The sequence below is a fragment of the Aeribacillus sp. FSL K6-3256 genome, from assembly GCF_037965805.1.
Taxonomy (GTDB): Bacteria; Bacillota; Bacilli; order Bacillales; family Aeribacillaceae; genus Aeribacillus; species Aeribacillus composti.
In genome coordinates, this window is record NZ_CP150188.1 from 793,699 (window position 1) to 851,369 (window position 57,671).

General features: G+C 39.1%; 51 protein-coding genes, 1 other RNA gene, 3 pseudogenes and 1 CRISPR repeat array (2 of these 56 only partly in view). Of the genes and pseudogenes, 49 read left to right on the forward strand and 6 right to left on the reverse strand.

Annotation, left to right across the window (positions count from 1 at the left end; translation table 11 throughout):
* The 13 genes and pseudogenes from NSQ84_RS03780 to NSQ84_RS03840 form a co-directional block, all read left to right on the forward strand.
* A protein-coding gene (locus NSQ84_RS03780) for a 6-phospho-alpha-glucosidase (RefSeq protein WP_063388732.1) crosses the window boundary here: on the forward strand, positions 1-1,072 show its 3' portion. It extends 254 nt beyond the left edge of the window; 1,072 of the gene's 1,326 nt are visible here — the last part of the coding sequence; its start codon lies off the left edge, out of view; the stop codon is at positions 1,070-1,072.
* 96 nt (positions 1,073-1,168) lie between these two features.
* The gene (ptsG, locus tag NSQ84_RS03785) at positions 1,169-3,229 is read left to right on the forward strand and encodes a glucose-specific PTS transporter subunit IIBC (RefSeq protein ID WP_327873156.1); all 2,061 of its coding nucleotides are present in this window, start codon (positions 1,169-1,171) and stop codon (positions 3,227-3,229) included.
* A 717-nt stretch (positions 3,230-3,946) separates the two neighbouring features.
* Positions 3,947-4,393: a YbaK/EbsC family protein gene (locus NSQ84_RS03790; protein ID WP_327873157.1), complete on the forward strand. Its 447-nt coding sequence runs from the start codon at positions 3,947-3,949 to the stop codon at positions 4,391-4,393.
* 121 nt (positions 4,394-4,514) lie between these two features.
* Positions 4,515-4,821 (forward strand): annotated as a pseudogene (gene cas4, locus NSQ84_RS03795) (CRISPR-associated protein Cas4); the annotation flags it as partial.
* Positions 4,822-4,823: 2 nt separating this feature from the next.
* Positions 4,824-5,817: pseudogene (gene cas1b, locus NSQ84_RS03800) on the forward strand (type I-B CRISPR-associated endonuclease Cas1b).
* A 9-nt stretch (positions 5,818-5,826) separates the two neighbouring features.
* Positions 5,827-6,090: a CRISPR-associated endonuclease Cas2 gene (cas2, locus tag NSQ84_RS03805; RefSeq protein WP_063386986.1), complete on the forward strand. Its 264-nt coding sequence runs from the start codon at positions 5,827-5,829 to the stop codon at positions 6,088-6,090.
* Positions 6,091-6,105: 15 nt separating this feature from the next.
* The gene (cas6, locus tag NSQ84_RS03810; RefSeq protein WP_063386985.1) at positions 6,106-6,855 is read left to right on the forward strand and encodes a CRISPR-associated endoribonuclease Cas6; all 750 of its coding nucleotides are present in this window, start codon (positions 6,106-6,108) and stop codon (positions 6,853-6,855) included.
* A 184-nt stretch (positions 6,856-7,039) separates the two neighbouring features.
* Positions 7,040-7,274: direct repeats of the CRISPR family, unit length 31 nt; unit sequence GTTTTTATCTTAACTATGAGGAATTGAAACA.
* 717 nt (positions 7,275-7,991) lie between these two features.
* On the forward strand, positions 7,992-8,861 hold the full coding sequence (locus NSQ84_RS03815) for a DUF4097 domain-containing protein (RefSeq protein WP_339212227.1): 870 nt from the start codon (positions 7,992-7,994) through the stop codon (positions 8,859-8,861).
* Positions 8,862-10,593: 1,732 nt separating this feature from the next.
* Positions 10,594-12,018, forward strand: coding sequence for an 8-oxoguanine deaminase (locus NSQ84_RS03820; protein ID WP_339212228.1), 1,425 nt, complete (start codon positions 10,594-10,596; stop codon positions 12,016-12,018).
* A gap of 17 nt (positions 12,019-12,035) precedes the next feature.
* Entirely contained in the window at positions 12,036-12,818 is a 783-nt protein-coding gene (locus NSQ84_RS03825) for an ABC transporter ATP-binding protein (RefSeq protein WP_066249138.1), read from the forward strand.
* Positions 12,819-13,679, forward strand: a complete 861-nt coding sequence (locus tag NSQ84_RS03830) for an ABC transporter permease (RefSeq protein WP_063386965.1) — start codon at positions 12,819-12,821, stop codon at positions 13,677-13,679.
* Between the two features lie 152 nt (positions 13,680-13,831).
* Positions 13,832-14,863, forward strand: coding sequence for an ABC transporter substrate-binding protein (locus tag NSQ84_RS03835; RefSeq protein ID WP_339212229.1), 1,032 nt, complete (start codon positions 13,832-13,834; stop codon positions 14,861-14,863).
* A 346-nt stretch (positions 14,864-15,209) separates the two neighbouring features.
* Positions 15,210-16,688: pseudogene (locus tag NSQ84_RS03840) on the forward strand (IS1182 family transposase); the annotation flags it as partial.
* A 208-nt stretch (positions 16,689-16,896) separates the two neighbouring features.
* Here NSQ84_RS03840 and yvfG read toward each other — a convergent pair.
* Positions 16,897-17,112, reverse strand: a complete 216-nt coding sequence (gene yvfG, locus NSQ84_RS03845; RefSeq protein ID WP_063386963.1) for a protein YvfG — start codon at positions 17,110-17,112, stop codon at positions 16,897-16,899.
* 74 nt (positions 17,113-17,186) lie between these two features.
* Between yvfG and rpoN the strand changes: the two genes are divergently transcribed.
* From rpoN to ssrA, 14 genes are all read left to right on the forward strand, one after another.
* Positions 17,187-18,491: an RNA polymerase factor sigma-54 gene (gene rpoN / locus NSQ84_RS03850; protein WP_339212230.1), complete on the forward strand. Its 1,305-nt coding sequence runs from the start codon at positions 17,187-17,189 to the stop codon at positions 18,489-18,491.
* A gap of 15 nt (positions 18,492-18,506) precedes the next feature.
* Positions 18,507-18,758, forward strand: coding sequence for a glutaredoxin family protein (locus NSQ84_RS03855; protein WP_063386962.1), 252 nt, complete (start codon positions 18,507-18,509; stop codon positions 18,756-18,758).
* Positions 18,759-18,882: 124 nt separating this feature from the next.
* On the forward strand, positions 18,883-19,905 hold the full coding sequence (locus NSQ84_RS03860; protein WP_339212231.1) for a sugar-binding transcriptional regulator: 1,023 nt from the start codon (positions 18,883-18,885) through the stop codon (positions 19,903-19,905).
* Positions 19,906-19,954: 49 nt separating this feature from the next.
* On the forward strand, positions 19,955-20,962 hold the full coding sequence (gap, locus tag NSQ84_RS03865) for a type I glyceraldehyde-3-phosphate dehydrogenase (RefSeq protein ID WP_063386960.1): 1,008 nt from the start codon (positions 19,955-19,957) through the stop codon (positions 20,960-20,962).
* A 146-nt stretch (positions 20,963-21,108) separates the two neighbouring features.
* Positions 21,109-22,293 carry a phosphoglycerate kinase gene (locus NSQ84_RS03870; protein ID WP_130156827.1) on the forward strand — a complete coding sequence of 395 codons (1,185 nt, stop codon included), beginning with the start codon at positions 21,109-21,111 and terminating at the stop codon, positions 22,291-22,293.
* 34 nt (positions 22,294-22,327) lie between these two features.
* Complete coding sequence (gene tpiA, locus NSQ84_RS03875) at positions 22,328-23,089, forward strand: triose-phosphate isomerase (protein WP_339194463.1); 762 nt, start codon at positions 22,328-22,330, stop codon at positions 23,087-23,089.
* A complete protein-coding gene (gene gpmI, locus NSQ84_RS03880) occupies positions 23,082-24,617 on the forward strand; it encodes a 2,3-bisphosphoglycerate-independent phosphoglycerate mutase (RefSeq protein WP_066249157.1) in 1,536 nt (511 codons plus the stop codon). The genes tpiA and gpmI overlap by 8 nt, the downstream gene beginning before the upstream one ends.
* 19 nt (positions 24,618-24,636) lie before the next feature.
* Positions 24,637-25,929: a phosphopyruvate hydratase gene (gene eno / locus NSQ84_RS03885; RefSeq protein ID WP_066249160.1), complete on the forward strand. Its 1,293-nt coding sequence runs from the start codon at positions 24,637-24,639 to the stop codon at positions 25,927-25,929.
* A gap of 255 nt (positions 25,930-26,184) precedes the next feature.
* A complete protein-coding gene (locus tag NSQ84_RS03890) occupies positions 26,185-26,595 on the forward strand; it encodes a YjdF family protein (protein WP_066249163.1) in 411 nt (136 codons plus the stop codon).
* Between the two features lie 132 nt (positions 26,596-26,727).
* The gene (gene secG, locus NSQ84_RS03895) at positions 26,728-26,961 is read left to right on the forward strand and encodes a preprotein translocase subunit SecG (protein WP_063386955.1); all 234 of its coding nucleotides are present in this window, start codon (positions 26,728-26,730) and stop codon (positions 26,959-26,961) included.
* Between the two features lie 154 nt (positions 26,962-27,115).
* On the forward strand, positions 27,116-27,862 hold the full coding sequence (locus tag NSQ84_RS03900; RefSeq protein ID WP_066249166.1) for a carboxylesterase: 747 nt from the start codon (positions 27,116-27,118) through the stop codon (positions 27,860-27,862).
* A gap of 30 nt (positions 27,863-27,892) precedes the next feature.
* Positions 27,893-30,175, forward strand: a complete 2,283-nt coding sequence (gene rnr / locus NSQ84_RS03905; protein ID WP_066249291.1) for a ribonuclease R — start codon at positions 27,893-27,895, stop codon at positions 30,173-30,175.
* Positions 30,176-30,309: 134 nt separating this feature from the next.
* The gene (smpB, locus tag NSQ84_RS03910) at positions 30,310-30,783 is read left to right on the forward strand and encodes an SsrA-binding protein SmpB (protein WP_063386953.1); all 474 of its coding nucleotides are present in this window, start codon (positions 30,310-30,312) and stop codon (positions 30,781-30,783) included.
* Between the two features lie 109 nt (positions 30,784-30,892).
* Positions 30,893-31,223, forward strand: a transfer-messenger RNA (tmRNA) gene (ssrA, locus tag NSQ84_RS03915).
* A 414-nt stretch (positions 31,224-31,637) separates the two neighbouring features.
* Here ssrA and NSQ84_RS03920 read toward each other — a convergent pair.
* Both NSQ84_RS03920 and purU read right to left on the reverse strand, forming a co-directional pair.
* A complete protein-coding gene (locus NSQ84_RS03920) occupies positions 31,638-31,871 on the reverse strand; it encodes a hypothetical protein (RefSeq protein ID WP_063386992.1) in 234 nt (77 codons plus the stop codon).
* 134 nt (positions 31,872-32,005) lie between these two features.
* Positions 32,006-32,905: a formyltetrahydrofolate deformylase gene (gene purU, locus NSQ84_RS03925; protein ID WP_063386952.1), complete on the reverse strand. Its 900-nt coding sequence runs from the start codon at positions 32,903-32,905 to the stop codon at positions 32,006-32,008.
* A gap of 215 nt (positions 32,906-33,120) precedes the next feature.
* On the opposite strand from purU, the gene NSQ84_RS03930 reads away from it, so the two are divergent.
* From NSQ84_RS03930 to NSQ84_RS03940, 3 genes are all read left to right on the forward strand, one after another.
* Positions 33,121-33,438: a MerR family transcriptional regulator gene (locus tag NSQ84_RS03930; RefSeq protein ID WP_063386951.1), complete on the forward strand. Its 318-nt coding sequence runs from the start codon at positions 33,121-33,123 to the stop codon at positions 33,436-33,438.
* Positions 33,439-33,582: 144 nt separating this feature from the next.
* Positions 33,583-34,962 carry a class II fumarate hydratase gene (gene fumC / locus NSQ84_RS03935; protein WP_130156803.1) on the forward strand — a complete coding sequence of 460 codons (1,380 nt, stop codon included), beginning with the start codon at positions 33,583-33,585 and terminating at the stop codon, positions 34,960-34,962.
* 602 nt (positions 34,963-35,564) lie between these two features.
* On the forward strand, positions 35,565-36,326 hold the full coding sequence (locus tag NSQ84_RS03940) for a FixH family protein (RefSeq protein WP_130156801.1): 762 nt from the start codon (positions 35,565-35,567) through the stop codon (positions 36,324-36,326).
* Between the two features lie 514 nt (positions 36,327-36,840).
* Here NSQ84_RS03940 and NSQ84_RS03945 read toward each other — a convergent pair.
* Positions 36,841-37,833 carry an iron-siderophore ABC transporter substrate-binding protein gene (locus NSQ84_RS03945; RefSeq protein ID WP_339212232.1) on the reverse strand — a complete coding sequence of 331 codons (993 nt, stop codon included), beginning with the start codon at positions 37,831-37,833 and terminating at the stop codon, positions 36,841-36,843.
* A gap of 161 nt (positions 37,834-37,994) precedes the next feature.
* Between NSQ84_RS03945 and NSQ84_RS03950 the strand changes: the two genes are divergently transcribed.
* From NSQ84_RS03950 to NSQ84_RS03970, 5 genes are read left to right on the forward strand one after another with little or no spacing between them, the layout of a single operon-like run.
* Complete coding sequence (locus NSQ84_RS03950; protein WP_339212233.1) at positions 37,995-38,996, forward strand: iron ABC transporter permease; 1,002 nt, start codon at positions 37,995-37,997, stop codon at positions 38,994-38,996.
* On the forward strand, positions 38,993-40,045 hold the full coding sequence (locus NSQ84_RS03955; RefSeq protein ID WP_094245240.1) for an iron ABC transporter permease: 1,053 nt from the start codon (positions 38,993-38,995) through the stop codon (positions 40,043-40,045). The genes NSQ84_RS03950 and NSQ84_RS03955 overlap by 4 nt, the downstream gene beginning before the upstream one ends.
* 11 nt (positions 40,046-40,056) lie before the next feature.
* Positions 40,057-40,878: an ABC transporter ATP-binding protein gene (locus NSQ84_RS03960; RefSeq protein WP_063386944.1), complete on the forward strand. Its 822-nt coding sequence runs from the start codon at positions 40,057-40,059 to the stop codon at positions 40,876-40,878.
* A complete protein-coding gene (locus NSQ84_RS03965; protein WP_082829501.1) occupies positions 40,866-41,630 on the forward strand; it encodes an IucA/IucC family C-terminal-domain containing protein in 765 nt (254 codons plus the stop codon). The genes NSQ84_RS03960 and NSQ84_RS03965 overlap by 13 nt, the downstream gene beginning before the upstream one ends.
* A 15-nt stretch (positions 41,631-41,645) precedes the next feature.
* Complete coding sequence (locus tag NSQ84_RS03970) at positions 41,646-41,897, forward strand: DUF2573 family protein (RefSeq protein WP_094245242.1); 252 nt, start codon at positions 41,646-41,648, stop codon at positions 41,895-41,897.
* A 362-nt stretch (positions 41,898-42,259) separates the two neighbouring features.
* Here the strand turns inward: NSQ84_RS03970 and NSQ84_RS03975 are convergent, their stop codons facing one another.
* Complete coding sequence (locus NSQ84_RS03975; RefSeq protein ID WP_094245243.1) at positions 42,260-42,610, reverse strand: spore coat protein; 351 nt, start codon at positions 42,608-42,610, stop codon at positions 42,260-42,262.
* Between the two features lie 14 nt (positions 42,611-42,624).
* Entirely contained in the window at positions 42,625-42,888 is a 264-nt protein-coding gene (locus NSQ84_RS03980; RefSeq protein ID WP_198318588.1) for a hypothetical protein, read from the reverse strand.
* A gap of 171 nt (positions 42,889-43,059) precedes the next feature.
* Between NSQ84_RS03980 and NSQ84_RS03985 the strand changes: the two genes are divergently transcribed.
* From NSQ84_RS03985 to NSQ84_RS04050, 14 genes are all read left to right on the forward strand, one after another.
* Positions 43,060-45,441: a 3-hydroxyacyl-CoA dehydrogenase NAD-binding domain-containing protein gene (locus NSQ84_RS03985; protein WP_339212234.1), complete on the forward strand. Its 2,382-nt coding sequence runs from the start codon at positions 43,060-43,062 to the stop codon at positions 45,439-45,441.
* Positions 45,442-45,459: 18 nt separating this feature from the next.
* Positions 45,460-46,635 (forward strand): acetyl-CoA C-acetyltransferase, encoded by a 1,176-nt coding sequence (locus NSQ84_RS03990; RefSeq protein ID WP_063386940.1) that lies wholly within the window; start codon positions 45,460-45,462, stop codon positions 46,633-46,635.
* Positions 46,636-46,768: 133 nt separating this feature from the next.
* The gene (locus tag NSQ84_RS03995; protein WP_063386989.1) at positions 46,769-48,508 is read left to right on the forward strand and encodes an acyl-CoA dehydrogenase family protein; all 1,740 of its coding nucleotides are present in this window, start codon (positions 46,769-46,771) and stop codon (positions 48,506-48,508) included.
* A gap of 219 nt (positions 48,509-48,727) precedes the next feature.
* Positions 48,728-49,087, forward strand: coding sequence for an arsenate reductase family protein (locus tag NSQ84_RS04000; RefSeq protein ID WP_066249190.1), 360 nt, complete (start codon positions 48,728-48,730; stop codon positions 49,085-49,087).
* A 63-nt stretch (positions 49,088-49,150) separates the two neighbouring features.
* Entirely contained in the window at positions 49,151-49,534 is a 384-nt protein-coding gene (gcvH, locus tag NSQ84_RS04005; protein WP_063386938.1) for a glycine cleavage system protein GcvH, read from the forward strand.
* A 149-nt stretch (positions 49,535-49,683) separates the two neighbouring features.
* Positions 49,684-50,034 (forward strand): toprim domain-containing protein, encoded by a 351-nt coding sequence (locus NSQ84_RS04010; RefSeq protein ID WP_063386937.1) that lies wholly within the window; start codon positions 49,684-49,686, stop codon positions 50,032-50,034.
* A 16-nt stretch (positions 50,035-50,050) separates the two neighbouring features.
* Entirely contained in the window at positions 50,051-50,362 is a 312-nt protein-coding gene (locus NSQ84_RS04015) for a thioredoxin family protein (RefSeq protein WP_063386936.1), read from the forward strand.
* 114 nt (positions 50,363-50,476) lie between these two features.
* The gene (locus NSQ84_RS04020; protein ID WP_094245246.1) at positions 50,477-50,791 is read left to right on the forward strand and encodes an SCP2 sterol-binding domain-containing protein; all 315 of its coding nucleotides are present in this window, start codon (positions 50,477-50,479) and stop codon (positions 50,789-50,791) included.
* A gap of 265 nt (positions 50,792-51,056) precedes the next feature.
* Positions 51,057-52,082 carry a methionine ABC transporter ATP-binding protein gene (locus tag NSQ84_RS04025; RefSeq protein ID WP_063386934.1) on the forward strand — a complete coding sequence of 342 codons (1,026 nt, stop codon included), beginning with the start codon at positions 51,057-51,059 and terminating at the stop codon, positions 52,080-52,082.
* Complete coding sequence (locus NSQ84_RS04030; RefSeq protein WP_066249196.1) at positions 52,075-52,743, forward strand: methionine ABC transporter permease; 669 nt, start codon at positions 52,075-52,077, stop codon at positions 52,741-52,743. The genes NSQ84_RS04025 and NSQ84_RS04030 overlap by 8 nt, the downstream gene beginning before the upstream one ends.
* An 18-nt stretch (positions 52,744-52,761) precedes the next feature.
* The gene (locus NSQ84_RS04035) at positions 52,762-53,607 is read left to right on the forward strand and encodes a MetQ/NlpA family ABC transporter substrate-binding protein (RefSeq protein ID WP_063386932.1); all 846 of its coding nucleotides are present in this window, start codon (positions 52,762-52,764) and stop codon (positions 53,605-53,607) included.
* 1,032 nt (positions 53,608-54,639) lie between these two features.
* The gene (gene sufC / locus NSQ84_RS04040) at positions 54,640-55,425 is read left to right on the forward strand and encodes a Fe-S cluster assembly ATPase SufC (protein WP_063386930.1); all 786 of its coding nucleotides are present in this window, start codon (positions 54,640-54,642) and stop codon (positions 55,423-55,425) included.
* Positions 55,426-55,442: 17 nt separating this feature from the next.
* Positions 55,443-56,753 carry a Fe-S cluster assembly protein SufD gene (gene sufD / locus NSQ84_RS04045; protein ID WP_311066986.1) on the forward strand — a complete coding sequence of 437 codons (1,311 nt, stop codon included), beginning with the start codon at positions 55,443-55,445 and terminating at the stop codon, positions 56,751-56,753.
* Positions 56,753-57,671: the 5' portion of a cysteine desulfurase gene (locus NSQ84_RS04050; RefSeq protein WP_063386928.1), read on the forward strand. It continues 302 nt past the right edge of the window; only the first 919 of its 1,221 coding nucleotides appear in the window; it begins with the start codon at positions 56,753-56,755; the stop codon falls past the right edge of the window. Before sufD ends, NSQ84_RS04050 begins: the two co-directional genes overlap by 1 nt.

Genomic DNA, 57,671 nt, shown 5'->3' on the forward strand with positions numbered 1-57,671 from the left:
AATGCGTACTGGCGGCTATGAAATGCGTGAAAAAGACGAAAAGATCCCGTTGAAACTAGGGGTTATCGGTCAGGAAACATGCGGGCCGGGCGGTTTTGCTTACGGTATGAGATCGATCCGCGATATGATTCAATTGGTCAAGGATGTCAGAAGCAAAACGAAAGACGCATGGATTTTAAACTACACAAATCCTGCTGCTATTGTTGCGATTGCGTTACAGCAAATGTTTCCTGATGATAAAAGAATCCTCAATATTTGCGACCAGCCTGAAAACTTGCTTCGTTCGTACGGCCGTTTATTAAATATGAATGAACGTGATTTTGATCCTGTATACTTCGGATTAAATCACTTTGGCTGGTTTACTCATTTATATGATCCGCAAGGCAATGACAAATTGCCTGAGTTAAGGGAAATGATTTTGAAAAACGGCTTCCGTCCGGCTGACTACGAGCAAAGGGATAAATCATGGCTCGAAACGTATGCCATGGTACAGCAAATGGTGCGAGATTTTCCGGACTATTTGCCGAATACGTATTTACAGTATTATTTATATCCAGATAAAGTGCTGAAAAAATTGAATCCGGATTTTACGCGTGCAAATGAAGTACAAGCCGGAAGAGAGAAACGCGTATTTGAAGATTGTGTGCGCGTTGCTGAAACAGGAACCGCAAAAGATTCCAACGTAGTAGCAAATGATGCGCATGGCGAGTTTATCTTAATTGTTGCAGAATCCATTGCATACAACAAAGGCGACAATTTTATTGTCATTTTGAAAAATGATGGAATCATCAGCAATTTGCCGGATGATGCGATGGTTGAAGTGGCTGCAAGTATAACCTCAAACGGGCCTAGACCATACGCAGTTGGAGAAATTCCAACATTCTATAAAGGATTGATTGAAGGGCAATATGCGTATGAAAAACTTACAGTGGAAGCATATATGGAAGGCTCATACGCCAAAGCGCTGCAAGCTTTAACTTTAAATCGTACAGTTGTATCTGCAGCAAAAGCAAGAGAGGTATTGGATGCCTTAATCGAAGCCAATAAAGAATACTGGCCGGAATTGCGATAATAACTTGTCCGTGCAGGGAGCCGTTATGACTCCCTGCTTGAAAAATAGCTGGAATGTATCCGTTTTCTATATCTTATCTAGAAGGGGAGCTATGAAATGAAGAAGGTATTTAACTTTGATTTCTTTCAGAGAATTGGCAAAACTTTTATGGTTATAATTTCTTTGCTTCCTGCAGCCGGTTTATTACTGGGAATCGGTACAACGTTACAATCTCCATATTTAATCGAATATTTGCCTTTTTTAGATTCAGGATTTTGGAAAACGATTTCTGATTTAATGAAGGGTGCAGGAAAAGCGATATTTGGGAACTTAGGCGTTTTGTTCGCTATCGGTATAGCGGGGAGCTGGACCGGTGGAAAAGCGGCAGCCTCCTTATCAGCACTTGTTGGTTATTTAGTTATGCATACCGTTATCGGGATTGTCCTTGGAATCACGCCGGAAAACGTATCGGAACCAGGGCGTGTACTTGAGTTAGGGATCCCGACACTTCAAATCGGTGTTTTTGGCGGTATCATCATCGGGTTTGTAGCAGCAGTTCTTTATGAAAAATATCATGATTTCAAAATGCCGGAAATGCTGTCCTTTTTCGGCGGTTCACGATTTGTTCCTATTATAACAGCAGGTTATTCAATCATTATTGCACTGATTTTGGCCTTTGTTTGGCCACATGTACAAGACGGCATTTATGCACTTGGAACTGCCTTATCAGGAGAAAATACGCCGCCACTTTACATGTTCATTTATGGACTAGTAGAACGTGCCCTTATTCCGTTTGGATTGCATCATATTTTCTATATCCCAATTCGTTTTTCGGAAGTTGGCGGAACGTATACAACACTTGCTGGATCTGTCGTTTCCGGGGATACGGCAATGTATATGGCTCAGCTTGCGGATAAACAAGTAAATGATGCCGTTGAAATAACAGCAGGAAGATTTATGGCAGGGAAATTCCCGTTCGTCCTGTTTGGTCTGCCAGCGGTAGCGTTAGCAATGTATCACATGGCAAAACCGAAAAACAAAAAAGCTGTAGCAGGCTTATTATTGACTGCTGCGGGAACAGCATTTTTTACAGGAATTACAGAGCCGCTTGAATTCACGTTCTTGTTCGTAGCGCCATTATTATACGTTTTCCACACATTAATGGCAGGACTGTCATTTATGCTGATGTATGTTTTAGATGTGAATGTTGGATATGCCGGCGGATCCGGAATCATTGATTTTATCTTATTTGGTATATTACCTGGTGTTGGAGAGCCATGGTGGTATGTCATTATCGTTGGTCTGGCAATGGCTGTTGTTTACTACGTTGTATTCAGATGGGCTATTAAAAAGTGGGATCTTCTTACACCAGGACGCGGAGATGAAGATTCGAACAGACTTTATACTAGAAAAGATTACGAAGAAAAAACAAATAGAAAAAGTGATGAATCTGTTGTCAATCAAAAAGCGTATGCAGTATTAGCAGCACTTGGCGGAAAAGAAAATATCAATAATCTTGATGCATGTATTACACGGTTAAGAGTAGGTGTAAAAAACAAAGGCGCTGTTAATAAAGAAAAACTGAAAGCTCTTGGTGCTTCAGGCGTATTGGAGGTAGGAAATGGAGTTCAAGCAATATTTGGACCTACTTCAGACACGTTAAAAAATCAAATTTTAGATATCATGAATCAGGAAACAAACGAATATAAAGAAGAATCAACTATTAGTTTCGTATCGCCATTATCAGGAAAGGTTGTTGCATTGGAAGAAGTGCCTGATGAAGTTTTCTCTCAAAAAATGATGGGCGACGGCATTGCTGTTCAACCAACAAGCGGAGATGTCTATTCTCCGGTTGACGGTGAAATCGTCGATGTATTCCCAACCAAGCATGCCATTACACTTCGTTCAGATGAAGGAGCAGAGCTGTTGATTCATTTGGGACTAGAAACAGTGAACTTAAAAGGAGAAGGCTTTGAAATAAAAGTTTCACCTAAAGACAAAATTAAAAAAGGAGATCTTATCGCACAATTCGCCATCGATCAAATTGGTCAAAAAGGGTACAACACCATTACTCCTATTATTTTACTGAACGGAGATCAGTTTAAAATCGACCATAGTAGTTATCCATCCAGCGTAGTTGGAGGAAAAGACGTATTAATCAAGGCTCAGAAAGGATAAGATCGATCATCCATGGGATAACAGTACGGTACTATACAGAATTGCTTCCGAGTTCATAAAGAATAGTATCGATTATCCATGAATTCGCAAGGAACCCAAGTCCATATAGCTTAGATCAATCATCATTCAAAAGGCTATCGAGTGCATTCGATAGCCTTTTTTGCATAGTGATTGAAAAATGTGAAAAGGCACAGTACATCTGCTGCTGTAGCGTCATAGGCTTCGGAAGAGCCGACAGCTAAATTGTAGTACGCCGCTTTGACGGGCAAGAATTTCAGAAAGAATCATTAAAGAGAGAAAAAAAGATTTTAAATTGGACGAGTAACAAAGCGGAAGGGTACAGGACCATTAGGTTGCGGTACTTCTCTTTTTTAGTATAGGCAATTGCGGAACTATTAATGAATGCCGATTCGGCTTCTACTGTATTCATTTGAAGTTTAAACCGGATCATATATAGATAAAAAATTTGCGGCAGCCTTCTTGGAGTTTTCATTTACATTTCAATACCATTTTAGATACTTACGAAACTCTCTAGTTTATGAATAGCATTTACTCGCAACAATCCCCATAAAGTCCCATTCAACTGTATTTCACTTCATTTTTGTAAAGAAAACCACTTTTCAAAAGGAAATTGGATTAATTTGTGGAAGTAAGCTGTTGGCAATTAAATTGTTAGAAGAGTCCGTTTCGTGGAATTTGTAATAGGAGGGCTTACTTATGGATCATATAAAAAGCATTTTACAGGAAAATAGAATCCCATTTGACATCCTTTATCACGAAAATCCAATTCGCACAGCGCAGGAAGGCGCGGACTTTTTTGGAATCGAAATAGGTCAGACTGCTCCTACATTGATACTTAAGTCTGACAAAGGCTATTTTGCAATAATCGTTTCAGGAGGACGCGGTCGTGTGAATCTGGAAAAAGTGTCAGAAATCTTGGGATGCAATCAATTAAAAATGGCACCCCCAAAAGAAGTCCAGAAGATAACGGGATACACTGTCGGCAGCGTTCCTTTAGTTGGTCTTTCTTTGCCTTGTATAATCGATAAAGAACTTTTTCGCTATCCGTTCATTTACGGAGGAACGGGAGAACCAACCTCAACACTGAAAATACCTCCTCATGCTTTGGAACAACTGAATCAAGTTGTTGCTTTCTTGAATTAAAGTGATGATGTTGTATGGACATGTTCCCATTACATTATGATCATGTTCGATAATCTCTGCAAAATGGAGTTGCTAAATTGATTTTAAGACAAACAAACCTGTCTATTTCTTTTGTGATAGGGAAGATGGCCAATTAGTGATTGGAGAAGTGAAAAAATCATCGCGATATATGAAAAGTGCCAAAATGCAACTTCTGTACTATTTAGACACACTTCGTCAAATGGGGATTGAAGCAAAAGGGGAGCTACTGTTTCCGGAAGAAAGGAAAAAAGAATCAGTAGAGTGGACGGAGGAAGCAAAACAGGAGCTTGAGCGGGCAATGGAAGATATTCGCCATATTGCACGCATGCCTGTACCACCTGCACCGGAGAAAATTCAGTTTTGCGGTAAATGTGGCCTATCGTGAATATTGTTGGGCGGAGGAGTAAATATGAAAAAAACATTATACATCTTTCAAAGTGGTGAACTACGTCGGAAAGATAATAGTTTATATTTTGAAACAGAGGAGAAAAAACGTTATATCCCAGTTGAGAATACAAATGATATTTATATTTTTGGAGAAGTTGATGTATCAAAAAAATTTTTAGAGTTTGCTGCACAAAAAGAGATTATAGTTCATTATTTTAATCATCATGGTTACTTTGTTGGATCATTTTATCCCCGCGAGCACTTAAATGCTGGGCACGTTGTTTTAAAACAAGCGGAGCACTATCTTGATGACGGGAAGCGGCTTGATTTGGCGCAGCGATTTATTGCAGGCTCTATCCAACAGATGAGCCGCGCGTATTAAAATATTATCGTTCTCGCTTAGAAGAAAAAGCTGTTTTTGATGAAGTGCTAGAAGATTTTCAAAAAGAGCTGCAAAAATTGCCAACTGCTCAGTCAGTTGAACAATTAATGGCATCAGAAGGACATACACGAGAAAAGTATTACAGTACTTTTGATACGATTATTCACATCCCGATTTTATTTTTGAAAAACGAACAAAACGACCACCGCACAACCGATTAAATGCGTTAATCAGCTTCGGGAACTCTATAGTGTATACGATGTGTTTAAGCGAGATTTATAAAACGTATCTTGACCCCCGCATTGGGTATTTACATAGTACGAATTTTCGACGCTTTTCTTTAAATCTTGATATTGCCGAAATTTTTAAACCTATTATCGTGGATCGGTTAATTTTTTCCCTTGTAAATAAAAAAATGCTGACAAAAAAGCATTTTGAAAAACTGACCGATGGTATTTTGTTATCGGAGGAAGGACGGAAGGTTTTTATCAGTGAACTGGATAAAAAAATGCAAACAACCGTCCAACATCGCCATCTAGGCAAATCTGTGTCATACCGACGCTTGATTCGTTTGGAATTGCAGAAGCATTTACTTGGTGAAAAGCCATATGAATCATATACAGCTAAATGGTAGGGGATTTTCATGTTTGTCATACTTGTGTATGATTTTAATGAGAAACGTGTAGCGAAGGCGCTAAAAATTGCTCGCAAATATCTTCATTGGGTACAAAATTCTGTTTTTGAAGGAGAAATTTCACAAGCAAATTATAAAAAACTAAAAGTAGAATTGCAAAATCTTATGAATCCGGATGAAGATTCCGTAATTTTTTATACATTTCGAACGCAGAAATATTGGTCGCGTGAGGAATTTGGATTAAAAAAAGGCGGCGACGAATTTATTTTGTAGAAAGAAGGACAAGCTATGCGATTAACGGTAACGATGAAGCCAAAAAATAATGTTGTGATACTGCCATTACATTATCAGTATTTATTGCATGGTTTACTTTATAATTCTTTACAGGATAAAAGTTTCGCTTCATTTTTGCATGAAATTGGTTTCCAGAAAGGGAAGAGAACATATAAATTATTTACATTCAGTCGTCTTTTCGGGCAACATAAAATTCAATTAGATCCGAAAACGATTATATTCGATGACGATATTTCTTGGCATGTTTCTACTGTATTGCCTGAACTGACGCAGCAGTTAGGAGAATACTTTTTATTACAAAATGAAGTTCATCTAGGAAATCAATCGGTGGAGATACAAAGTATAAAAATGGAGGAAAGCGAAGTAAAGAGCTCTGAAATTGAAATTGAGATGCTTTCACCAGTAACAGTCTATAGCACATATGAAACGGTGGATGGTACCCAGAAGACACAGTTTTTTCATCCATATGATGAAGCATTTCCACATTTAGTGGAACTTAATTTTCGCAATAAGTATGAAGCCTATTACGGAGATCCGCCACAAGAGAGATTGTTTATTGAACCTTTACATGTTACTAAGAGACATAAAGTCGTCACGACTTTTAAAAATTACTATATCACTGCATGGCAGGGAAGGTATCGTTTGCGGTCTTCTCCGAAGTATCTTACTTTCCTTTTGCAAACTGGAATAGGCGGACGAAATTCTCAAGGGTTCGGAATGTTCCGTGTTATTCGAGAATTGTAGTAACAGGGAAATATTTGTCGTCGACCCCCAATCGTGCAAAAATCCCTGGGGATCGACGACTCTTTTAAATCTTTATTGAGCCCACCTAAATCAAAGGATTGATAAAACTTACCTCCTTCGTTAAAATAAAAATAACCAATCAACCATTTAAAACCAAATACTTATGTAGCAACAATTTTTGGGGGTTTTTATCTTAACTATGAGGAATTGAAACAATTTTTCGATTAGAAGCTTCGCCTGATCAACATCTGTTTTTATCTTAACTATGAGGAATTGAAACATTCGCTCCGATATATACATGTGTTCCAACTCACCTAAAGTTTTTATCTTAACTATGAGGAATTGAAACTGTTGTGTCGATGTTGGTCGCCCAAGCCGTTCCAGATGTTTTTATCTTAACTATGAGGAATTGAAACATTTTACATTGACAGTGTTCTGACTCCAGCGCAACATGTTGATTCTTCTGGATTTTAATGACCAGGATGATGATGGAATTTTGCTTGACATCCTGTAGGAAAGTACTAATAGTCGAAAAATGGGAGTACAATATCACTTGGCTTTAGACGCATCAAGACCATATTTTTTATTGTACGGATTAGAAACTTACGGTATACGGGGTCTTCCCTCATTACATTCACGTAGTGGGGGACAGGCCCCATAATCATTTCATCATAAATAAGTCTCAAGACTTAGTTGAATATACATTTGAGGTCCATTTTGGAAAATCACTTTTCTCTGTATTCTAAGGAAGAAAAAAGTAATTGAATTTGTTTTTCCTTTAAATTCATTTAATCAATCCAGCTTGAAGTTTTTGGATAATAGCTGTTTATGAGGCTAAAAATCTTCTCTAAAATAAGAATGCGAAAAGGTTGTGGATTTGGAGAGTCATTGCTTTTTTTGTATTTGTTTAGGCGAACTTCTTGCACTAGGGATTTGTTAATGAAGCTGTTTCATTGACATGTTAGTATGAAAATTCGCAATATGTGGAAGAAGACTATGTAAAATTCTAGTCAAAATATTTTGTATACAAGGGGAGGATCGGTGCTACTTTGTTGCTCCTTGCTGAACGGAGTGCTAAAGGATAAACAAATCAAGTGATAAAGCTGCGAAAAATTCTTGGGAAGGAAGGGAAAACATTGAAAAGATTTTTTGTGATTCTGTTGGGTATCATCGGATTTATTGGTTTATATATTATCTTTTTGAATCCAATCAATTTTAGTTGGTGGCCTTTAGGAAATCAAAGAATCCAGTCCGTTACATCAGAGGGAATTGAAATGATTGAAATTGATGCCTCAGGTGTTAGCACAACGATTATTCCGGAAAGTCGAGAAGATTTAAAAGCTGATTTAGATGGAAAGGGAAAGCTGACTGTTAAACAGCATGGAGACAAAGTAAAAGTAAGTGCCAAACAGAAATGGAAATGGTTGGGGTGGTTGTTTCATAACAAGGCAAGATTGAATATTTACATCCCTGAAGATTATGATCGAAACATGGCTATAAATCTTGGCTCCGGGAATTTGAATTTCTCTGGCCTTTCAAAAAATGAACCGATGAAACTAGATGAATTAATATTAGATATAGGCTCGGGAAACGTCAACCTGAAGAATGTATCGGTTAAACATTTTGAGCATGATAGTTCGTCGGGGAATGTCGATATAGACTCATTAACGACAGAAACAGGATCATTTGATATTAGTTCTGGAAACCTCAAAGTAAAGCATTATATCGGAGCTATTGAGGCTGAGCTATCATCTGGAAATTTAAATATACAAATGGATGAATTAACAGATTCAGTTGATATTGAAGTAAGTTCAGGAGTGGTGGATCTTAATCTTCCGACTGATGCTGACTTTACTTTAAACGGAAAGACAAACAGCGGCAATATAACATGTGATTTTCCGCTAACTAGCAAAAAAATAGATAATAAAAACATCAAAGGTACCCATGGGTCCGGTGAACATCCTATCGACGTAAGCGTATCAAGCGGCAACATTAAAATTTATTAAAATGATGTGAAAAAGCGTTCATTGATTAACTAGGGAAGCAAGAATGATGTCTATCTCTTTAATAAAATACTTAACAAGTGCCGCACTCTTAAATATTAAAAGTCAATAGAAAAAGGAAGCAGCCTAAACCTTCTATATTCGTGTTTTAGGCTGCTTTTTAAATAAAATTTATCTTTTTATCTTTGAATAGCTGAGCACCAATAATTTGATGATGTATAAAAGTTTGTGTAAAGCATTTTGCTAGACCAAAAGGAAATAGGGTATTCTCTGATTTGGACAAAAACACATTCCAGAGAAAGGAGAACCCTGCCTATGTCTAAAAGTATACCGAATTTTTTTGAATAACGACACAAAAACTGCAGAAAAATAAACGAAAAACAAAGAATTGATAAAAAATCCTGTTTACGCTAAAATTGAAATAACAAAATTTCCAGTATTATCAAAACTTTGTCATATCAACAACTTTTTGGGGTTTTTATCTTAACTATGAGGAATTAAAACTGTATCAGACCGCAAGAAAAGCTGAAGCAACTCTCCGTTTTTTATCTTATCCATAAGATTTGAAACAATAATCTCGATATCACACGATAAAAGAGTAAGAAAAGCTCATAGACAAATAGATGGAAAGTTTTTTTGTACAGTAAATAATCCACCTGCAGGAGGGCTTCCTGGTAATCCGTATGGTTGTAGGTACGTTACGATACCAAGCATTTGATGATGAAGAATTAAGCGAAAAAGTTGAATGTAAACCGTTAATAGCATTGTTGAAGTGAAAGAATTTTTCCAAATCAGTTTATTAGGGCGAAGAAGAAATATTTTTGGATAAAGAAGCGACTTTTAAAATAAAGCAGATTATAGTGATCACAATTTTTTATGTGAGATGGTCAAGAAAATGAAAGAGGATAGTAAAGAACCTGTTGTTACTAATAAAAATAAACCTGTTGATGATCAAAAAGAAAAACAAAATGAAGATACAAGATCTGATCGTTTTTCATAGAAGATAGATGATGTTGAATTCCATTAATTTTTCAAAAATTGGCGCTCCTTTTAGGAGTGCTTTTTATTTTACCTGAGAGAGGGTGTAATGTATAAGAGAAAAACGCATACAAGATTACGACGAAGACACAAGGGTATCTGACTATTACGGCACCGATTATTCGTCCTGGCGTACTCCCTTATATATGATCGGATAAAACGGTTCTGATGGAAGCCGAGTTTGCAGGAGGAAATCTTTTCGGACAAAACAATTCAGGCAAAGCCGGTTACTGATGGCGGCCATCCGAATGAACCAGTCACATTGCAAAATTTCAACCGGCATGCAAAAGGGATTTCACTACGGATGAAGAGTACAAGATTTAAATCTGGTCATCTCTTTTACTGTCACATTCGGATTCATTCAACATTGCCTGTTCGTTTGGAAGTCCCCTATATATAACGGTTGCCGAAAAATTTTTATTTAGCTCAGTTGAAAAACCGGGCTTTTTATTTCCTAAATATGGAAACAAATCCACTCCCCCATATACCGCTCCTCTTAAAAAAACGTCATTTATGTCAGAATATATAACATAAATACGTAATTTTTTTTTGGTTAAAATACACAAAATCACATTAAAAATTGTGAATATTCGCTAATGTTAAACAGCTGAAAAGAATATATAATAAATATACATTACGTATTGTGTTATAAAAAATAACATAAAGGGGATTGATCGTATTATAAAGGGGTGAATGAATGAAGACGTTGTTCATAAAAAATGCCAAAAATATTATTACGATGGATGAAAATCGAACGGAATACCCAGGCGGCAGCATGTATGTTGTCGGTCAAGAGATTAAAGCGATCGGCTATGATTTACCTTGTGAGTCAGCGGATATTGTCATTGATGCGCGCGGAAAAATTGTTTATCCGGGGTTAATCAATACGCATCATCATTTGTATCAGACTTTCACCCGCAATATCCCTTGGGTGCAAAATGTTGAGCTGTTTGATTGGCTAATCGCTTTGTACGATATTTGGCGCCATCTAAGGCCGGAAGATGTGTATTTAAGTGCTGTTGTCGGATTAGGTGAGTTACTTAAAAGCGGTTGTACGGCATCAGCTGACCATTTTTACGTTTTTCCGAATGGAGTCAGCTGTGAATTAATTGATGAGGAAATACGGGCAGCACGTGAGATCGGAATTCGTTTTTACCCAACTAGAGGTTCTATGAGTTTAGGACGATCAAAAGGGGGATTGCCGCCAGATGAAATCGTTCAGCCGGAGGATGTTATTCTTCGAGATACCATGAGAATTATTGAAACCTATCATGATCCTAGTAAATATTCGATGCTGCGGGTAGGTGTTGCACCTTGTTCACCATTTTCGGTTAGCAAAGACTTGCTGCGTGAATCAGCGGATTTAGCACGCAGTTATGGCGTTCGGATGCATACCCATTTGGCGGAAACGATAGATGAAGAGGATTTTTGCAGAGAAAAGTTTGGCATGCGTCCTTTCGAACTAATGGAAGAAACAGGTTGGGTCGGCGAAGACGTGTGGTATGCGCATGGAATCTGGTTTGATGACAAAGAAATTGCCAAGCTGGGTGCTTGTGGCTGCGGAGTTGCTCATTGTCCGAGCAGCAATATGAAAATGGCTTCCGGAACGATGCGAATTATGGACATGCTGCAGGCAGGGGTAAAAGTGGGATTTGGTGTTGATGGTTCAGCTTCTAATGATTCTTCCAATCTATTATTAGATTTAAAAATTATGAACCTGCTCCATAATCTTCAGCATGGAACGGTGGCGCTAAGTTCTGAAGATTGTTTGTCGATTGCAACGAGAGGCTCAGCTAAAGTGCTTGGCTGGGAAGATGCCATTGGTTCATTGGAAGTCGGCAAGGCTGCTGATATGTTTATGATTGATACGAATCGATTAGAATTTGCTGGTGCGCTTTTCAACGATACGGCACTTCCGATTCTAGCGGGCACACCGACAGTCGATATGACTATCGTTGGCGGACAGATTGTTGTAGATAAAGGGCGTCTTGTCAATATCGATGAAGAATCATTTGCCATGCGGGCGCAAAAAGCTGCTGAAAGAATGCTGGAAACGGCTCTTGAGCATACAAAAGTCAATTATAAAAAACCAAGAATAAGAAACTCAGCTATTCTAACTTAGATAAGGGGGGATAAGCAGTGGAAGCAATTCGAAACGAGATTGTCGCATTTCATCATGTTAGTAAGATTTACAATACCGGCACAGTCGCTTTAAGCCAATTCCATTTTTCCATCACAGAAGGGGAATTTATAAGCTTCCTCGGTCCGTCTGGCTGCGGGAAATCAACGGCATTAAGAATGGTGGCAGGTTTAGGCGAAGCTACTGAGGGCAAGGTAGAAGTATTTGGGCAAAACCCGAAAGAAGTTATAAAAAATACAAATGATGTTGCTTTTGTATTCCAAGATGCCAACTTGCTTCCATGGAGAACGGTGCTGGAAAATGTGATGCTGCCTTTAGAATTAAGGGGTTCGGATAAAAAAAGCCGCAAAGAGGATGCGATCAAAGTATTGGAGATGGTTGGACTAAAGGATCATATAAAGTCATATCCTAGGCAGTTGTCAGGCGGAATGAGAATGAGGGTGTCTATAGCTCGAGCGTTGGCTGCAAAACCTAAATTGCTGTTAATGGATGAACCGTTTGCTGCATTAGACGAGATTACAAGACAGACCTTGCAGACGGAGCTGCTTGAAATATGGAAAAGGGAGAAAATGACAATTTTGTTCGTTACTCATAATGTATTTGAAGCTGTCTATCTTTCTACTAGAATTGCAGTGTTGTCAGCTCGGCCCGGACGATTATCATCTATCATCGATGTCGATCTTCCTTATCCGAGGGAGCGGACAGATGAACGGTTTACAGAATATGTCGATATTTCCTCGCAAAGTCTTGAGAATAGTTCAACCCGAAGGGAGTTGGTATAAATGTCTGTACAAACAGCAACCACTCAAACGAAGGAAATTGTCGCTCAATCAAATAATACTGGCAAACTGAAAATATGGAGCAAATCAAAATGGAAGATTATTGGTCCGATTGCTGCGCTTGTTGTTTTTCTTTCTTTATGGCAGTTTGTACCGATTATGGTTGGCGTGCAGCCGTTTATACTTCCAAAACCGACAGACGTCCTTCAAGCGGCGGTTGAAGATTGGGAGTTATTATGGCCAGCCATACAAATAACGGTGGCTGAATCTGTGATCGGATTTGTAATAAGCGCCATCATTGGAATTGGCTTTGCGGTTTTATTAGCAAGCTCAAAAATTTTAGAAATAAGCATTTACCCGTATGCGGTTATTTTACAAACGATACCGGTTGTAGCTGTTGCACCGATCGTTGTTATCTGGTTCGGCTCGGGCTTCAATTCGATTGTGATGATTTCATTTTTAATTGGATTTTTTCCGATTATTTCAAATACGTTAATGGGATTGAATTCAGTCGATAAAAATATGAGCGAATTATTTACTTTATATAATGCGTCAAAATGGCAAAAAATGTGGAAGCTCCGAATTCCGGCTGCTATGCCTTACATGATGACCGGCTTAAAAATATCCAGCACGCTATCGATCGTTGGAGCTATTACGGGTGAATATATAGCTGGAATTGGCGGAGGAAAAGGCGGTTTAGGGTATGCCATTACGGTAGCAGCCGTTCAATTAAAAACACCATATTTATTTGCTTGCGGAATTGCCGCTGCTATTTTTGGGATTGTCTTTTACTTACTCGTAAGTTTGTTTTCTCATTTCATGCTGAGATCATGGCACGAATCCGCGATGAAGGGAGAAAAATAAAAAATTTGAACAAAAATTAAGTTGACATAATCACTATTGCTTACAAGAGCTGAATTTAATTTGCTAATTTTTTTTGCATAAAAATGGTTTGCTTGCGTTAGGGAACGAGCTTTATTGAGTTTCAAAAAAAGTGCAAAAAGGGGGAAAAAGAATTGAAAGCATGGCACAAAGCGAGTTTTCTATTAATCGGGATTATATTCATGTTCTTCCTCACCGCCTGCGGCGGACAAGAGTCGAGCAGCTCAACAAACGAGGGAGACAGCGCTTCGAATGAAGAGAAAAAAGACTTAAAAGATGTAAAAATTGTATTAAATTGGTTTCCGAAGGCGCAGCATGGCGGTTTGTATGCAGCACAAGAAAACGGATTGTTTGAAAAAAACGGTTTAAAAGTCACGATCGAACCGGGCGGGCCGCAAGTCTCGTCTATTCAAATGGTTGCATCTGGAAGTGCTGACTTTGGGCTTGCACATGCTGACCAAATGGTTATTGCTAGAAATCAAGGAATTGAATTAGTCGCTGTAGCTGCTGCCATGCAAGGAAGCCCGCAGGCATTAATGTTCCATAAAGGAAAGGGAATTGACGATTTTGATGAATTAAATGGAAGAAAAGTATATATACAGCCTGGTATTACGTATTGGGACTTTTTGAAATCTAAATATAATTTAAGTAATGTACAAGAATTGGCTTATACAGGACAGCATTCGAATTTTATTAGCGATCCCAATTCTGTAAGCCAAGCCTTTGTGACTTCAGAGCCGTTTTTCTTAAAAAAAGATGGAGTAGATGTAGAAACGAAGCTCATATCTGATGCAGGTTATAATCCTTATAACGTTGTGTTATATGTTACAAAAGACTATTTAGAAAAAAATAAAGAAACTGTCAAAGCATTTGTGGATGCTTTTGTCGAAGGATGGTATTTATACAAAGATTCTTACGAAGAGATTAATAAAGTGATTCAGAAAGATAACGCTGATATGGAATTAGAATCATTAAAATTTGAAGCCGAAACACAAGTGGATTTTGTATATGGAGGAGATGCAGCAGAGCATGGAGTCGGATATATGACGGAGGAACGCTGGGCAACATTAATTAAACAATTACACGATCTCGGTTTATTAGAAAAAACATTTGATGCAAAGGAAATTTTTACGACAGAATATTTGCCAAAACATGAATCGAAATAAAAATGAAAACGAAAGCTGGGCAGCTTATATTTGCTCAGTTTTTTGTTTTAGCCATAAGTTTTACTGCAAAAAAAAGGGGCTGTCCAAAAAGTCAGGGTAACTGACTTTTTGGAGCCCCTCATTTTTCACTTTTTAAAAAAAATGCACAAAAAAATCGTCCTTTCTAGTAAAATGAAGTTACCACACAACATTACAGAAAGGACGATTTTTTATGAGCAATCATATGATTACTCGTGAAAATTATAACACACAAATGACACTTCCTCTAGATGGAAAAGAAGAAAAAACTCCTGCCAAAAGAAATTTAGCCCCTACTTTCAAACCATATAACAACCGTCAAGTTCAAATGATTTATGATATTGAATCTCTCATACCCGAACATCACGTGGCACGTGTCGTGGACGAAATGGTGGAGGCGATACCAGATAAACAATTGTTTTCTCATTATAAAGGCGGCGGCAGAAGTTCCTATCATCCCAAAATGATGCTGAAAATCATTCTGTATGCTTATTCTCAAAAGGTTTATTCCTGCCGAGGAATCGAAAAACTCGTTAAAGAAAATATTCCTGCCATGTGGCTTTCAGCGATGCAACAACCAGATTTTCGCACCATTAATGAGTTCCGAGGGGAACGGATGAAAGCTTTCATGGATGAGCTCTTTGAAGTCATGATTCTCAAATTGATAAAAGAACATTACATCACGATGGAAAACTACTTTTTGGATGGCACTAAGATCGAAGCCAATGCCAATAAGTATTCTTTTGTGTGGAAAAAATCCACTTTGAAATTCGAAGAGAAATTAAAAGAAAAAATCCAAGAAACACTAAAGCACATTCATGAATTAACCCAATTAGAAGCCGGAACAGGGCAAAAGGAAAGCGATCAACATACAGAGATCACCGAACAAAACCTGGAGGAAACCGCAAAAGAAATAGAAGAAAAAGTTGAAACGCTAACGGAAGAAATCGAAAAGGAGACCGATACATCCATTCGGAAAGAGAAGCGAAAAAAACGCAGTCAATTAAAGAAATCGGTGAAACAAATTCGTGAAGATTTCCTGCCCCGAATGGCAAGATACAAGGAACAAAAGGAAATGTTCGGTGACCGTAACAGCTACTCGAAAACAGACAAAGACGCAACCTTCATGCGCATGAAAGAAGACCATATGAAAAACGGTCAGCTCAAGCCCGGATACAACGTGCAAATGGGGACAGAGAATCAGTTTATCTTGTTTTATACTATTCATCAACGACCGACCGATACACGTTGCTTTATCCCACATATGGAGAAGCTAGCCTCCACTTCATTACCGATGCCCCAAACAGTTATTGCGGATGCAGGCTATGGTAGTGAAGAAAACTATGTATATGCAGTTGGTGATGAGAAAGAGCCCCGGTTTGAGTTTCTAATTCCTTATGGGAGCTATGTAAAAGAACAAACACGTACATACAAAAAAGACATTAAAAATGCCAAAAACTGGACCTATTGTGAAGAGGATGATTGTTTTATTTGCCCGAATGGAAGGAGAGTAACGTTTAAAAAATACCAAAACAAAAAGAATCCATCTGGCTATGAACAAAGCTTCAAAATATACGAATGTGAAGATTGTACCGATTGCCCATTGAAAGCGAAATGCACAAAAGCGAAAGGCAACCGACAAGTTCACTGGAATCCCATCTTCGAAGAAATGAAAGCAAAGGCCAAAACAGCCCTTGAATGTGAAGAGAAAGCCGCTATCTACGCTCGACGCAAAGTCGAGGCAGAAAGTGTGTTCGGTCACATCAAGGGCAATCGGTCGTTCCGCAGATTTTCTTTGCGGGGCCTCGACAAGGTACATGTCGAGTTTGGGATTGTGGCATTAGCCCACAACTTCCTGAAAGTAGCCGGCATCCGCCAGCTACTTTCAGATAAAAATCGAAAAAATATAAAAGCAAGTGGAGAGAAACGAATTGTTTTTCTCCACTTGCTTCATTTTAGGGACTTATCGGACAGCCCCAAAAACTGCTCTCATACATTAAAATTTAAAAGTTCTTTTATTCCTCGTTTTTCACTTGATTATATGCTTGATCAAGATTTTGCAGTCTTTTCAATATTTCAGCATTTTTGGTTAGCTGGTCGTAAATTAAAGTTGAGACGACAGATCGGTAGTAGCTGTTCATGGCATCAATCTTTGAAGATTTTTCTTTATTCATTTCAATGTACTGTTTAAAGTTTTCTTTAAAATAGGAAACAGAAAAAAGCTGTGTCATGTTCGTTCCTCCAAAATTTTAGATTCTTTTTTTAAATTCTTCATGTAAAATAGAACTAAAGGGGGGGAGTTCTGATGCATATAAAAATGGACTTAGTCCAAAACCAATCCTTGAGATTGGCGATGACGAAAGAGCTGAAGCAAGCCATTGGGCTTTTGCAATATTCTACAATCGATTTAGTATCTTACTTGAGGGAAATTACGCTTGAAAACCCCTTTGTGGAATTGGAAGAATCCCATCCAACGATATTTTATCATAATCAAAGAAAGCAGCAGAGGGCTAGCAAGGAGGATGGCCGCTGGATCGAAAATATGCCGAAAAAAGGGATGGGGCTAAAAGATCATTTGCGAAATCAGCTCGTAGAATTTCGTTTTACCGAAAACGAACGGCGTGCTATTCATATTTTAATCGATGCAGTGGACTCAAATGGTTATATGTCAGAAGACTTATCCCGCCTATCGGAAAAGTTCCAAATTTCGATCGATCTTTTGGAAAAACAGCTGTCTGTACTGCAATCATTAGATCCAATTGGCGTCGGGGCACGTTCGCTTCAAGAATGCTTGCTTTTGCAGGCTAAAGAAATTGAGGAAAAACCTGAAGGCTCCGAGTTCGTGTTAAAAGAGCATTTTCATCTGTTTGCCACAAAAGCTTGGAAGGATCTTTCCAAAAAGACAGGTCTGTCGCTGAATGCTCTTCAGCAAATTTTCGATTTTGTTCAAACATTGAATCCAAGACCTGGTCTGCAATTTGATGAGGAAACCCCGAATTATATCATCCCTGATTTAATGATTGAAGAGCGAAATGGAGATTGGATTGTATATTATAATGAAGATCTTTTGCCGCAAATTAAAATCAATCGGGACTATGAACCGATTGTACAAACAGAAAAAGATGTAAAATCTTACGTACAGACTAAACTCCATCAAGGACGCTGGCTGTTAAAATCGCTTGAGCAGCGGAAGGAAACGCTTGTCAAAGTTATGCAGGAAATTATACGATTTCAGAAAGACTTTTTCTATTTGAAAAACAACGTTTTGAAACCGCTAACATTAAAAGATATCGCTGATTCTCTTAACATTCACGAGTCGACTGTAAGCAGAGCGGTCAATGATAAATTTGTTCAAACTCCTTTCGGCTTATATGAGTTGAAATATTTTTTCACTAACAAAGTGGGAGAAGAAGATACATCAAGTGCGAATGTTAAACAGGTCATTCAGCAATTAATTGATCAAGAAAATAAGCAAAGACCGCTTTCAGATCAAAAAATTGCCAACCTGTTGAAAGAGAATTATAATATGAATGTTTCGAGAAGAACAGTGGCCAAATACCGCGATCAGCTCAATATCCCTTCGTCCAATTTGCGAAAAAGATATAATTAGAAAGGAATTGGATTCGTGAATCAAGTGGTTCTTTATACGAAGCAAACATGTCCATTGTGTGATGAAGCAAAGGAATTGCTGTATAAGCTGCAAGCTGAAATACCCTTTGATCTGAAAGAAAAAGATATTTATCAAGATGACCGGCTGCTGGAAAAATATCAACTAATGATTCCAGTGATTGAAGTGAATGGAAAGATTGTTATTTTTGGGAAAATTGAAGAAAATTCTTTAAGAAAACGTTTGCTGGAACTTGTTTCTGTTGATTAACATTTGCGCTCCTGCTAAAATAATATATGTAGCAAGGGGTGAATTTTTTTGCTATAATTGGGACATAATTTGTCTTATAGGGACAAAAAAAGTCCCGGAAAGAAAGAGCTGAAGGGTCTTGAAAATGCAATCATTAATTGAAGCTCAAAAAAAATTATTGCCTGATCTTCTCCAAACTATGCAAAAGCGCTATCAAATTTTGCAGTCCATTCGACTGATGCAGCCTGTAGGAAGACGAAGCTTGTCAAACAATTTAGGCATCAGTGAAAGAATTCTGCGTGGAGAAGTGCAATTTTTAAAAGAACAAAATTTAATTCATATTCACCCCTCGGGAATGACCTTAACGAAAGAAGGGGATGATCTTCTTTCATCATTGGAAGAAATGATGAAAGATGTTTTAGGTTTAACTTTTTTGGAAACTACATTAAAAGAGAAGCTTCATTTAGATGAAGTGATTGTTGTTTCAGGTGACAGCGACCATTCGCCCCTCGTGAAAAAAGAAATGGGAAGAGCTTGTGCACAATGCATTATGAATCATTTGCAGGATGACGAGGTTGTTGCTGTGGCAGGCGGCACAACGCTGGCAGCTGTTGCTGAAATGATGATTCCGTTAGGTCATCGCCGAAATGTTTTATTTGTCCCTGCAAGAGGCGGACTAGGGGAAAATGTTGAAAACCAGGCGAATACGATTTGCGCCAAAATAGCTGAACGTGCACATGGGAAATACAGGCTGCTCCATGTTCCTGACCAGCTAAGCAAGGAAGCATATGAATCCATTATCGAAGAACCGGAAATAAAAGACCTTTTAAAAATTATACGTTCAGCGAAAATGCTTGTTCATGGCATCGGGGATGCTCAAACAATGGCGGAGCGAAGAAAGACTCCGAAGGAAGATTTCGAAAAAATTAAAAAAGGAAATGCAGTAGGCGAAGCTTTCGGTTATTACTTCAACCAAAAAGGTGAAGTCGTCCATAAAGTTCAAACGGTTGGAATGCAGCTGGAGGACTTAAAAAACATACGAAATGTGATCGCGGTTGCTGGAGGAGTCTCTAAAGCAAAAGCGATCAAAGCGTATATGAATCAATCATTAGCCACGATTTTAGTAACTGACGAAGTGGCAGCTAAAGAGTTATTAAGGGAACTGTAAAGCTCCCTCAATATAAACATCATTCCTAAAATTGAAGGAGGACTTAAAGATGGCAGTGAAAATTGGTATTAATGGTTTTGGTCGTATTGGACGCAATGTATTCCGCGCAGCATTAAAAAATCCTGAAGTAGAAGTAGTAGCAGTAAATGATTTAACAGATGCAAACATGCTTGCACATCTTTTACAATACGATTCTGTTCATGGAAAACTCGATGTGGAAGTCGGGGTAAATGGAAATAACTTGGTCGTGGATGGAAAAGAAATTCAAGTATTATCCGAGCGCGATCCAGCTCAATTAGGCTGGGGAGACCTTGGCGTTGACATTGTAGTAGAATCTACTGGTCGCTTCACAAACCGTCAAGATGCAGCAAAACACCTTGAAGCAGGTGCGAAAAAAGTAATCATTTCTGCGCCGGCTAAAGAAGAAGATATCACAATTGTTATGGGCGTAAACGAAGACAAATATGATCCAAGCAATCATCATGTCATTTCCAACGCTTCATGTACAACAAACTGCTTAGCTCCGTTTGCAAAAGTTTTGCATGAAAAATTTGGCATTGTTCGAGGCATGATGACAACTGTGCACGCTTATACAAATGACCAACAAATTTTAGACTTGCCTCACAAAGATTACCGCCGCGCTCGCGCTGCAGCAGAATCTATCATACCGACAACAACTGGTGCGGCTAAAGCAGTTGCGCTCGTATTGCCTGAATTAAAAGGAAAACTTAACGGTATGGCAATGCGTGTTCCGACACCAAATGTGTCCATCGTTGACTTAGTGGCTGAGCTTGAAAAAGACGTAACAGTTGAAGAAGTAAATGCTGCGCTTAAAGAAGCAGCTGAAGGAGAATTGAAAGGTATTTTAGCGTACAGCGAGGAGCCGCTTGTATCCAGAGACTATAATGGTGATACTCATTCTTCTACGATTGATGCGCTTTCTACTATGGTGCTTGAAAACCGCATGGTGAAAGTTGTTTCTTGGTACGATAACGAAACAGGATACTCAAACCGCGTGGTAGATTTGGCGGCTTACATTGCAAAACAAGGTTTATAATCTTTAAATACGGACTTGTAGCTTGCCTGTTTAAAAAGCTATAATGAAAAGCGGGAAGGGGAAGGGGACGTTTACATTCCCCTTTCCCTTTCAACATGTAGGAAGAATTTTTTCCTGATCGTTATTGTGAAGGAGGAGCTTGAGCCATGAACAAAAAAACGATAAAAGATGTCGATGTGAAAGGGAAAACGGTATTTTGCCGAGTTGACTTTAATGTACCGATGCAGGATGGCAAAATAACCGATGATACACGCATTCGAGCTGCACTCCCAACGATCCAATACTTGGCGGATCAAGGAGCGAAAGTATTGCTTGCCAGCCACCTTGGCAGACCAAAAGGACAGGTTGTGGAAGAGCTTCGATTGACGCCTGTAGCGAAGCGTTTAGAAGAACTGTTAGGCAAAAAGGTGGTCAAAGTAGATGAAGCTTATGGTGCGGCTGTAAAAGCGGAAGTAGACAAGTTAAACAATGGCGACATTCTCGTTCTGGAAAATGTACGCTTTTATCCTGGCGAAGAAAAAAATGATCCTGAGCTAGCTAAAGCTTTTGCTGAATTGGCTGATCTATATGTTAACGATGCCTTTGGCGCCGCTCACCGCGCACATGCATCCACCGCAGGCATTGCGGAATATTTACCATCTGTTGCAGGATTTTTAATGGAAAAAGAAATCAATGTTTTATCTAAAGCGCTTGATAATCCTGACCGCCCATTTACAGCGATTATCGGGGGTGCAAAAGTAAAAGATAAAATCGGAGTTATCGAAAATTTATTGGAACGTGTAGATAATTTGATTATCGGCGGAGGACTTGCTTATACGTTTGTAAAAGCGCTGGGTCACGAAATCGGCAAGTCTTTGCTTGAAGAAGATAAAATAGAACTGGCAAAATCGTTTATGGAACGTGCCAAAGAAAAGGGCGTTCGCTTTTATATGCCTGTAGATGTTGTGGTAGCAGATGATTTTTCAAATGATGCCAATACAAAAGTAGTGGATATTGACAGCATTCCGGCTGATTGGGAAGCACTTGACATTGGACCTAAAACGGCTGAAATTTATGCGGATGTCATTCAACAATCAAAGCTTGTTGTTTGGAACGGACCGATGGGCGTTTTTGAAATGGATGCTTTTGCAAAGGGAACAAAAGCTGTAGCGGAAAGCTTGGCGAAAGCAGAACATACTTATACGGTCATCGGCGGCGGTGATTCAGCAGCAGCAGTAGAAAAATTCGGCCTTGCGGATAAAATGAACCACATCTCAACCGGAGGCGGAGCATCTTTAGAGTTCATGGAAGGAAAGAAACTTCCGGGAGTTCAAATATTGGAAGACAAATAACCACAACCATTTCCGTAAAAAGGAAGGTGTAAAGATGAGAAAGCCGATTATTGCAGGGAATTGGAAAATGCATAAGACGTTGGAAGAAGCAAAAAGCTTTGTAAAGGAAGTTAAATCACTCGTTCCCCCACAGGATAAAGTTGATTCCGTTATATGTGCACCTGCCTTATTTTTAGGTCAGCTTGTGGAATTGGCTGAAGGCTCTGAACTAAAAATTGGCGCTCAAAATATGCATTTTGAAGAAAGCGGAGCTTATACAGGGGAAATCAGCCCTGTTGCATTGGCGGATATCGGTGTTGATTATGTGATCATTGGACACTCCGAACGCCGGGAAATGTTTGCCGAAACAGACGAAACCGTGAACAAAAAAGTATTGGCTGCTTTCAAACACGAATTAACTCCGATCGTATGTGTAGGCGAATCATTAGCTGAGCGTGAAGCTGGAAAAACGAATGAAATTGTTGGCGATCAAGTCAAAAAAGCGTTGGCTGGAGTCGATGCGTCGGCTGTGAAAAACATCGTGATTGCTTATGAGCCGATTTGGGCGATTGGCACAGGAAAATCGTCTTCTCCGGAGGATGCCAATGAAGTATGTGCCCATATTCGGGGTGTAATTGCCGATATTTATTCCGATGATGTTGCAAACGAAGTTCGCATTCAATATGGCGGCAGTGTTAAACCGGAAAATATTAAAGATTTTCTAAACCAGCCGGAAGTTGACGGAGCATTAGTCGGAGGCGCAAGCCTGGAACCACGCTCTTTCTTGCAGCTATTGGAGGCAGGCCAAAATGAGTAAAAAGCCAGTAGCGTTAATTATATTAGACGGTTTTGCTCTGCGTGACGAAGTGAAAGGAAATGCTGTGGCTCAAGCGAACAAGCCGAATTTTGATCGATTTTGGAATACATACCCGCATGCAACGTTAAAAGCATGTGGAGAAGCTGTCGGCTTGCCGGAAGGTCAAATGGGAAATTCTGAAGTTGGACATTTAAACATCGGTGCAGGCAGAATTGTATACCAAAGTTTGACACGCGTTAACATAGCGATTCGTGAAGGCGAATTTTTTGAAAATGAAACATTTCTTTCAGCTATGAACCACGTGAAAGAAAAAGGAACGAACCTTCACATTTTCGGCTTATTATCGGATGGCGGTGTTCACAGCCACATTAACCACTTATTCGCCTTGTTAAAATTGGCGAAAGATCAGCAAGTGAAAAATGTGTTTATTCATGGATTTTTGGACGGACGCGATGTTGGTCCGCAAACGGCGAAGCAATATATTGATGAGCTGAATGAAAAAATCAATGAATACGGAGTAGGACAGATCGCAACGATTTCAGGCCGCTATTACTCGATGGACAGAGATAAAAGATGGGATCGAGTAGAAAAAGCATACAGAGCGATGGTGTATGGCGAAGGGCCAGCTTATAAAAACGCATACGAATGTATTGAAGATTCTTATGCACACGGGATTTATGATGAGTTTGTCATCCCTTCTGTTATGACAAAAGAAGACGGCAGTCCTGTTGCAACCATTCAAGATGATGACGCGGTCATTTTCTATAATTTCCGTCCGGATCGCGCTATTCAAATTTCGAATACATTCACAAATGAAGATTTCCGTTCCTTTGATAGGGGACCGAAACATCCAAAACGTTTATTCTTCGTTTGTTTGACGCATTTTAGCGAAACGGTGAAAGGATATGTTGCCTTCAAGCCGGTTAACTTGGACAACACAATTGGCGAAGTCATTTCCCAAGCCGGATTGAGGCAGCTGCGCATAGCAGAAACAGAAAAATATCCGCATGTTACGTTCTTTATGAGCGGAGGCCGGGAAGAAAAGTTTCCTGGCGAAGAACGGATTTTAATTAATTCACCGAAGGTAGCCACGTATGATTTAAAACCGGAAATGAGCGCATATGAAGTAACTGATGCGCTTTTAAAAGAAATTGAGGCTGACAAGCATGATGCGATCATATTGAATTTTGCCAATCCGGACATGGTCGGCCACTCCGGCAAACTTGAGCCAACGATAAAGGCAGTCGAAGCGGTTGATGAATGTCTCGGAAAAGTGGTGGATTTGATTCTCGAAAAAGGCGGAACAGCTATTATAACTGCTGACCACGGAAATGCGGACGAAGTCGTCACACTTGACGGAAAACCGCAAACCGCACATACGACAAATCCAGTGCCGGTTATTATAACGAAAAAAGGAATCGAATTAAGAGAAGACGGAATTTTAGGCGATTTAGCACCAACGATGCTCGAGCTGCTCGGGCTGGAAAAACCGAAAGAAATGACAGGGAAAAGTCTTATTAAATCATAAATAAAGGAGATGAAGCAACATGCCAGCTATTACTGATGTTTATGCACGTGAAGTGCTTGATTCAAGAGGAAATCCGACAGTTGAAGTAGAGGTGTATACAGAATCAGGTGCATTTGGACGGGCGCTTGTACCTAGCGGTGCATCCACAGGTGAGTACGAGGCTGTTGAATTGCGTGACGGTGATAAAGAACGCTACCTTGGAAAAGGGGTTTTAACAGCAGTTAAAAACGTGAACGAAATTATTGCCCCAGAACTGTTAGGCTTTGATGTGACGGAACAAAATGCCATCGATCAATTATTAATTGAACTTGACGGAACAGAAAATAAAGGAAAGCTGGGAGCAAACGCAATTTTAGGTGTTTCTATGGCCGTTGCTCGTGCTGCAGCTGATTATTTAGGTGTTCCGCTGTATCAATATCTCGGCGGCTTCAATGCGAAAACTCTTCCTGTGCCGATGATGAACATTTTAAACGGCGGCGCTCATGCAGACAACAATGTTGATATTCAAGAATTCATGATTATGCCGGTCGGCGCGGAAAGCTTCCGGGAAGCACTGCGGATGGGAGCGGAAATTTTCCATTCATTAAAATCTGTATTAAAAGGAAAAGGATATAATACAGCTGTTGGTGATGAAGGTGGATTCGCTCCAAATTTACAATCAAATGAAGAAGCTTTGCAAACTATTATCGAAGCAATTGAAAAAGCCGGCTACAAACCTGGCGAACAAGTTAAGCTTGCGATGGATGTTGCTTCTTCTGAACTGTTTAATAAAGAAGACGGCAAGTACCACCTAGAAGGAGAAGGCGTTGTAAAAACGTCGGAAGAAATGGTGCAATGGTATGAAGAGCTTGTCTCCAAATATCCGATCATTTCGATTGAAGACGGACTTGATGAGAACGACTGGGAAGGCCATAAACTGTTAACAGAACGTTTAGGCGGAAAAGTTCAGCTTGTCGGAGACGATTTATTTGTAACAAATACAAAAAAATTAGCGGAAGGCATTGAAAAAGGAGTCGGCAACTCTATTCTGATTAAAGTTAACCAAATCGGAACGTTAACAGAAACGTTTGATGCGATCGAAATGGCAAAACGCGCCGGCTATACAGCGGTCATCTCCCATCGCTCAGGCGAGACGGAAGACAGCACCATTGCAGACATTGCTGTGGCAACAAACGCAGGCCAAATTAAAACAGGCGCACCTTCCCGCACGGACCGCGTTGCGAAATACAATCAATTGCTTCGCATCGAAGATCAACTTGGCGATACTGCAGTTTACCAAGGAATTAAATCTTTCTATAACTTGAAAAAATAACACTATCTATGAAAAGGTCTAACCGAGTTATTTGGTTAGACCTTTTTTAATTAAAGCTCAAAGCACACAAAATCATAACCTAGACGGTGTGTAAATACTTTCTTATTACCAATAAACAACATATAATAAAAACATAGACAGCGTAAAAACACAGTCCCGGTTGGTAGTCCGGGCGCACTCCGAAAGAGTGTCAGTATCCTTCCCCTCCTTGGGATGTCCATCGCTGTCGTTACTTTTTACAAGGAGGGACCTTTCATGAAGTTGACGGTTTTTTACGATGGACAATTCTGGATCGGTGTGGTTGAGCAAAAGGAAGGTGAAGCTATAAAAGCGGTTCGCTACGTATTTGGTTCAGAGCCAAAAGATGATGAAGTTTTGGCATTTGTGAATGGTCCGATGCTATCGTTACTGCACAAGTGCCGCACAACAACCGCCGTGCCGCTTGAAATGAAAAAGCGCAAAAATCCGAAGCGACTGCAACGTGAAGCTGCAAAGGAAATGAAAACAAGGCCGCTTTCCACATATGCACAAACAGCCCTTCAGCTAGAATTGGAGCATCGTAAAAAAGAGAGAAAAGTTTTGCGCAAGGAGCTGCGCGAAGCTCTCATCAAGCGAAAAAGAGAGTTAAAGCGTTTAAAAGCGAAGGCAAAACATCGTGGAAGGTAATACAGAGTTGGATGTCTTGCTTCAAGACATCCGCTTTCGTATTTTCTGAATGGATACGCTATTGTGTAATGAGCCAATTTATGATACATTAAAACTATTGTAATGTGCGTTTTTTTAGGAGGTGGAGTGGACATGCATACTCTGCTTGTCATACTATTAGCAATTGTATCTATTGCGCTGATCGCTGTGGTGATACTGCAGTCTGGAAAAAGTGCTGGATTATCTGGAGCCATTTCCGGCGGTGCTGAACAGCTTTTTGGGAAGCAAAAAGCGCGTGGAATAGATTTAATCTTACATCGTATTACAATCGTTCTTTCTGTGTTATTTTTTGTTTTAGCAATTGCTGTTTCATGGTTTGGATTATAATAGCTAGAAAGGTCTGTCAAACAGGCCTTTTTTCTATGGGAAAATAAAGCTGTTGAATGAATAATGTTTTTGGTATATAATGGAATTTAAACTTTTTTCATACTACAATTCGTTGTAAAAAATAAAGAATTTAAAAAGAGAAGGAGATTTTAAAATGAAAGTTTTACCGCCAAAACCTTTTACGTTTGAAGGTGGGAATCGTGCTGTACTGCTGCTTCACGGCTTTACTGGAAATTCAGCAGATGTGCGGATACTTGGGCGTTTTTTGCAAGATAAAGGGTATACTTGTCATGCCCCTCAATATAAAGGCCATGGGGTTCCTCCGGAAGAATTGGTTCATACCGGTCCCGATGACTGGTGGCAAGATGTGATGGGCGGCTACGAACATCTGAAAGACTTAGGTTTTAAAGAAATTGCAGTTGCCGGTTTGTCTCTTGGAGGAGTTTTTTCTTTAAAACTGGGATACACTGTACCTGTAAAAGGAATTATTCCAATGTGCGCCCCGATGTATATTAAAAGCGAAGAAACGATGTATAAAGGGATTTTAAAATATGCCCGCAAATATAAACAATTTGAAGGAAAGCCGGAAGAACAGATTGAGGCGGAAATGGAAGAGTTTCAAAAAACACCAATGAAAACGTTGAAAGCTCTGCAGCGTTTGATTTCTGATGTGAGAGAAAATGTCGATATGATTTATGCCCCGACATTTGTGGTTCAGGCGCGGCACGATGAAATGATCAATCCGGATAGTGCAAATATTATTTATAACGAAGTAAGCTCAAATATAAAAAAAATCAAATGGTATGAAGAATCGTCGCATGTTATTACGCTTGACAAGCAGCGAGATGAACTGCATCAGGACGTCTATGAATTTTTAGAGAGCCTTGATTGGCAGGAGTAAAAGGAGGTTATCGTATTGGCAGAACCCGATATGCAATTAGCTGAAAGGCTTCTTTCTTTTATGAAGGAAGAGGCTTATAAACCTTTGACTGTGGAGGAATTAGAAGAAGCTTTTCAGCTAGAGGACGCAGACGAATTTAAAAAGCTGATTATTACTTTAAATAAGATGGAAGAAAAAGGCCTCATTGTGCGGACGAGAGCAAATCGATACGGTGTTCCAGAAAAAATGAATTTGATCCGCGGAACACTGGTCGGACATGCCCGCGGATTTGCTTTCGTTGAACCGGATGAACCAGGTTTTGATGACGTGTTCATTCCGCCCGGCGAGCTGAATCATGCGATGCATGGAGACAAAGTTCTTGTGCGGCTAAGCCCGAAAACAAGCGGGGCGAGACAGGAAGGCACGGTCATACGCATTTTGGAAAGAGGAATAACGGAAATTGTCGGAACATATACGGAAAGCAAAAACTTCGGATTTGTCATACCTGACGACAAAAAGATTGTCAACGACATTTTTATTCCGAAAAATGCATCAAATGGGGCAGTTGAAGGTCATAAAGTAATTGTCCGACTCACGTCATATCCTGAAGGACGAATGAGTGCAGAAGGAGAAGTCGTACAAATTTTAGGCCATAAAAATGATCCTGGCGTCGATATTTTATCAATCATTCATAAGCATCAGCTGCCATTGAGCTTTCCAGATGATGTATTAAAGCAAGCAAACGAAACACCTGATGAGATTAAGAGCGAGGAAATCAAGAACAGACGAGACCTTCGCAACGAATTAATCATTACCATTGATGGTGAAGATGCAAAAGATTTGGATGATGCCGTAACAGTAACAAAGTTAAATAACGGCTGCTATAAGCTTGGCGTGCATATCGCAGATGTCAGTTATTATGTAAAAGAAGGAACTCCGATTGACAGAGAGGCATTTGCACGCGGGACAAGCGTATATTTAGTTGATCGCGTCATTCCGATGATACCGCATCGTTTATCAAACGGAATTTGTTCGCTGAATCCGAAGGTGGATCGTCTGACATTATCGTGCGAAATGATTGTGGATGAATATGGGAACGTAGTTCAGCATGATATTTTTCAAAGTATTATTCGCTCCGCTGAGCGGATGACTTATTCAAATGTCAATAAAATTTTGATTGAAAAGGATGAACAGCTTCGGGAAAAATATCAAGAAATTGTCCCCATGCTGGAGGATATGGCTGAGCTTGCGTCGATTTTACGGAAAAAAAGAATGCTGCGCGGAGCTATCGATTTTGATTTTAAGGAAGCGAAAGTTTTGGTGGATGAGAAAGGCAAACCGTATGATGTCATTATTCGGGAACGATCTGTAGCGGAACGGTTAATTGAAGAATTTATGCTGCTTGCAAATGAAACAGTAGCAGAACATTTTCACTGGTTAAATGTACCGTTTATATATCGAATTCACGAAAAACCGAATGAGGAAAAACTAAGACGTTTCTTGGAGTTTATTACAAATTTTGGTTATGTCGTGAAGGGGACAGGAAACAATATTCATCCGCGCGCTTTGCAGCAAATTTTAGATGAAGTACGGGGAAAACCTGAAGAAATGGTGATTTCAACTGTCATGCTTCGGTCTATGAAGCAAGCGAAATATCATCCGGAAAGCGTCGGGCATTTCGGATTGTCGACCGAATTTTACACCCATTTTACTTCCCCGATTCGCCGTTATCCTGATTTGATAGTTCATCGACTCATTCGCAAATATTTGCTTGAAGGGAAAATAGACGAAAAGACACAGATGAAATGGGCATCAATTTTGCCGGAAATTGCAGAACATTCTTCCAATATGGAACGGCGGGCTGTTGATGCGGAGCGTGAAACGGATGATTTGAAAAAAGCAGAATTTATGCTGGATAAGATTGGGGAAGAATTTGATGGAATCATCAGTTCTGTCACAAACTTCGGCATGTTTGTCGAGCTCCCGAATACTGTTGAAGGTCTCGTTCATGTAAGCTATATGACGGATGATTACTACCATTATGATGAACGTCATTATGCGATGATCGGCGAAAGAACGGGAAATGTTTACCGTATCGGCGATGAAATTACCGTCCGCGTTGTGAATGTTGATAAAGAGGAACGATCCATCGATTTTGAAATTGTCGGTATGAGAAAAAAACGAAAAAAATCAACACGGCCTGAAACGGTGAAGGTGATTAAGAGCAAACATCAGGAAGAAGAGGAAGAATGGTCAACGAGACCGCCGAAATCAAAAAAGAAAAAGTTTTATAAAAACGTATCGAAAAAGAAGCGGAAGAAGAAAAAGCGTTAAAGCGAGGCCAGATGTCTAAAAAACAAACTCATTGAAACAGCAAAATTTCATTTAGAAAGAATCTTGATTGAGGCGAAAATGTTCATTTGCTATAATTATCTTTACCCCTAATTTTCACGAAAGGGTGACAGAGAATGTCAAAGGGAGAAGGGAAACTGATTGCCCAAAATAAAAAGGCGCACCACGACTATTTTATTGAAGAAACGTATGAAGCTGGGATCGTCCTCCAGGGAACGGAAATTAAATCGATTCGCGCCGGCCGCGCCAATTTAAAAGATGCGTTCGCAAGAGTGGAAAAAGGGGAAGTTTTTCTTCATAACATGCATATCAGCCCGTATGAGCAGGGAAATCGATACAACCATGAGCCGTTAAGAACGAGAAAGCTTCTTTTGCACCGAAGAGAAATCAATAAGCTGATTGGGGCCACAAAAGAACAGGGCTATTCATTAGTTCCGCTGAAGCTTTACATTAAAAATGGATTTGCGAAAGTGCTTATCGGGCTAGGAAAAGGGAAAAAGAAATACGATAAGCGGGAGGATTTAAAACGAAAAGAAGCGAAAAGAGAAATTGAACGGGCATTTCAACAAAAACAAAAAGGGATCTATTAATGATAACAATAAATGACAATTGAAAAATATATTGTTTTTGTTATAATAATATATGTCGTTGCCAGTTGAATATATTTCTCAAGCACTAGCTCGAATAAAACGGGGACGTTTTGGATTCGACAGGGATAGATCGAGCTTAAGCTGCGAGCCGGAGGGATCGTCTCCGTCATCAACGTCGCCTAAAGATAACTGGCAAACAAAACAACTACGCTTTAGCTGCTTAATGCTAAAGGCTCCTTTCTTCCATCGCCCATGTGGAGGAAAAGGGGTTCAACTTAAGTGGGCTACGCCCGATTCCGCCGTCTGAGGAAGAGGGAAGAGACGAATCAGACTAGCTGTCCGGATGCCTGCCGACAGGCTAAGGAACAGTGAAATGTTAAATATGTCGGATACGCTCGTAGATGCTTAAGTGGCGATATCTCTGGACGTGGGTTCGATTAGGAAATAGTCGCCTTGTGTGGCAACACACAAGTGAAAATCCGGCTTAATCGGTGAAACCTAAGTCGTTTCTGCGATATGGCAACACCGAGCGGTATGTGGAGCAATCCAACAGCCGTGTATCGACTCATAGGCTGCCTTCAAGGTAGTACTAGGATGCGAAATTCTGCCGTACGGCAAATCTAAATTTCGCATAACACGCCGGAGGACCTGTTTAGGTTCAAGATATAGTCAGTGCCATTGCGAAAGCATGGATCAGCACGTCCCACCGTCTCCATTATAGAAAGACGTTTCCCGTGATTTTTATAAAATTAACAATGAAATAAAAGAAATCGGCAAACATGCCGGTTTCTTTTATTTACATGCTCTGCTAAAGGAAAGGGTTTCAGTTCAAAGCTGAGGCCCTTTTTTTCTTATTATTGTGCAGCTTTCAATACTTTTTGAGCGAGAAAATAGGCTGTTGTAGCAATAAGCAATGATATAAGCAATGGTATGGAAGAAGGCTCGCCGAACACTACCTCTTGACTAAGACTGCCCGTTTTGGCAGAAAAATCTGGCGTGTAAAAAGCAGTTAAAACAGTACCCGATAGTATTTGAAATACCGTATAGAGCAATAGAAAACGAATGATAAAAACAAAATATTTTTTCAAAAATGATCCCGCATTTTTTGTATTTAAGTATACCATCATTTTCTTTTTTGCCACATCCTTGTTAATTGAATTTATCAATAGAGCTCTTATTGAAAAAAAGCGCACATGCTGTGAAAAGCAAGTGCGCTTTTTGATTAAAAGACAATCGTTTTGTTTCCGTGAACAATGATGCGGTCTTCCAAATGCAATTGTACAGCGCGGGCGAGAACGTCGCGTTCAATCGTTCTTCCGACCCTTTTTAAATCTTCAACATTGTACCGATGGCTGACCTCTTTAACCCCTTGTTCAATAATTGGTCCTTCGTCCAAATCTTCCGTCACATAATGGGAAGTGGCTCCAATAATTTTGACTCCGCGTTCATATGCGCGCTCATACGGTCTTGCACCGACAAATGCAGGCAAGAACGAATGATGAATGTTAATAATTCGATGCCGGTAATGCTTGATGAAATCTGGAGATAAAATTTGCATATAACGGGCGAGAACGACGAAATCAATATTATATTTCTTCAACAGTTCAAGCTGCTGCTTTTCCGCTTCCGGCTTATTGTCTTTATTGACCGGTATGTAATAATACGGAATTCCAAGCGATTCAACTGGTTCACGCAAATCTGGATGGTTGCTGATTACCAAAGGTATTTCGCAAAAAAAATCGCCTGACTGATAACGCCAAAGAAGATCGAGAAGGCAATGATCTTGTTTCGATACGAAAATCGCCATTCGCTTTAATTGGTTCATATATGAAAATTGCCATTTCATTTGCAATTCTTTTCCGATCGGCTCAAAGTCTTTTTCAAGCTCGCCTTTTTTGCGTTCTATATCCGGCAATTCAAATTCAACGCGCATAAAAAAAGTGCCGCCTGAAGGATCTGTTGAATATTGATCTGATTGGACGATATTGGCGCCGTGTTCATATAAAACTTTGGAAATTTTTGCAACAATTCCTGGCTGGTCGTTGCATGTAATAAGAAGACGTGCGCGATCTTTATATTGATGTAAAAAAGATTCAAGATTCGTTTGTTTCGTATGTAACATAAACCTTTCCTCCAACCCAAATGTGATCTGTACAAAGGATACTAATAGTTTGCTTTCTTGTCAATTTGAACAAGGAAAAAAATATTTATAAGTATTCAATGTAAGAAAATCTTACAACAAAAATTAAAAAATACGAAAAAAAATTGTATAATAAAGTTAATGGCTGAAAATGTTATAAATTTTAACGTAATAACGTTATAAAAGGAGGTATAACAATGTCAGAATCATATAAGGATAAAAAAGTCATTACGATCGGTATCGTTAGTGAACTAACAGGGCTATCACCAAGAAAAATACGATATTATGAAGAAAGAAAATTAATTTTTCCCGAAAGAACGAAACAAGGAACGAGAAAATATTCCTTTTCAGATATTGAAACATTAATGGAAATTGCAGATAAAATCGAAGACGGCGTTCAAACGTTTGAAATTAGAAAAGAAATGCTGAAAAAAGAAAGAGATAAAATGCTCGAAGATAAGAAAAAAATGATTCAAGGCCAGCTGAATGCACACTTCAAAATAAGAAAACAATAGTTCAGGGCGGTTAAAACCGCTTTTTTTTTATGATTTAAAAAAGTTCTTCATTTTTATAAAAAATTATCAGAGTTTTTTTGCTTTTAACAAAATATTAGAGGTATATTTAAAATAGATGATTATTTAAAAAGGAGGAAGAAGAAAATGGACTATCGTATAGAAAGAGATACGCTGGGAGAAGTAAAAGTTCCCAAAGACCGCTACTGGGGTGCACAGACGGAACGGAGCAGAAACAATTTTAAAATCGGTACTGAAACGATGCCGATTGAAGTCATTCGTGCATTTGCCATTTTAAAAAGAGGTGCAGCGATCGTTAATGAAAAATTAGGAAAGCTGCCAAAAGAGAAAAAAGATGCGATCGTTCATGTTTGCGATGAAATTATAGAAGGGAAGCTTGATGAGCATTTCCCGCTCGTAGTATGGCAAACCGGAAGCGGAACGCAGTCGAACATGAATGTCAATGAAGTGATTTCGTTTAAAGGAAATGAATACTTGAAAGAAAATGGGTTTGAATCATTAAAAATTCATCCAAATGATGATGTGAATATGGGACAAAGCTCAAACGACACATTCCCTACAGCAATGCATATTGCTGGTGTCATAGCGATAAAAAACAAGCTGTTGCCGGCAATTGATTTGTTGACAGAGACGCTCGATAAGAAATCTAAGCAGTTTGAGAATCTTGTGAAAATTGGCCGCACCCACTTGCAGGATGCAACACCGCTCACGCTTGGACAGGAAATCAGCGGATGGGTACATATGCTGAGAAAAAGCAGAAAAATGATTGTCGAAGCAATGGATAACTTGAGAGATTTGGCGATCGGCGGAACAGCAGTCGGAACAGGAATTAATACGGATCCTCAGTTTGGACAGCTTGTTGCAGATGAAATAAGCAAGCAAACGAATGAATCATTCCGTTCCTCTGAAAACAAATTCCATGCGCTAACTAGCCATGATGAAATCGTTCATGCACACGGAGCGCTAAAAGCCTTGGCAGCTGATCTTATGAAAATTGCAAATGATGTTAGATGGCTGGCAAGCGGTCCAAGATGCGGAATTGGCGAGATCACGATACCAGCAAATGAGCCCGGAAGCTCCATTATGCCGGGAAAAGTGAATCCGACGCAAAGCGAAGCATTAACGATGGTAGCAGTCCAAGTCATGGGAAATGATGCAGCGATCGGTTTTGCTGCAAGCCAAGGAAATTTTGAATTAAATGTTTTCAAACCGGTTATTATTTATAACTTTTTACAATCGATCCGGCTTTTATCGGATAGTATAATTTCCTTCAACGACCGCTGTGCTGTGGGAATTGAAGCAAACAAAGAAGTGATTGATAAATATGTACAAGACTCGCTCATGCTCGTAACTGCTTTAAATCCTCATATTGGATACGAAAATGCAGCGAAAATTGCAAAGCTTGCATATGAAAAACGATTGACTTTAAAGGAGGCAGCTGTTCAACTGAACCTTCTGTCAGCCGAAGAATTTGACCGCATTGTCCAGCCGGAGAAAATGGTGTAACAGAAAACATTGAATTTTTGCTGGGAGATGAAAATATATACCGATACTCACTACTTGATACGATCCCTCTTGTCTAGATAGAAAGAAAAAAACCTATACTGTCTATGAACTGCACCCCTTAAAGTAGATGTTGAAAAATCCCTATTTGGTCAACACTGCTTTAAGAGGTGATTTTTTATGGCAAGAAAAGGACAAAAGTTCATAAACTATTCAGTTGAGTTTAAACTCTTAGCAGTTAAAAAATATCTTCGAAGACAGTGCTTCTTTCTTCAGCTTACAGACCTACTGAGTTATATGGGGAGGAATTGTCAGATGATTTCTTTAACAGTGATTCCTTCTACAACTATTCTGTAAGCCGCTGAATAAGGGGGAATTTTTAATACTGTCTATTTGATCTTTGATCGGGATATGTTCAATTTGTGCGTCCGGTTTTCTTATTTATATTCAATGCTGCCAGGTGCAAAAACCATTATCCTCCACATAAAAATTTCATGAATCCTACACAAAATATTCACCTTTGCAATGTTGCAATATGTATGTATTAAATTTATTCTTTATTTAATAGTTCTCAATTAATTTTTATTGAGGAAAGGAGATTTATTGTGAAAAAAATCATTATATTGCTTGCCGCCGTTTTCCTTCTTGCAGCTTGCGGTCAAAATGAAACGAAACAAGAGAACAGCGGAGAAAGTGCCGAAGTTCATCCGCTCGAAGTCAATTTGAAAGTGCCAGACCATGCGAATATTCATGAAAAAGTTTCGTTGACTGCTGAAGTGAGCTACGGAGGAGAAGCGGTTGAAGATGCTGATGAAGTAAAATTTGAAATATGGAAAGAAGGAGAAAAAGAAGAAAGTAAAATGATAGAAGCAAAACATGAAAAAGACGGCCAATATACGATTGAACACACATTTGATGAAAATGGAGTTTTTTTTGTTCAATCACACGTTACGGCGAAAAATCAGCATAATATGCCCAAAAAACAAATTGTGATTGGTGAACTACATAAAGGTGGAGCTTCAACGGGAGAAAACGAAGAAACCGCAAATCATACTCATGAACATTCTCAAGGATCTGTAGACATCCAATTGGAGCTGCCGACAAATGTAAAGGCGAATGCGGAAACATTGATTCAAACAAAAATTCAAGCAGAAAACGCTCCGTTGCTAAACGCAAACGTCCGTTATGAAATTTGGAAGGACGGTTCTGATAAGCATGATTGGGTAGATGCTGCAGGAGACGAGAAAGGTACTTATGAAGCGAAATATACATTTTCTTCCTCAGGAACTTATCAAATCCAAGTTCATGTCAACAATGATGAAGGACTACATGAGCATGTCACGAAGAAGGTAACGGTTCAAAAATAAAGATCGGAATGGATATTGTTTATGGTAGAAAAGAATTGAGAAAGAATCGCTGAAAAAGTGTATATGTATGGACAAAAATAAGAGCGGGGAAAGAAATCAATTAAGTCGTGGCGAACTAATTGAACGGCAGGAACCAGATATGTTCGAAGCACGTAACGTCGATACGTATGAATAGATTAATTAAAAACATGAAAAGCCGCCCTTCCCTTAAAAAGAGAATGCATGGCAAAAGAATTTTAAACGAAATAATTGATTGGCATTGAATACGAAAAAGAATTCCTTTTTATAAATGAATGAAGATTTGTCCAGTACAACTTGCCCGAACATAAGTTAAATAACAAATGCAAAGTAGTCTTATAAACCGAAATAAAGCGAAAATTTAGTTAAACGAAACAAAATTGCATAAAAGCTGAACAACCTTACTCCAATGAATTTTGAAGTAAGGTTGCTTTGGCTTTATTCATATTGCTGATTTTCAAGGTAAGAAAAAATTATCTTTTCGACCATCTCAATTTTATTGAGTTAACAATTTTTCTAAGTCGTCCAGCATATGGTTTGCAGCAAGCACACCGCCGGCTGTGTTCCAAATAGCGTCGTCAACTTTGTAAGCTTTTCCGTTTTTAACAGCATTTAAGTTTTTCCAAAGTGGATCGTTTGTCCACTCTTTTTCTGCTTGCAAAGCTTCTTTATCTCCTTGCGGTGCATAGGTGAAATAGAAGATGATGTCACCGTCCATTTCCGGAATTTGTTCTTTTCCGACTTCAACTGCTAAATCTCCTAATTTATTTGCATCTGTAAACAATTTTTCTTGCTGAGCAGGACGTTTAAATCCAATTTGATCGAAAATCACACCAGAAAATGAATCTTTCCAATATATTCTCGTTACACCAGCCATGAAACGAACAACTGAAACTTCTTGATTCACTTGATCTCCTAATTTTTGTTTTACTTCTTCTACATGATTATTAAAATCATCTAATACTTTCTGTCCTTCTTCTTCACGATTGATGGCTTTTGCATATAGCTTAAAGTTTTCCTGCCAGTCGCCTCTTAATGTTTCCGAAAAAACTGTTGGCGCTATTTGATTGAGCTTGTCGTAGATTGCTTCTTGGCGAAGCTTATTGCCTATAATCAAGTCAGGCTGAAGAGCTGCAATTTTTTCAACATTGACTTCACTTTCTGTACCAACGACTTCAACGTCTTTCATTTCATCTTTAATATGATCGTACCAAGGATCGCCAAGCCAAGATTGAACGGCTCCGACTGGTTTTAATCCCATTGCTAAAAGTGCTTCAGTTCCTTCATTCGTTAATACGACGACACGTTCAGGTTTTTTTGGAATTTCAGCTGTTCCCATTGCATGCTCAACTTTGTATGATTGACTTTCAGTTGAGCTTTCTTTATTTTCTTTTGAAGCTTCTTTACTGTCCCCGTTGCCGCAAGCAGCAATTACTGCCAGCATGAGTATGGCAACGATGGAAAATAACAACTTTGATGTTTTTTTCATTATGTACCCCCCTAAAATGTAGTTGAAAATGATTTTCAATTCCTTAATAATAGTAATTAGTGAGAAATAAAAAGTCAATAATTAATTGAAAATGATTTTCACATTCAAAATGATTTGGTACAATTGGTTCAGAAGTTCGACTTGTTAGGAGAGACGTGAAGTTGTCATTATCTAGTAATCGTAAAGCAATCTTACTTTTTCTTTCCTTTTTGCTTCTATTATTCAGCATGTGTGCAAGTATTGTATATGGATATACGGATACAAGCTGGAAGATGGCATGGGATGCTTTTTTTCATTTTAATGGTTCCAATGAACATATTATTATACAAAATGTTCGACTTCCTCGATCCGTAATAGCGAGTGTAGTCGGCGCTTGTCTTGCTTTATCCGGTGCATTGATGCAAGCTATTACGAAAAATCCTCTTGCATCGCCAAGCGTTTTTGGCATCAATGCCGGTGCAGGATTTTTTATTGTTCTAGCTTTTTCCTTATTTTCTGTAAACAGCTTACAAGCGTTTACTTGGATTGCTTTTGCAGGCGCAGCTTTTGCTGCCATGCTTGTGTACATGATCAGCTCATTGGGCAGTGATGGATTGACGCCTGTAAAGCTTACTTTGGCAGGAGCGGCCGTTGCGGCACTTTTTTCTTCCCTTACGCAAGGTTTGTTAGTTTTAAATGAAGCAGCGTTGGATCAAGTATTATTTTGGCTTGCAGGATCTGTGCAAGGCCGCAAAATGGAGGTAATGACAGCTGTTCTTCCATATATTTTGATTGGATTAGTTATTTGTACAATTATCGCCTCTAAATTAAACGTCTTAGTAATGGGAGAAGAAGTGGCGAAAAGTTTAGGACTAAAAGTAGGAACAGTGAAGTTTTTTGCAGCCTGTGCTGTCATATTTTTTGCGGGCGGTGCAGTTGCGGCGGCTGGTCCTATTGCATTCATCGGCGTAGTCGTGCCCCATATTGCAAAGTATGTGGCCGGAAATGATTACAGATGGATTTTGCCGTTCTGTGCAGTATTTGGTGGGATTTTGTTAGTAGCAGCAGATATTGGCGCCCGTTTCATTGTCATGCCTGAAGAAGTCCCTGTAGGGGTCATGACGGCGATAATTGGAACCCCATTTTTTGTTTATATTGCAAGGAAGGGGGTTCGTGCATCATGAAAAAATATGTTTCGCTTCGGATCGGAAATGTCATTTCATTTTTAATTGATAAAAAAGCCTTTTTCCTTACGTTCGTTTTCTTTCTTGCGGCGTTTTTCGTAATCCTTGTCAGTGCAAGTGTAGGCGAAGTGATGATCAGCCCTGTCCAAGTTTTTCAAACAATTTTTGGAATAGGGGATGGAACGAACGAGCTTGTTATTAAACAATTTAGGCTTCCGAGAATTCTTATTTCCCTTTTGGTCGGCATGTGTTTGGCTGTTGCGGGCGGAATTTTGCAAAATTTAGTTCGGAACCCTTTAGCATCCCCTGACATTATCGGAATTACCGGAGGTGCTTCGGCAGCGGTTGTACTATTTTTAATGCTGTTTTCCGATAAGAATCATTCTTTAACTGTAAGCATTCATTGGATGCCTTTGGCAGCTTTCATAGGAGCAGCCGTTACAGGCATTTGTGTTTATTTATTGTCGTGGAAAAACGGTGTGACTGCAATCAGGCTTGTGTTGGTCGGCATTGGAATCTCCTTTTTAACTAAAGCATTAACGACTTTGTTAATGATAAAAGGGCCTATTTACCAAGCATCCCAAGCAAATATTTGGATAACCGGCTCAGTTTATGCAGCAAACTGGTCTCAAGTAAAGATTTTGTTTCCAGCAACTATCATTCTTCTCTTGATAACGGTTGTTACTGTAAGAACGATCAATATTCAAAGTTTTGGCGATGAGATCGCAATCGGTATGGGAAACCGAGTACAATTAACCCGCTTTTTCCTCTTATTTCTAGGAACCGCTTTGACTGCTGTTGCTGTCGCTTTTGGAGGAGGGATAGGGTTTGTAGGTCTTATTGCTCCTCACATTGCAAGAAAGCTTGTCGGTTCAAGCTTTGGTTTGATGCTGCCGATTTCAGCCTTTGTTGGGGCACTCATTGTTATGCTTTCTGATTTATTGGGAAAAACAATCTTTTTGCCGCATGAAATTCCAGCTGGTGTGTTTACTTCAGCGATCGGGGCTCCTTATTTTATTTACTTGTTAATGAAGCACAGAAATATTTAGGAGGTGATGGCATGCATAGATTGTATACTCATGAGTTAACTTTTGCTTATGGACAGAATATGATTATTGAAGATCTTAATCTTACTATTCCAACGGGAGAAATTACTGTATTAATTGGAAGCAACGGTTGCGGAAAGTCGACCTTATTAAAATCTTTGGCAAGAATTTTAAAGCCAGCAGGCGGTTCAGTACTCTTGGAAGGAAAGGACATTGCCGAGCTACCGACAAAGGAAGTGGCAAAAAAACTGGCTATACTTCCGCAAGGGCCTGAAGCCCCAGAAGGATTAACTGTTTTGCAGCTTGTCAAACAAGGACGGTATCCTTATCAAAATTGGCTGAACCAATGGTCCAAGGAAGATGAAGAATTAGTTTTTCGAGCGCTTGAAGCAACTAGAATGAGTGAATTGGCAGAACGAACAGTGGACTCTTTATCAGGAGGACAAAAACAGCGTGCATGGATCGCCATGACTTTGGCGCAAAATACAGATATTATTCTTTTCGACGAGCCAACAACTTATTTAGATATAACACATCAAATTGAAATACTCGATTTATTATTTGAATTGAATATGAAAGAGAAAAGAACGATCATCATGGTTCTTCACGATTTAAATTTAGCCTGCCGTTATGCTCATCATATCGTCGTATTAAAGGATAAAAACATTTATAAACAAGGAAAACCGGAAGATGTAATGAATGTACAATTGGTCAAAGATGTTTTTGAAATGGATTGCAAAATTATTCGCGATCCGATTTTTGGAACACCGCTATGTATTCCGTTCGGAAAAGGGAGAAATATTAATAAAGTAGGGATGCAGGCATGGGAAAGTTGACGTTCGATGAAATAAAGGTGTTGTCAAAATTTCGATATTCAGAAGCAAAACGTGCGACCGATTCATCAATTGACATGGAGGAACTGCTAAAACCGGAAAAACTGCAGCTGTTTTTAAAAAATATTCAGCCTAAATTTAATGCACCTCTTTATGTAGCCGGGTCAATGTTTATTAAAAGATATGCTTTTTTAGCCGCTTTAGCTCTTTATACCATGACAATGTTTGATAAAGCTTTAAAAGTGGATATAAAAAATCTTGTCCTGATCACTGATGACGAAGATCCGCTTTGGCTGCCGGGCTTTTATTTCAAATCGAACGAAGTCACAATCGCTCCCCAAGAAAGAAAAAAATGGCGGGATGAAATGTTAACCTTATTATTTAAAGAAAACATCACACGTCTTTTACAGGTTGTCTCAACAGAGGCAAAAATTTCAAAATGGATTCTTTGGGAAAATGTTGCGATCTATATATTTTGGATGTATGAAACATTGCTCAATGAAAAGCAGCATGAAGATAAACATGAAAAAATAAAAGAAGATTTTATTTATTGCGTGAAGGAAGCAAAAGGTGAATTGTTTGGGGATTTTAATCGGAACCCTTTAAAAAAATTTTTTGGTCCTAAGACATATTCTGATCAATATGATGATTATATTCGAAAAAGAAAAACATGCTGCCTGTTTTATTTGACAGACGATGAAGGGAAAAAATGCAGAACATGCCCGAATGTTAGTGAATGTACAATAAAAAAATAATTGGAGAGATTAAAAATGGATAACCAGTTTCAAGCTCAGGTTGATGCGCTAGTTGAAAAGTATACCGAACTCTTGCTTGGAAAATCGTCTCCTGAATTAAAAGAAAAAGTGAAAATTTGGGTGTTGTATACGTACATGGCAAAATCGATGCCGCCGCTAGTGAAACATTGGAATGAAAAATTTCCAGAAGCAAAAGAACAAATGAAAGCTATTATTAATGAAATAAAAGAATTAAATGAACAGCATAGAAATAATAAAAAACGTTGATCTAAATTTGAAGTTGTCCTCCTTATAAGCAGCAGGGGGATTTTTTATGCGGACAGAATAGTATCATTCAAAATAACTTTAAGGTTTCATAGCATTGACGTTGGACGAAACAATGGAATGCTGATAAAGGTTAAAAATTTTTTGTGCTAAAGCAAAATGCTTCTTACTTTAAAAACAGCAGATAAATAGTGATCATATAGAACGGAATGAGCATTCGATCGCCTATTCAGTAATCGATTGGGAATAACATTTCCGCCCGTAAAAGAAATAAAACCTTACTCCGCTTGTTTACCGGAATAAGGCTGCTTTAACTCTTTATTTGCTGTCTGCTCGAATGGGGTCAGACACTTTTAAGTTCATTTTTATTGAATGTTTTGATTGTAAGGAGATTGCTGCTGCAAATAATTAGCATATTGCTGATAGCTTTGTTGTATTTTTTGATTGTCGCACGCCTCAAGGGAATACCATCCATTTTTAAACATGACATTAAATAACTGCCGCTGGCATTTTTGCGTTTCGTCGCAAATCATTTGAATATTTTCGTATAAAACGGTGTGGCTAAGCTCATTCAAAGCTGTACTATAACCTTGTGTCATATATTTTTCAGTTGCAAGCAAATCATTTATAAAGTCGCGGTCGTTCATTTGCGGGCTTTTTTGAACTGTTGTTTCCGGATTGCTGATTTTCCTGTTGTTTGATTGCTGGGCTTGCATAATAAATCTCCTTTCTACTGCATTTGTGGATTGCCATTTAATTGATTTAATATCTGCTGATAGTGGCGATGATGCATTTCTCCTACCTTTTCCAACTCAGCTTTAATTTCAGGAATTTGGCATTGTGAAGCAAAAAAATGTGCTTTTTTCATCGCAATTAAATTCCATGACATCATATCTGTTAAATATAGTTGATCTTTTACAGAAATAATTTGCGGCGGTTCGTTATAAACTTGATTTTGCTGCATATTTTGCATATTGGTTGGCATTTGATTCATCATAAAAGCCCCCTTTTTCAAAAATGTACAAATTTAATATCCCACAATTTTTAAAGAGTTATGCAAAAATTTTTAACAGGAATATTGAACAAAAATTTTAAATATTTTATACTTTAGTAAAACAGAAAAAAATGAATGAATGTTCATTCAAATGAAAGGGGATTTGAAATTGTGCGTCAAATAAAAAAAGCTGCAGTACTCGGATCAGGAGTGATGGGATCCCAAATTGCAGCACATTTAGCGAATGTCGGGATTCATGTATTACTCCTGGATATTGTACCGACAGAACTAACGGCAGAAGAAAAACAGCAAGGATTGACGCTGAAAGATCCAATCGTTCGAAACCGTTATGCTCAAAAGGCCGTGCAAAGACTGCAGAAGCAGACTCCTGCTCCATTGACTGCAAAAGAAAATATAGAGCGAATTGAGATCGGGAATTTTGATGATGACATTGAGAAAATTGCTGAAGCTGATTGGCTGATTGAAGCAGTTGTGGAAAGGCTCGATATTAAACAGAAAGTTTTTGAAAAAGTGGACAAATGGCGGCGGCCAGGCAGCATTATCAGCACAAACACGTCTGGAGTTTCCGTTCATTCGATGTCAGAAAACCGCTCAGAAGATTTCCGCAAACATTTTTTAGGCACTCACTTTTTTAACCCGCCACGCTATTTGAAGCTGCTCGAAATTATTCCAACAAAAGATACTGACGAACAAGTTGTAGCATTTATGAAGAGATTTGGTGAAGATGTTCTTGGCAAAGGGGTTGTTTGCGCAAAGGATACACCGAATTTCATTGCCAATCGCATTGGAACATATGGTTTTCTTGTAACCGTACGTGAAATGCTGAAAGGGAATTATTCTGTCGGAGAAGTTGATTCCGTGACAGGGCCTTTGATCGGCAGACCAAAAAGCGCCACATTCCACACACTTGATGTAGTCGGTTTAGACACGTTTTTTCATGTCGTAAACAACGTATATGAAAGAGTGGATGGCGAAGAAAAAGAAATTTTTCGTGTCCCGGATTTTATGAAGAAAATGCATGAAAACGGCTGGATTGGGTCAAAAGCCGGGCAAGGATTCTACAAAAAAACGGGCAAAGAAATTTTAGAATTAAATGTAAATACGATGGAATATGAAAATAGAAAAAAACTTCGTGCCGATTCTATCGAAATAGCGAGACGTGAAAAAGGCACCGGGGAGAAGTTAAAAGCAGTTGTTTATTCGAACGACCGTGCAGGCACTCTTATTTGGAAAATTCTTATTCCAACGCTTCTTTATTCCGCAGAACAGCTGGACAGCATTGCCGAAACGATCGTTGACATTGACCAAGCGATGAAGTGGGGATTTGGCTGGGAGCTTGGACCGTTTGAAATGTGGGATGCAATCGGGATAAAACGATCGGTTGAAATCATTGAACAGCAGGGCGGAACAGTGCCAGCATGGGTCAAGCAAATGCTGAAGGATGGAAATGAAACGTTTTATAAGCAAAGCGAAGGCGCTACTTATTTTTATCATCGGAGCGAGTACAGACTGCTGCAAACAAATATGAAACAAATTCATGTGCAATCGTTGAAAAATGGAAAATCAATCATTAAAGAAAATAACGGGGCAAGCTTAATCGATATCGGCGATGATATCGCACTGCTCGAGTTTCATTCGAAAAACAATGCGATCGGCTATGATATTGTGCAAATGATCGATTTTGCCATCGACGAAGTTGATAAAAATTATAAAGGGCTAGTCATCGGCAATGAAGGAAAACACTTTTGTGTAGGCGCAAACCTTGCGTTTATGTTAATGGAGGCGCAGGATGAAAATTATTTTGAAATTGAGCTGATGATAAGAAAGTTCCAGCAAGCGATGATGAAAATTAAATATAGTCCGAAGCCGGTTGTAGCGGCCCCTTTTCATATGACATTGGGAGGCGGCGCGGAAGTATGTTTGCCTGCCTCAAGCATTCAAGCAGCTATGGAAACTTACATTGGCCTAGTTGAAACAGGTGTTGGACTGATCCCGGGCGGGGGAGGAAACAAAGAACTGTATATAAAAATTCTTGACCAAATCGGCAATGATATTGAAATTGATTTGCAAAAGGTCGCAAATAAAACATTTGAAACGATCGCCATGGCTAAGGTGTCCAAATCCGCACAGGAAGCGCAGCAAAACGGGTTTCTTCAACCGACAGACGCCATAACCATCAATAAAGATCACCTGCTGTATGATGCGAAGCAAAAAGCGCTGTTTTTATATGAAAGCGGATACCGTCCTCCTGTCCGCAAAAAAATTCCGGTAGTTGGCGAGACCGGATATGCCGCCATGATATTAGGGGCACAAAATCTTTATTTATCGGGATACGCTTCGGAGCACGATGTAAAGATTGCTAAAAAATTAGCCTATGTGATTGCGGGAGGCAAGCTTCCATACAGGACAAAGGTAGATGAACAATATTTGCTCGATTTGGAACGGGAAGCATTTTTAAGTTTAATAGGTGAACCGAAAACACAAGCCAGGATGCAGCACATGCTGTTAAAAGGAAAACCGCTGCGCAACTGACAGAAAGGAGTTAGAAAAATGAGGGAAGCTGTCATTGTCGCTGGTGCTAGGACACCGGTTGGAAAAGCAAAAAAAGGGGCATTAGCCAACATACGACCGGATGATTTAGGAGCATTAGTAGTAAAGGAAACATTGAAGCGGGCCGGAAGCTATGACGGACATATTGATGATGTCATTATTGGTTGTGCTATGCCTGAGGCAGAACAAGGCTTAAACATTGCAAGAAATATCGCGGCGCTGGCAGGGCTCCCCTATACAGTGCCGGGAATAACCATTAACAGGTTTTGTTCTTCAGGGCTGCAGGCTATTGCTTATGCAGCTGAACGGATCATGCTTGGGCATGCGGAAGTCATTATCGCAGGAGGAACAGAATCAATGAGTCTTGTTCCAATGACTGGAAATGTATTGCGGCCAAATGCAAAGCTTGCCGAGGAAGCGCCTGAATATTACATGAGCATGGGACATACAGCCGAGCAGGTCGCACAAAAATACAATATCAGTCGAGAGGAACAAGATGAATTTGCTGTGCGGAGCCACCAAAAAGCAGCATTAGCAATTCAAAACGAAGCATTTGCTGAAGAAATCGTTCCTGTAGAAATCACGAACCGAACAGTTGATGCTAATAACAAGCTGCAGGAGAAAAAAACAATATTTCGCCAAGATGAAGGGGTTCGACCAGAAACAACAAAAGAGGTTCTTTCATCTTTAAAACCGGTATTTGCAGTAAACGGATCTGTAACGGCGGGAAATTCTTCGCAAATGAGCGACGGAGCGGCTGCCGTTATGGTAATGGATCGAAAAAAAGCGGAAGAGCTTCAGCTAAAGCCGCTGGCCAAATTCCGTTCTTTTGCTGTAGGAGGAGTGCCGCCTGAAGTGATGGGAATAGGCCCTGTCGTTGCGGTGCCAAAAGCGCTTGAATTAGCGGGTCTTGAACTTTCCGATATTGGACTCATTGAATTAAACGAAGCATTTGCTTCACAAGCGATTCAAGTAATTAGAGAACTCAAATTAGACGAAGAGAAAGTAAACGTAAACGGAGGTGCCATAGCTCTTGGACATCCTCTTGGATGTACAGGTGCAAAATTGACATTAACTCTTATCCACGAAATGAGAAGAAGAAATGAACAATTTGGATTGGTGACGATGTGTATCGGCGGCGGAATGGGTGCAGCGGGAGTTTTCGAGCTTCTATAAAAAACCAAAAGGTTAGGTTTTCTAAACATGATGGAAAATGACATGGAGTCTTCGAACTTATTTATGAATCCAAAAGGGGGAATATTGGGTGGCAAACAAAACAGAGGCCTATATAAAGGGCGGAAGCTTCATCATGGAAGAAATTCCTTTTGATCGGATCTTCACGCCGGAAGACTGTACAGAAGAACATAAAATGATTGCGAAAACAGCTGAAGATTTTGTCCTGAACGAGGTTGTTCCTTTTATTGACCGTCTTGAAAACCATGAATTTGATATTTCGGTGAAATTGCTGAAGCAAGCTGGCGAACTTGGTCTGCTCGCAGCAGATATTCCAGAAGAATATTCCGGACTAGGTCTTGATAAAGTAAGCTCTGCTCTTATTGCAGAACAATTTTCCCGCGCAGGGGGCTTCTCAATTACATTTGGAGCCCATGTAGGCATTGGCTCGCTTCCAATTGTATTGTTTGGAAATGAAGAACAGAAGAAAAAATATTTGCCCAGCCTTGCAGTCGGTGAAAAAATCGCTGCATATGCATTAACGGAACCAGGATCAGGATCAGATGCTCTTGGTGCAAAAACTACAGCGAAGCTAAATGAGGCAGGAACACATTATATTTTAAACGGAGAAAAACAATGGATCACAAATTCAGCTTTTGCAGATGTTTTTATCGTGTATGCAAAGGTGGACGGCAAACATTTCACAGCATTTATTGTTGAAAGAGATTTTCCGGGTGTTTCAACAGGTCCTGAGGAAAAGAAAATGGGGATCAAAAGCTCTTCAACAAGGACATTGATCTTAGACAACGTTTTAGTGCCAAAAGAAAATGTTTTAGGGGAAATCGGCAAAGGGCATAAAATTGCCTTCAATATTTTAAATATCGGACGATACAAATTAGCCGTCGGGGCAATCGGAGCCTGCAAGCGCATCATCGAATTGTCGGTCAAATATGCGGTGCAAAGGAAACAATTTGGACGGCCGATAGCCCAATTTCCGTTAATCCAAGAAAAGTTGGCCAATATGGCGCTGAAGCTTTATGCAATGGAAAGCTCAGTCTATCGAACGGTTGGATTGTTTGATGACCGGATGAGTTATTTAACACCTGAAGAGCAAAAGGATGGAAATGCTGTTGCCCAATCAATTGCTGAATATGCGATCGAATGCTCATTAAACAAAGTATTCGGTTCTGAAACGCTTGATTATATAGCGGATGAAGGAGTTCAAATTCATGGCGGATACGGATACATGGCGGAATATGAAGTGGAAAGGGCCTATCGCGACTCCAGAATTAACCGCATTTTTGAAGGAACGAATGAAATCAACCGCTTGCTTGTTCCGGGAATGTTTTTGAAAAAAGCAATGAAAGGGGAGCTACCTCTTCTTCAAAAAGCACAAAGCCTTCAAAAAGAACTGTTGACATGGATGCCGGAAGAAATCGGCGATGGCGTATTGGAGCAAGAAAAATATTTGTTGAAACAAGCGAAAAGAGTGACGCTTTTGCTGGCAGGTGCTGCAGCTCAAAAATTTGGCCAATCCTTGCAGCAGGAACAAGAGATTCTTGCAAATATCGCGGATGCGGTAAATAACGTTTATGCGATGGAATCCGCTATTTTGCGCACAGAAAAGGCCATTGTGAACTCAGGAGAAGAAAAGAATAAACAGAAGCTTCTTTATACACAAGTGTTTGTGCAAGAAGCGTTTCAGGAATTAGAGGCGAATGCAAAAGAAACGATTGTTGCGATCGAGGAAGGAGACGACTTGCGGATTCTTCTCTCTGCTCTAAAAAAATTGATGCGACAAATCCCTGTAAATGTCATTAAGAAAAAACGCCAAATTGCAGCTAGAGTGATTGAAGAGGAAAAATATATAGTATAACTGCGGGACTTAGGGGTGTCTAATAAGTCGTTTTTACGGCTAATTGACGCCCCCTTTAATGTTTTAGAAACGTTGATATATTGGTGTTTATAATTTTTTGTTTTCAATGGGAATTTGACTTTCTGGACAGCTCCAAAAATTTATTGATCAAGTTATTATGTTTGTCCAAATCGGATATGATAAAATATTATTGGTGTTGTATGAAGGAGGTGAGAAGGAATGGCTTTAACAATGTACTGGTATCCGAAGTGCGGAACTTGCAGAAAAGCGAAAAAATGGCTGGAAGATCACGGAATTGATTTTCGTGAAATACATATCGTGGAAAATCCTCCTTCTAAAGAAGAGTTAAAATCCTTTTATGAAAAGAGCGGATTGGAGTTAAAAAAGTTTTTTAACACGAGCGGTCAAAAATATCGTCAATTAGGTTTAAAAGAAAAAGTAAAAACAGCAACAGATGAGGAGCTCTTTGATTTGCTCGCATCAGACGGTATGCTCATTAAGCGGCCGATTGTTACCGATGGGGAAAAGGTGACCGTTGGCTTTAAAGAAGAGGAATTTGAGAAGATTTGGGGAAATTAAATTTAGAAAAGATTCTATTTAAATAGAATTCTTATATAAAAATGATAATTGGAGGGAATGACATTGAATACACCAAAAGAATTGCGTTATTCTGAAGAGCATGAATGGGTAAAGGTGGAAGGTGACAAAGTAAGAATTGGGATCACTGATTTTGCGCAGTCTGAACTCGGTGACATCGTATTTGTTGAACTTCCAGAAGTTGGAGATGAAATAGTCGCTGACGAACCTTTCGGAAGCGTTGAATCAGTGAAAACAGTTTCTGAGCTTTATGCCCCTATCAGCGGAAAAGTTGTTGAAGTGAATGAGGAATTGGATGACAATCCTGAATATGTAAATGAATCTCCTTATGAAAAGGCTTGGATGATTGTTGTTGAACCAAATGACATTCAAGATGTTGAAAAATTAATGACAGCTGAAGAATATGAAGAAATGGTAAAAGAAGACTAATATGAAACCCCCGTCTCCCTTTGAGAAGGGGGTTTCCTTTTCTTTATAAATGGAAAAGTGCGGACAATCAAAGTGTTTTGTGTGAAGGAATCAACCACTTCATTTAGAATAAGTATATATCAAAAAGCATCTATAAGCAGGTGATAACAATGGCACTGATAGAAATTGAGAAAGTTATCATTGTTGAAGGAAAGTCTGATAAGAAAAAAGTAGAGAAAATTATTAATGAACCTGCTGAGATTATTTGTACAAATGGCACGTTAAGCTTGTCCAAGCTCGATGAATTGGCGGAAAGCTTATTTTTCAAGGATGTTTATATTTTAGTCGATGCGGATGAAGCAGGAGAAAAATTGAGAAAACAAATTAAGCGGGAGCTTCCGGAAGCCAACCATCTATATATAGACAAAATGTACCGTCAAGTTGCATCCGCACCTGAACAGCATATTGCCGCCGTTTTGCTGAGAGCAAATATTGATGTACATGCAAGATATTTATCATAAATGTGGAGTGTGTTCAATGATTGAAATAACAAAAGAGCAATTAGATGCGATTAGCGATGAAGAGCAAACCATTATATTTTTATATACACCTTTTTGCGGGACGTGTAAATTAGCTAAAAGCATGCTGGAAATTGTAGAAAAAATCATTCCTTCCATAAACATATATACGAAAGATTTGAATTATATCCCTGAATTTGCTGAAAAATGGAAAATTGAAAGTGTTCCATGTTTATTGATCTTTGAAAAAGGACAAATTGCCGAAAAAATATATGCGTTTCATTCTATTGACTATTTATATCAAAAGTTAAAAAGTTTTTCTACCATATAATTATATTTCCTGAGAAATATGTCAGTTTTTTCTAGAAAGCGTCGACAACTCCCAGCAGGAAGAAGGAAAGCTAGAAAGAATGAGTAAAATAAAATATTTGCTGGGGGGTTGTCAATGTTTGATTTTTTATTAGAAAAGGCAAATGATCATCATTTTTTAAAGCCTTTATTTCCGGCACATCCTATGTTTATTGCTTTTGAGTTTGGCCAAAGCATTTATTGTTATCAATTGGATTTGGAAGGATTAAGACGAGTTGATGGAAATACTGAATCCATTGATGTAAAAATTATAGGAAATGAAGAGCAAATGGAAGAGCTCATTACAGGCCAGCTAAAGCTCCAACAATTAATGAAATTGAAAGCAGTAAAAGTTGAGGGGAGATTTCGGGATATTTTAAGATTAGAATCTGTCTTGTCTTTATTGGCCTAACAGGTTAAAATAGAGTAAAGATATCGGAAAAGAATATATTGACACAATGTTTGTTGAATGGTACAATCTCTCCCAGTTAGTTTGTATTGTTTAAAATAATGTTTTAATAGAAAAATAGCGGGTGCACATGTACAATAAAGCTTTGTCTACAATTGCGTTGAAAAAAAGGAAGGTCAATTGAATGTAATCGTGCCTTTCTGCAGCTGTGCAGGAAGGCTTTTAGTATTAAACCGAAGCTGCTGCATGTGTGAAAGAAGGTGTAAACATGATTTCTCTCAACGGTGTTACAAAAATTTATCATACGAATCATAGCCAAGTAAAAGCTGTCGATCAAGTTGATCTTCAAATCCAGAGCGGAGAAATTTTTGGGATCATCGGATACAGCGGTGCTGGGAAGAGTACATTAATACGCTTGTTAAATGGTCTTGAAAAGCCGACAAATGGGACAGTTGAAGTGGCGGGAAAAAGAATAGACCAAATTAAAGGAAAAGAACTGAGATCCGCCAGAAAAGAGATAAGTATGATCTTTCAGCATTTTAATCTATTGTGGTCAAGAACAGTGCGGGAGAACATCGCTTTTCCATTAGAAATTGCCGGCATGAAGAAAAGCGATCGGCTCAAAAGAGTTGATGAACTTATTAAACTAGTAGGTTTAGAAGGAAAAGAAGATGCATATCCCTCGCAATTGAGCGGAGGACAAAAACAAAGAGTCGGCATTGCAAGAGCTCTTGCGAACAATCCGAAAGTTCTTTTGTGCGATGAGGCGACTTCTGCTTTAGATCCTCAAACGACTGATTCCATCCTAGATTTGCTTGTAGATATTAACAAGCGATTAGGTTTAACGATTGTTTTGATCACCCATGAAATGCATGTAATTCGAAAAATTTGTCATAGAGTGGCTGTGATGGAAAACGGGAAGATTGTTGAACATGGTGATGTGTTGACGGTTTTCCGAAATCCGAAGGCTAACATTACAAAACGATTTGTTAAACAAGTTACAGAACCTGATGAAACAATGGAAACGATTGATTACCTGCTTGAAAAGTACAAGCATGGAAAGGTTGTCAAACTTACCTTTGTAGGAGACAGAGCGGAGCAGCCTATGATTTCAAAAATCATTAAAGAGTTCGATGTAGAGGTTAATATTTTGCAAGGGAAAATTTCACAAACTCAAAGTGGATCCTACGGAACGTTAATCATCCATTTTGATGGAGATGAAACTACAGTTGAACAAGCCATTGAATTTATTCGCAATCAACAAGTGGAGCTGGAGGTGATTGCGAATGTTTGAGACATTGTTGCCAAATGTAAAATGGGACAAAGTCATTGATGCAACTTATGAAACGGTTTATATGACAGCTGTTTCTGTATTTGCTACATTTTTTCTCGGAATTATTTTAGGTCTTTTATTGTTTTTAACGTCAAAGGGGAACATGTGGGAAAATCGGTTTATCCACTCGTTTGTTGCAGCAGTTGTCAATGTATTCCGTTCAATTCCCTTCATTATTTTGATCATTTTGCTGCTTCCTTTTACAAAAGCAATCGTTGGTACCATTTTAGGTGCTAATGCTGCACTTCCTGCACTCATCATTGGTGCTGCGCCTTTTTATGGAAGGATGGTGGAAATTGCACTGAGGGAAGTTGACAAGGGGGTGATTGAAGCTGCAAAATCGATGGGAGCTACAATGAGCACAATTATTTTCAAGGTACTGCTTCCAGAATCGATGCCTGCTTTAGTTTCAGGAATAACTGTCACAGCAATTGCGTTGGTAGGTTATACAGCCATGGCAGGCGCCATTGGTGCCGGTGGTCTTGGAAACCTTGCCTATTTAGAAGGATTTCAGCGTAATCATAGTGATGTAACATTTGTTGCAACTGTACTCATATTGATTATTGTATTTATCATCCAATTGATCGGCGATATGATTACAAGAGCAATTGATAAGCGTTAAACGAAGGAGGAGAATAATATGAAAAAATGGCTTTTAGCGACTGTTTTAGGTGCGACGATGATATTTGCTTCTGCTTGCGGAGGTGGAAGTAATCAGGGAGGCAGCTCCGGCGGCTCTGACAATGAGAAAAATGAAGTAATTAAAGTTGGCGCATCTCCTGTTCCACATGCAGAAATTTTAGAGGAAGCAAAACCGCTTCTTGAGAAAAAAGGATATAAATTGGAAATTGAAGAATTCACTGATTATGTATTGCCGAATAAAGCTTTAGCGGAAAAGGATATTGATGCAAACTACTTCCAGCATATCCCTTACCTTGAAGCACAGAAACAAGAACATGGATATGATTTTGTCAATGCCGGCGGAATTCATATTGAGCCAATTGGCGTATATTCAAAAAAATATAAATCTTTAGAGGAGCTTCCGGATGGAGCTACTATTATCATGAGTAACTCAGTTGCTGACCATGGACGCATGCTGTCAATGCTGGAGGAAAAAGGTTTAATTAAGCTGAAAGATGGCGTTGATAAAACGAAAGCGACAGTTGATGACATAGCAGAAAACAAAAAGAATTTGAAATTCAAAACAGACATCGAAGCGCCAATGTTGACGAAAGCTTATGAAAACAATGAAGGCGACGCTGTATTAATTAACGGGAACTTTGCTCTGGATGCAGGACTTGACCCATCAAAAGATGCCATTGCTCTTGAATCGCCAAAAGACAATCCGTATGTAAACGTCATTGCTGTCCGCAGTGAAGATAAAGACTCTGAAAAAATTAAAGCTCTTGTAGAAGTGTTACAATCAGATGAAATTAAAGAATTTATTCAAACAAATTATCAAGGCTCCGTTATTCCTGCTGAATAATCAATTGGGAAGCTGTGCATATTTACGCGCAGCTTCTTTTTTTGGACCAAGCTGAGCTGGTATTGTTTGGACAAAATTTCATTTGAGAAAAAACGTACGAACTTAGGTGAAATTTATGCCGCCAAAAAAGCAAATAGAAAGTGCTGTTCATTTCAATTAAGCGCTTCAGCAGAACATAAGAAAGGGAATGGGGCATTTACTCAACATAATTTTACAATTGCTTGTTTCAAAAAGGTTGAGCTATCAATAGCATGAAAGATCAGTGTCAAATGCAAGATGAATATTGTATTTTTTCTCTCCAGCGGGAATGCAGCCGAAAGGAAATATATGAAGCAGCAGGATTTGCACCAGCTTTCGAAGAAGGACTTGTGATGAGCTTAGCGGCCGCATTTAGAACGGAATGTTTTGCATGAAAAACAAATAAAGATGTAATTTTCAGTATTTTGGAGCATTTGTAAGATTGAACCTTTAATCCTTTCTCATTGGCTTAAAATGGGTTTTAAGCTGTTTTAATCAGCGATACAGCAGGTTGCTTGCAAGCTGTAATCATTGCTAACATTAAATTGTATAAAAAATGAAAGGATTGGTTCATTATTTATTTAAACCAAGAAATGATAGACATTAAATTTACGTCTGAAATGGAAAAAGCAATGCATCAATTTCACGGAATGGGATATAACGAATATAGGAGAACACATAAGAAGCGAATGAAGGTTGAAAGAAAAAGAGAACGAAATTACCGCAGCAGCCAAATTGTAACAGCTAATCTGAAAGGGAAATTGTTTTTGTCTACGCTAAACTAAATCAGCCAGTCGGCAAAGACTGGTTTTTCTTTTTATTGAATACATACAACAAGTTTGTTTGAATGATACTAAGATGACTATATACTTTGTTCCTAAAAATTTGGTAATATGAATAATGTTGTGAGATATTAAAAGGTTGTATTCACTTTTAATTTGTTATAAAATAATAATGAGAATAAATTGAGAATGATATTAATATTTGACCTATAGATTAATGGAGGTATTGGTTATGTCAGGATCTACATTAACGATTAAAGATTTGCATGTTTCCGTAGAAGGGAAAGAAATTTTAAAAGGTGTGAACCTTGAAATAAAAGGCGGAGAAATTCATGCGATCATGGGGCCGAACGGAACAGGAAAATCAACTCTTTCCTCCGCGATCATGGGACATCCAAAATATGAAGTGACACAAGGATCCATAACTCTCGACGGACAAGATGTGCTTGAGATGGAAGTAGATGAGCGTGCGCGTGCAGGACTTTTTCTTGCCATGCAATATCCAAGTGAGATCAGCGGAGTCACAAATGCTGATTTCTTGCGTTCAGCTATCAACGCCCGCCGAGGCGAAGGCAACGAAATTTCTTTAATGAAATTTATTCGCAAAATGGATGAAAAAATGGAATTTCTTGAAATGGATCAAGGGATGGCGCAGCGATATTTAAATGAAGGATTCTCGGGCGGTGAGAAAAAGCGGAATGAAATACTTCAATTAATGATGCTTGAGCCTAAGATTGCCATCTTGGACGAAATTGATTCAGGCTTAGATATTGATGCGTTGAAAATTGTTTCCAAAGGTATCAACGAAATGCGGAGCCCTGAGTTTGGCTGCTTGATTATTACACACTATCAACGTTTGTTAAACTATATTACACCAGATTTTGTTCATGTTATGATGCAAGGAAGAATCGTGAAATCCGGCGGAGCAGAACTAGCTCAGCGTCTTGAAGCAGAAGGATATGACTGGATTAAAAAGGAATTAGGCATCGAAGACGAAACAGTAGGGCAAGAAGCGTAAGTGTTAGGAGGATCAAAATGACTGTAGAAACGAAACTACCGTTTGACCAGAAATATATAGAAAATTTCTCCAAACAGTTAGGTGAACCGGACTGGCTGAAAGATCTTCGCTTGCTTGCTCTTGCAAAAGCTGAAGAGCTTCCATTGCCAAAGCCGGATAAAACAAAAATCGACAAATGGAATTTCTCTCAGTTTTCTAAACATGTCGTTTCCAGCAGCACTCTATCTTCTCTTGATGAGCTGCCGGAAGAAGTAAAAACGCTTATTGACGCAGATGAAGAACATAAAAATCTCTATATACAACGTGACAATACGCCTGCTTTTTTGACAGTCTCTGAAGATTTGAAAGAAAAAGGAGTTATTTTTACTGACATTCACACGGCTGCGAAGGAACACGGAGACTTGCTTCAGCAATATTTTATGAAAGATGGAGTAAAAATTGATGAACATCGGCTGACAGCTTTGCACGCAGCCTATTTAAACGGCGGGGTCTTTGTGTATGTGCCGAAAAATGTAGAAGTGGAAAAGCCTCTTCAGGCGGTTTTTATACATGAAAACCCTGAAGCCAATTTGTTTAATCATGTGATCATCGTTGCGGATGATAATAGTTCTGTTACGTATGTCGAAAACTACATCTCGACCACCGAAACAGAGGGTGCTGTGTTTAATTTAATTACCGAAGTTATCGCCAATACTAATGCGAAAGTTTCTTACGGTGCGGTTGACAATCTGACTGAAAACATCACAACATATGTGAACCGCCGCGGGGTTGCTGGACGCGATGCAAAAATTCTTTGGGCATTAGGATTAATGAATGACGGCAATACGATTTCTGAAAACACAACAAATCTTGTCGGAGACGGTTCTATAGGCGATACAAAAACAGTTGTTGTTGGGAGAGGAAGCCAGATTCAAAACTTTACGACGAAGGTCGTTCACTTTGGCAAACATACCGAAGGCAACATTTTAAAACATGGTGTTATGAAAGACAGTGCGACGTCCATTTTTAACGGCATCGGCAAAATTGAGCACGGTGCATCGAAATCAAATGCTGAGCAGGAATCCCGCGTTTTAATGTTAAGTGAAAAGGCAAGAGGAGACGCAAATCCGATTTTGCTCATTGATGAAGATGATGTTGTCGCCGGCCATGCCGCATCTGTGGGACGTGTTGACCCGATTCAGCTCTACTATTTAATGAGCAGAGGAATTTCAAAATCGGAGGCTGAGCGATTAATTATTCATGGATTTTTAGATCCTGTTGTAAGACAAATGCCGATTGAAAGTGTAAAAAACCAATTGACAGAGGTTATTGAAAGGAAAGTTCGGTAATGGATATTAAAGAAATTCGCAAACAGTTCCCGATCCTTAGTCAAAAGGTCAACGGCCGCGATTTAGTTTATTTGGATAATGCTGCAACATCGCAAAAGCCAAATGTCGTCATTGATGCAATCACAAAATACTACCGCGAGTACAATTCAAATGTGCATCGCGGTGTTCATACACTTGGTACAAAAGCTACAGATGCCTATGAAGGTTCACGGGAAAGAGTTCGTCAATTTATTAACGCAAAATCCGTCCAGGAAATTATTTTTACACGGGGAACAACAACAGGACTAAATATGGTGGCACAGAGCTATGGAAGGGCCAATTTAAATGAAGGCGATGAAATTGTCATTACGTACATGGAGCATCATGCCAATTTAATTCCATGGCAGCAAGTTGCAAAAGAAACAGGAGCTACGTTAAAATATATACCACTAAAAGAAGACGGAACTATCTCGTTAAGTGATGTTCGAAATACGATTACAGCCAATACGAAAATTGTTTCGATTGCGCTCGTATCCAATGTTCTTGGCACGATCAATCCAGTAAAAGAAATAGGCGAAATTGCTCATCAAAACGGAGCTGTTCTTGTCGTAGATGCTGCTCAAGGAGCACCACATATGAAAATTGATGTTCAAGATTTAAATTGTGATTTTCTTGCTTTCTCGGGACATAAAATGTGTGCTCCGACAGGAATCGGTGTTCTATACGGAAAAAAAGAGCTGCTCGAAAATATGGAACCGGTTGAAACCGGCGGAGAGATGATTGATTTTGTCGGTTTATATGAATCTACATGGAAGGAGCTCCCATGGAAATTTGAAGCTGGTACACCAATTATTGCCGGAGCAGTTGGATTAGCCGCAGCAATTGACTTTTTGGAAGAAATTGGGCTTGAGAATATTTTCAATCATGAACATAGACTTG

What these genes read in the sequence shown, in the direction of transcription:
- rpoN (WP_339212230.1), top strand. Translation starts at nt 17,187, where the DNA reads ATGCATATAAAAATGGACTTAGTCCAAAACCAATCCTTGAGATTGGCG.
- NSQ84_RS04010 (WP_063386937.1), top strand. Translation starts at nt 49,684, where the DNA reads ATGGCACTGATAGAAATTGAGAAAGTTATCATTGTTGAAGGAAAGTCT.
- rnr (WP_066249291.1), top strand. Translation starts at nt 27,893, where the DNA reads ATGCAATTAGCTGAAAGGCTTCTTTCTTTTATGAAGGAAGAGGCTTAT.
- sufD (WP_311066986.1), top strand. Translation starts at nt 55,443, where the DNA reads ATGACTGTAGAAACGAAACTACCGTTTGACCAGAAATATATAGAAAAT.
- NSQ84_RS03900 (WP_066249166.1), top strand. Translation starts at nt 27,116, where the DNA reads ATGAAAGTTTTACCGCCAAAACCTTTTACGTTTGAAGGTGGGAATCGT.
- NSQ84_RS03860 (WP_339212231.1), top strand. Translation starts at nt 18,883, where the DNA reads ATGCAATCATTAATTGAAGCTCAAAAAAAATTATTGCCTGATCTTCTC.
- purU (WP_063386952.1), bottom strand. Translation starts at nt 32,905, where the DNA reads ATGTTACATACGAAACAAACGAATCTTGAATCTTTTTTACATCAATAT.
- smpB (WP_063386953.1), top strand. Translation starts at nt 30,310, where the DNA reads ATGTCAAAGGGAGAAGGGAAACTGATTGCCCAAAATAAAAAGGCGCAC.
- NSQ84_RS04015 (WP_063386936.1), top strand. Translation starts at nt 50,051, where the DNA reads ATGATTGAAATAACAAAAGAGCAATTAGATGCGATTAGCGATGAAGAG.
- NSQ84_RS03990 (WP_063386940.1), top strand. Translation starts at nt 45,460, where the DNA reads ATGAGGGAAGCTGTCATTGTCGCTGGTGCTAGGACACCGGTTGGAAAA.
- NSQ84_RS03790 (WP_327873157.1), top strand. Translation starts at nt 3,947, where the DNA reads ATGGATCATATAAAAAGCATTTTACAGGAAAATAGAATCCCATTTGAC.
- secG (WP_063386955.1), top strand. Translation starts at nt 26,728, where the DNA reads ATGCATACTCTGCTTGTCATACTATTAGCAATTGTATCTATTGCGCTG.
- NSQ84_RS04035 (WP_063386932.1), top strand. Translation starts at nt 52,762, where the DNA reads ATGAAAAAATGGCTTTTAGCGACTGTTTTAGGTGCGACGATGATATTT.
- ptsG (WP_327873156.1), top strand. Translation starts at nt 1,169, where the DNA reads ATGAAGAAGGTATTTAACTTTGATTTCTTTCAGAGAATTGGCAAAACT.
- NSQ84_RS03890 (WP_066249163.1), top strand. Translation starts at nt 26,185, where the DNA reads ATGAAGTTGACGGTTTTTTACGATGGACAATTCTGGATCGGTGTGGTT.
- yvfG (WP_063386963.1), bottom strand. Translation starts at nt 17,112, where the DNA reads ATGACACAGCTTTTTTCTGTTTCCTATTTTAAAGAAAACTTTAAACAG.
- NSQ84_RS03995 (WP_063386989.1), top strand. Translation starts at nt 46,769, where the DNA reads ATGGAAGAAATTCCTTTTGATCGGATCTTCACGCCGGAAGACTGTACA.
- NSQ84_RS03945 (WP_339212232.1), bottom strand. Translation starts at nt 37,833, where the DNA reads ATGAAAAAAACATCAAAGTTGTTATTTTCCATCGTTGCCATACTCATG.
- NSQ84_RS03820 (WP_339212228.1), top strand. Translation starts at nt 10,594, where the DNA reads ATGAAGACGTTGTTCATAAAAAATGCCAAAAATATTATTACGATGGAT.
- NSQ84_RS03970 (WP_094245242.1), top strand. Translation starts at nt 41,646, where the DNA reads ATGGATAACCAGTTTCAAGCTCAGGTTGATGCGCTAGTTGAAAAGTAT.
- NSQ84_RS03830 (WP_063386965.1), top strand. Translation starts at nt 12,819, where the DNA reads ATGTCTGTACAAACAGCAACCACTCAAACGAAGGAAATTGTCGCTCAA.
- NSQ84_RS03980 (WP_198318588.1), bottom strand. Translation starts at nt 42,888, where the DNA reads ATGAATCAAATGCCAACCAATATGCAAAATATGCAGCAAAATCAAGTT.
- cas2 (WP_063386986.1), top strand. Translation starts at nt 5,827, where the DNA reads ATGTTTGTCATACTTGTGTATGATTTTAATGAGAAACGTGTAGCGAAG.
- cas6 (WP_063386985.1), top strand. Translation starts at nt 6,106, where the DNA reads ATGCGATTAACGGTAACGATGAAGCCAAAAAATAATGTTGTGATACTG.
- fumC (WP_130156803.1), top strand. Translation starts at nt 33,583, where the DNA reads ATGGACTATCGTATAGAAAGAGATACGCTGGGAGAAGTAAAAGTTCCC.
- NSQ84_RS03975 (WP_094245243.1), bottom strand. Translation starts at nt 42,610, where the DNA reads ATGCAAGCCCAGCAATCAAACAACAGGAAAATCAGCAATCCGGAAACA.
- NSQ84_RS03870 (WP_130156827.1), top strand. Translation starts at nt 21,109, where the DNA reads ATGAACAAAAAAACGATAAAAGATGTCGATGTGAAAGGGAAAACGGTA.
- sufC (WP_063386930.1), top strand. Translation starts at nt 54,640, where the DNA reads ATGTCAGGATCTACATTAACGATTAAAGATTTGCATGTTTCCGTAGAA.
- NSQ84_RS04020 (WP_094245246.1), top strand. Translation starts at nt 50,477, where the DNA reads ATGTTTGATTTTTTATTAGAAAAGGCAAATGATCATCATTTTTTAAAG.
- NSQ84_RS04025 (WP_063386934.1), top strand. Translation starts at nt 51,057, where the DNA reads ATGATTTCTCTCAACGGTGTTACAAAAATTTATCATACGAATCATAGC.
- NSQ84_RS04030 (WP_066249196.1), top strand. Translation starts at nt 52,075, where the DNA reads ATGTTTGAGACATTGTTGCCAAATGTAAAATGGGACAAAGTCATTGAT.
- gap (WP_063386960.1), top strand. Translation starts at nt 19,955, where the DNA reads ATGGCAGTGAAAATTGGTATTAATGGTTTTGGTCGTATTGGACGCAAT.
- NSQ84_RS03930 (WP_063386951.1), top strand. Translation starts at nt 33,121, where the DNA reads ATGTCAGAATCATATAAGGATAAAAAAGTCATTACGATCGGTATCGTT.
- NSQ84_RS04000 (WP_066249190.1), top strand. Translation starts at nt 48,728, where the DNA reads ATGGCTTTAACAATGTACTGGTATCCGAAGTGCGGAACTTGCAGAAAA.
- eno (WP_066249160.1), top strand. Translation starts at nt 24,637, where the DNA reads ATGCCAGCTATTACTGATGTTTATGCACGTGAAGTGCTTGATTCAAGA.
- gpmI (WP_066249157.1), top strand. Translation starts at nt 23,082, where the DNA reads ATGAGTAAAAAGCCAGTAGCGTTAATTATATTAGACGGTTTTGCTCTG.
- NSQ84_RS03965 (WP_082829501.1), top strand. Translation starts at nt 40,866, where the DNA reads ATGGGAAAGTTGACGTTCGATGAAATAAAGGTGTTGTCAAAATTTCGA.
- NSQ84_RS03955 (WP_094245240.1), top strand. Translation starts at nt 38,993, where the DNA reads ATGAAAAAATATGTTTCGCTTCGGATCGGAAATGTCATTTCATTTTTA.
- tpiA (WP_339194463.1), top strand. Translation starts at nt 22,328, where the DNA reads ATGAGAAAGCCGATTATTGCAGGGAATTGGAAAATGCATAAGACGTTG.
- NSQ84_RS03960 (WP_063386944.1), top strand. Translation starts at nt 40,057, where the DNA reads ATGCATAGATTGTATACTCATGAGTTAACTTTTGCTTATGGACAGAAT.